We start from the raw sequence: 49,014 nt of genomic DNA on the forward strand, positions 1-49,014 counted from the left end.
GGGGGGCATGTATGCGAGGGTGTCACGAAGAGTGATCGGGTGGAAGGCCCAGTGTCACCCTTCAGGTGAGTCGGCCGCCGTGTCGCGATCTGTGGCGGGCGCAGGGGAGTGCTCCCCGTCCCGGGATCCGGTGACCATCGCCCGGTACTGCCGCGGGCTGACCCCGCGCACCCGCTTGAAGGCGGCGCTGAAGGCGAACGGGCTGCCGTAGCCCACCCGCCGCGCCACCGAGGCCACCGTGGCCTCCGGCTCCCGCAGCAGGTCGGCGGCCAGCGCCAGCCGCCAGCCGGTCAGGTAGGCCATCGGCGGCTCGCCGACCAGTTCGGTGAAGCGGCGGGCCAGCGCGGCCCGGGACACCCCGGTCCGGCCCGCCAGCGCGGCCACCGTCCACGGCCGCGCCGGGTCCTGGTGCATCATCCGCAGCGCCCGTCCCACCACCGGGTCGGCGAGCGCCCGGTACCAGGCCGGGGCGGCGTCGCGGCGGCGGGTGAACCAGGCCCGCAGCGACGTGATCAGCAGCAGGTCCAGCAGCCGGTCCAGCATGACCTCCTGGCCCGGCTCGTCGCGGGTCATCTCCTGCTCGAGCAGCGCCACCAGCGGCGATTCCGGCTCCACCGTCAGCAGCGGCGGCAGCGCCGCCAGCAGCCGGGCACCGATCTCGCCGCTCATCCGGTACGTCCCCACCAGCATCCGGTGCGCGCCGTCGGGGGCGTTGCCCCAGGTCCGCACGCCCAGCGTCAGCTCATCGTGCAGGTCGCGCCCGGTGGGGTCGCTGCAGCGCCCGCCGGGGTGGATGACGATGCCGGGCGGTGTGGCCGGGTCGTCGGCGACCACGTACGGGTCCGGGCCGCGGATGATCATCACCTCCCCGGCGCCGGCCCTGACCGGTTCCCCCGCCTGCGGGATCGCCCAGGCCTCCCCGCGCAGCATCGCCACCAGGGTCAGCGGCGCCCGGTCCTGCACCCGCATCGCCCACGGGGGATCCAGGACGGCCTTCAGCAGGAAGGCGCCCCGTGCCCTCGGCCCGTCCAGCAGGCTCGCCAGAGCATCCATGCCGCGAGCCTAGACGCTCGCGTATGAGATCGAGCTTTTCACCTATGGATCGTCTCACCTATGCGGAACTTCACTGAGAGCATGAAAGTGCTCCAGATCTTTTCGCTGGTGGCGGCCGCGACCACGATGGGTCTTGCGGCGGGCCTGTTCACGAGCTTCTCCTACGCCGTCATGCCCGGCCTCGCCCGGACCGGCGACCGCGTGTTCATCGACGCCATGCAGCGCATCAACACCGCCATCCTCAACGGCTGGTTCGCGCTGGTGTTCGCCGGTGCGATCGTCTTCACCGGCCTGGCCGTGGGCGTCCACCTGGGCGGGGACCACCGGGCCGTGCTGCCCTGGCTGGTCGCGGCCTTCGCGCTGTACGCGGCGGTGCTGGTGATCACGTTCACCGTCAACGTGCCGCTCAACGACGCCCTCGCCGCCGCCGGCGACGCCGGGGGCCTGGCCGATCCGGCCGCGGTGCGCGCCGAGTTCGAAGGCAGGTGGGTGCGCTGGAACGTCGTGCGCTCGGTGCTGTCCACCGCCGCCCTGGTCTGCCTGGTGTGGGCCCTGATCCGCTCCGGGCGCGCCCTGTAGCCGCGCCGCCGGTCCCGGAGGGCGGGACGGGATCTTGCCGGGGGCGCCCTCTCTTCTCACAGTGAGGGCCCATCCCGCTCAGGCCGGAAGGGGCGAAACGCTCATGAGATCGCCCGTGCGCTCGTCGGCGGCCCTCGCCATGCCGCTTCTGCTCGCCGCGTCCCTGCTCGGCGCGCCGCCGCCGGCGAACGCGGCCGCGCCGCCCGCCGCCCAGCGGCAGGCCCTGTCGGTCGCCCCCAAGGCGGGGGAGTGGGTGTTCCGCGACCGGACGGGCCGTGAGGTGGTGCTGCGGGGCTTCAACGTCTCCGGCAGCGCCAAGCTGCGGGAGACCGGCCTGCTGCCGTTCCGCGACGCGGCGGACGCGGCCCGCTCGGCGCAGGCCATGCGGGACCTCACCGGCGCCAACGCGATCCGCTTCCTGATCACCTGGGAGGGCGTGCAGCCGGCCCCCGGCCGCATCGATCACGCCTACCTGGACCGGGCGGCCGAGCAGATCCGCGCTTTCATCTCCCGCGGCTTTTACGTCCTGCTCGACTATCACCAGGACCTGTACTCGGCGCACCTGTTCCACGCCGGCAGCTGGTACACCGGGGACGGCGCCCCCAGGTGGGCGGTCGAGGGCGGCGGCTATCCCAAGGAGTTCTGCGGCCTGTGCATCGTCTGGGGCCAGAACATGCTGACCAACCAGGCGGTGCGCCGGGCCGCCCGCGACTTTTGGCACAACCGGGCGATGCCGACCGCCGTGGGGCCGGTCCGCGTCCAGGACGCCTTCGTCGAGCAGGCGACCGCGGCCATGGCCCACCTCAAGCGGAGGCTGACCGCCGGGGAGTTCCGATCGATCCTCGGCCTGGACCCCTTCAACGAGCCCTTCGACGGCGGCCTGGACGACGTCCGCGGCGCCGACTGGGAACGGGAGTACCTGCTGCCGTTCTACCGGCGGATGCGCGCCGCGATGGACGCGGCCGGCTGGGACGCCAAGCCCATCTTCGTGGAGCCGCTGCCGTTCTGGAACGTCGGCTTCTTCGAACAGGGCGGCCTGTCGGCGGTCGGGAAACTGGGCGCCCGCTACGTGTTCAACAGCCACTTCTACGACGGCGCCCGCATGACCATCGACCCCCGCCCCGCCGGGGACGGCGCTTATGCCGCGGCCATGAACGAGATCCGCGACCGGGCGCGCACCCTGGCCACCGCCCCGTTCCTTTCTGAGTTCGGCAACCGCATGTCCGGGTTCGGCAGCGACCGCACCCCGTGGATGGTGCGCGCGATGTACCAGGGGGCGGACCACGGCGTCCGCGGCGCCGACTGGTGGCGGCGGGCCGCCTCCGGCGGCACCGTGCTGTCGGCCACCCACTGGCACTGGGACATCTACAGCGGACGCCACCACGAGCCGATGAACGGCAACCCCCGCAAGGTCCAGACCGAAGGCGACGCCTGGAACGATGAGGACTTCTCGGTGGTGCGCACCGACGAGACCGGCCGGGTGAGGCTCCGGCTCGACCGGCGCGTCCTGGACCGCCTCTATCCGAGCGCGGTGGCCGGCGACATCCTGGCGTTCGCCTACGAGGACCTGGCCCGCTCCGGCTTCGCCGGGCGGGGGAGCCAGGCCGCATGGCTGGCGGCCCCGGCCGCCATGCCCAACGTGGCGGCCCTGGTCCACGGCCGCCAGTTCGGCGTGCTGGTCTGGCGCGCCCCCGCCGCCGCGCCGCAGGCGCCGACCGAACTGCACCTGCCCGGCTCGTTCACCCCCGGGCGCACGGTCGTCGTCGGCGATCTGACCGCCCGCCGCGGCCTGTCGTCCTCCGGCCCGGTCCGCATCGCTCCCGAGCCGGGTTCCTCCTCCGCCCGCCGCCTGCTGGTCGACCACGGCGGCGGCGGTGCGGTCCACGTGATGCTGGTCGTCAACGCCGCGACCGGCCCGCCCGTCACCGCCGCCCAGTTGGCCGCCGCCCGCGCCGAACTGACCGCTTGGGCGGCCCGGTACTTTCCGGCGCGCTGACCGGTGAACCCGCCGCGCCCTCTGATGGGCGGGCGTTTCCAGGACGGCGCCGCTCGCGTGGCAGAACGCGCCGTCCGGAACGACACAGCACGATGCGGCACGGGATACCTGGCGAACGCCGGGGACCGGCAGGACAGAAGGTGATGAGCCCCGACGCCCGTGTTAATCGCCTATTCGTGTCCTCAATAGGACATTTAAGGCTTATTGCCTTGGGAAAAGGGTGGAGTTATTCATCGGTAACGGGTTACGAGCCCCGTCCCGCCAGGCCGGGGTGAGCGGCCCGTCCCGGCCACCGCACGGCGGCCCGGACCGGTGATCACCCCGCCGCTGCCCACAGGTGCGCCGGTGCTTCCCGCCCCCGGAACCACAGGAGCGCCCCATGAAGACCTTGGCGAGAATCGCCGCCGCCATCCTCGCCGTCGTCACCGCGCTGAGCCTGTCGGCCACCGGCGCCGCCGCCTCCACCATCACCATCCGGCGGGACGACGCCGGCGGGAGTCCCTACTCCGGCGGCTTCCGCTTCGACAGTCTCGTCCCGATGACTCTGAATCTGCAGATCCTCGGCATGAATGCCGTCGTGCAGTGCGATTCCATCGGCCTGAACGGGAATGTGGGGTCCGACGGCTCCAACTTCGTCCTGAGCGCTGTCTCCTTCGGCAACTGCACCAGCGATATCGGCAACGTGCACTCCATCGGTTTCGAAGGCCTGCCCTACACCCAGGCGACCCTGCGGTACGACCCGCTCCCCGGAGGCAGAGACGGCGTTCTCATCCTCACCGATCCCGGATTGCGGATCCGGTTCTCCCTCAGCGGCGTGGGCACCTGTGGCTACGGCCTGAACGGCAGCATCCCTTCACTCACCGTCAACCTGTACAACCCCGACAACCCCAACCGTCCCGATCCCTCGGTCCCCGAGGCTCAAGCCGAGATCGACAACGCTCCCCTTGCCCGGCAGCCGGGCAGCTCCCTGTTCTGCTCATCGACCGCTGTGCTGGACGGCTACGGCACCCTCAAAGGGCTCGGGGGCTCCGGCGTCTTCGGCCAGACCCTCTACTTCACTCCCTGACCCGCTCCGCACCGCTCGATGACCGGCCGCGGCCGGTCCGCCGCCGAGGCCGGCCGCGGCGCCGAGCGTCTCTGGGCCGGCCATGCCGCCCTTGGGCGGGCCAGGTGCTTCCCGGCGCGGCGACCGGCGACCTTATCTCCGCGACGGACGGGCATTGCGCGGCGACTCTCCTGTGCCGGCTCATGTCGTCTGTGACGACGTGGAACGGTGCGGTGCGGGGTGCCTGCCGGACGGGGGGAGCCGGTGGGGCGGGAGGCAACGAGCGGCACCCCGACGCCCGCTTTAATCGCCCATTTGTGTCCTAAGTGGGACATAAAGGGCGGATTGACTCGGGGTGAGCGGTGGAGTTATCTCCATCAGCAACGGGTTACTTGCCCCGTCCCGCCAGGCCGGGGCGAGTAGTCCGCACCCGGCCACGACACGGCGGCCCGGACCGGTGATCACCCCGCCGTCGCTCACAGGTGTGCCGGTGCTTCCCACCCCACTGATCTATTCAGGAGCACCCCCATGAAGACCTTGGCGAGAATCGCCACCCCCGTCCTCGCCGCCGCCACCGCGCTGGGGCTGATGGCCACCAGCGCCTCCGCCGTGGAGCCCACCGTCACCATCCGCCGCGACGACGGGAACCCCTACTCCGGCAACTTCCGGTTCACCAACCTCTCCCCGCTGACCGTGAGCGCCAGCTTCTCCATCTTCGGCTCCATCACGGCCGAGTGCAGCAACGCCAACTTGAGCGGGACGCTCACCTACGACGGCCTCGACGTCAGCCTGAACTCGGCCTCCGTCTCCGGGTGTACCAGCAGCATCGGCACGGCCAGCGTTTCCTTCGAGCAGCTGCCCTACGACGACGCGGTGGTGAACTACTCCCCGGGCCCCAACGGCCGGGACGGCGCCCTCACCTTCACCGACACCGACCTGCGGGTCAAGGCCACCATCAGCCTCCCCATCCTCGGCACGTTCACCTGCTACTACGGCTTGAACTCCAGCATCACCTCCCTCACCTTCGACCTGTACAACCCCACCAACCCCAACCGCCCCGACACCTCGGTCAACGAGGCCCAGGCCAAGATGCAGAACGCCACCCTCGCCCGGCTGTCGGGCAGCAATGCGCTCTGCCCGGCGACCGGCACGGCCAGCGGCTACGGCACCGTCAAGGGCGAGAAGGTCGCGAACTCCGGCGTCTTCGACCAGACCCTCTACGCCACCCCGGCGTCGTGAGCCTCCGCAGTGCGTCCGGTGCCCGGCCCGCTGAGGGGACCGGCCGGGCCGGGCACCGGGGCGGAGCAGACGTCCGGACCGCTGAGCCCTTCCGGCACGTGATCACGGCGGTCCGGGACGGGAGCCACGGCGGAATCTGAGGTCGTGACCTGGCAGGTCGCGGCGGCGCCCCCGTCCCGGCCTGCGGAAACGCCGTGCTGCGGCAGGCTCGGTGAACGAGCGGGGCGCCGCCCGGCAGGCGCGGGCGGCGCCCCGCTTCCCGCTGTGCTCCCCCGGAGCCGGAACGCCGACGGTCCCCTCAGCGTCCCGTCGTCTGCTGCGCCGGTTCGGCGCGCGGCCCTTCCCCTTCCCGCGGTTCCGGGGCCGCGGAGCGGGAGGCCGGGACGGTGCGGGCCAGCAGGTGGGCGCCGATGCCCAGGACGGCGGCGGTCACCAGGGCGATGCCCATGGGGACGCCGGTCTCCTCCCCGCCCAGCCCCACCAAGGGGGAGACCAGGGCGCCGCAGGCGAACTGCAGGGCGCCCATCATGGCGGCGCCGGTGCCCGAGGCGTGCCGGGCGCGTCCCAGCGCCAGCGCCGCCGAGTTGCCCATGACGAACGCAACGCAGCTCACCGTCAGGAACAGCACCGGCAGCACCGCGGCGGCGGGCGCTCCGGCGGCCAGCATCGCCAGCAGGACGGCCGAGCCGGTCAGCACGGCGCCCTGGCCGAAACCCAGCAGCCCTTGCGGGGTGAAACGCCCGATCAGCCGGGCGTTGATCAGCCCGGCGGTCACCATGCCCAGCGCGTTGACGGCGAAGTCCGCCGAGTAGGCGGAGGTGGACAGCCCCAGCACGTTCTTGATCACGAAGGGCGAGGCGGAGATGTAGCCCATCAGCCCGGTGAAGCCCAGCCCGAAGGTGAGGATGTAGCCGAGGTAGCCGCGGTCGGCCAGCAGGTGCCGCATCGTCCGGCCGGCGGCGGCCAGGCCTCCCCGGTGCCGCCGCTCCGGTGGCAGCGACTCGGGGACCACCAGCAGGGCGCCCAGCAGCATCAGCGCCGAGATGCCCGTCAGCGCCCAGAACTCCATGCGCCAGCCGGCGGGCACCAGCAGGCCGCCGGCCAGCGGGGCGACCACGGGGGCGATGCCGCTGATGCTGGTCAGCAGCGAGAACACCTTGGCCGCCGCCTGGCCTCCGGTGCGGTCGGCGGCCACCGCGCGCCCGATGACGATGCCCGCCGCCCCGGCGAAGCCCTGGACGAACCGCGCCGCCACCAGCACCCACACGTTGGGGGACAGCGCGCACACCACGGCGGCGGCGGTGGCCGCGCAGGTGGCGATCAGCAGCGGGACGCGGCGGCCGAAGCGGTCCGACAGCGGGCCGATGGTCAGCTGCCCGACGGCCAGCCCGATCAGGAAGGCGGTGAGCGTGAGCTGGACGCTGGAGGCGCCGGCGCCCAGGTCGTCGGCCATGTCGGTGAAGGCCGGCAGGTACATGTCGGTGGCGAACGGCGCCACCGTGTTCAGCAGGGCCAGGACCACCAGCAGCAGCCCGGACACGCCGGGCCGGGAAGGGACGGCGGGGTTTTTGAACATGCGTTCCTCGGGTGACGGGAATTTACTTATATATGCATAAACAAATTATCATGGGGCAATGCACCGCTCCTCCGAGCTCCGTGAGCTGGCCCCGGTCCTGCGCGACCTCAACCGCCTTCTGCTGCGCACCGGTCCCCGGCAGGCCGGGATCGCCCCGCTGCCGCCCTCGGAGGCCGACCTGCTGCGGCTGATCGTCCACCAGCCCGGCCTGAGCCCCGGCCGGCTGGCCGCCGCGATGCAGATGAAGCCCAGCAACATCAGCGCCGCCCTGCGGCACTTGGCCGAATTGGGCCTGGTCAGCCGCCAGGTCGACCCGGCGGACCGGCGCAGCGGCCGCGTCCTGCCCACCGACCGGGCCGTGGAGAACGCCCGCCGCATCGAAGACGCGCGGGCGCGCATGCTGGAGGAGGCGCTCGGCGACCTGGCCCCTCACCAGGTGGAGGCGATCCTGCGGGCCGTCCCCGCGCTGCGGGCCCTGGAGCGCGCTCTGCACGCGCGTACCGAACGGGCGGCCGGGGCCGCCGGAGGTGTTGCGGAGCGTCCGTCCGGCCGGGACGGCAAAGCGGGGTGAACGCTCGCAGCGCCGGGCGTTTTGCCTGCTTGCGGGGCTCTTGAAGGCTGGTTGTGACGGTTTGACTACGTTCGGGATTTTTACTTTGCGTCACTCTGGGATGACTTGCCCGATCCTTTAAGGGTCAGTACTTTTCCCTGATATCGGTCCGTTACCTAACTCCCCGCCCGGGGAGTGCGGGCCGGACGCCGAGTCCCGGCGGCGCGCCCCCGCGCCGCGGGAGCCGGGGACCCACTGCTTCTGGGGTGAATCCGCCGCGTGCGGTAGGGCGGCTCCTGGCCCGAACCCGTCAGCTAACCCGGTAGGCGGTCCCAGAGGAGATAACGCATGGATCCCATCGGGGAAAAGATCCTTGAGGTCGCCAAAGCCGAACTGGGATACCGAGAGGAATCGGGCGGCTACACCAAGTACGGCGACTGGTACGGCAAGAACGTCGACAAAAGCCCCTACTTCGCCACCGCGGCCTGGTGCGACATGTTCCTGGCCTGGGCCGCCCACAAGGCCGGCGTCGCCGAGTGGGCGGGCCAGTTCGCCTACACCCCCTTCCACGCCGCGTGGTTCAAGCAGCAGGGCGCCTGGGGCACCGACCCTCAGCCCGGCGCCATCGTCTTCTTCGACTGGGGCGGGTCCAAGAGCCTGGACGCCATCGACCACGTGGGCATCGTGGAGAAGGTCGAGGGGAACCGCATCCACACCATCGAGGGCAACGCCGACGGCGTCCACCTCAAGCGCAAGGTGCGCACCCCCGACACCATCGTCGGCTACGGCTACCCCTCCAAGGTCAAGGTCAAGGGCAAGTCGGTCGAGTCGGTGACCTCCTCCGGCGCCCCGCCGGAAAAGTACGTGCCCAAGCACGCCGCCCCCGCGCCCAAGGTCGACTCGCTCGGCGGCGGGGCGACCGCCGTCGCCGCCACCCAGGGCGTCGCCCCCCGCGAGCGGGAGAACCCGCCGCAGGAGCAGCACCTGCCGGGGCTCACCGACCTGCTGACGATCGCCCTCGCCGGCAGCGTGGCGCTGGCGGTGGGCAAGTCGGCCGTCGTCAAGCTGCCGGAACTGCGGATCCCCGGCTCGCTGCGCCTGGAGGGGCTGCGGCTGCCGACCTCCTCGCCGATCCGGGTCCGCAAGCGCGGACGCCACCACCGCACCCCGGTGGCGCTGCCCGCCGACGTCACCCCCGCGGACCTGGCCGCCGCCGACCGCGAGACCGTGGCGATGCCCCTGGTCAGCGCGGCGGTGGCCGCCGAGGCCGAGGACCGGGAGTTCTGGAGCCAGATCTCCCGCCTGGAGGAGGAGGGCGACCTGGAGTTCTGGAGCGCGATCGCCGACGCGGTCGCCGAGGCCGAGGTCAAGGTCCCGGCCTCGGGCGAGCGGGCCTGACCGTCCGCCGCGACCCCCCGACCGTCCGGCCCGGCCGCGCTGCGGCCGGGCCGGACGCTTCCTTATGTCCCATTGCGGCGCAACACCGGTCACCGCCGCATCAAAGATCCCGGTTTCGCAGGTTTCGCCGGGCGCACCCCCTGGGCAAATTCCTAGTAAACAGGTAGAGTTACCATGTATATCCCGGTTTCGTTCCCAGGGGGCGAGATGACCACTTTCGACCAGGCTCTGGAGGCCCCGGCGGCCTCCGCCGGTCGTGCCCATGTGATCCGCACCGATGAGGAAGCCCTCGAGATCGCCGCGCGGCTGGCCGCCGAGTTCGCGCCCGGCGCCGCCGAGCGCGACGCCCGGCGCCTGCTGCCGCGGGCCGAGCTGGACCGGCTGTCGGAGAGCGGGCTGCTGGCGATCACCGTGCCGCGCCGCTACGGCGGAGCCGACGTGCGCGCCGACACCCTCGCCGAGGTCTACCGCCTGCTGGCCGAGGCCGACCCCAACATCGCCCAGATCCCCCACAGCCACGTGGTCTACCTGCGCGTGCTGACCCAGCAGGGCAGCGAGGAGCAGCGGCGCTACTTCTTCGGCGAGGCGCTGGCCGGCAAGCGTTTCGGCAACGCCCAGTCCGAGGCCGGCACCCGGCACGCCCAGGAGTACCGCACCCGGCTCGTCCCCGACGGCAACGGCGGCTACCTGCTGAACGGGGACAAGCACTACTGCACCGGCGCGCTGTTCGCGCACTGGGTCCCGGTGCTGGCCCAGCTGGAGGTGCCGGGCCAGGGCGACCGGCTGCACGTGGCCTACGTGCCCCGCGGCGCCCCCGGGCTGGAGGTCGTCGACGACTGGACGGGCATGGGGCAGCGGCTGACCGCCAGCGGCACGGTGCGGCTGCGGAACGTCTGGGTGCCGGCCGAGCGCGTGGTGCCCCACCACCTGACCTTCACCGGGCCGCAGGTCCACGGCGCCTACGCGCAGCTGCTGCACGCGGCCATCGACGTGGGCATCGCCGGGGGCGCGCTGCGCGATGCGGCCGAGTTCATCCGCACCAAGGCCCGGCCCTGGCCGGACAGCGGGTGCGGCAAGGCCGCCGAAGACCCGCTGCTCATCCAGCGGTTCGGGGAGCTGGTGATCGCCGAGCGGTCGGCGCGGGCGCTGCTGGCCGAGGCCGGCCGGGCGGTGGAACGTGCCAGGCATGATCTCACCGACGAGAGCGCCGCCGCCGCCTCGATCGCGGTGGCCACCGCCAAGGCGGTCGCCGACCGGGCCAGCGTGGAGATCTCCAACGCGCTGTTCGAGCTGTCGGGCACCCGCTCCAGCCTGGAGGAGCACAACCTGCACCGGCACTGGCGCAACGCGCGCACCCACACCCTCCACGACCCGGTCCGCTGGAAGATCCAGCACATCGGCCGCTACGCGCTCAACGGCACGCTGCCTCCGCGGCACGGCGCCATCTGACGGCGCGCTCCCGTCCCGGCGGCGCAGGCGGGACGGCATCGGCAGGCGAGGTCGCCCGCGAATTTCATAGTAATTAAGTAGGAATTATAGGAATAATGGTGGACGAGCCTTCTGCGACCTGCCGGCCGCGCGCCGGGGCCGCGGCCTGCGCGCCCGCCGCAGGCCCGCGGCCCGGGACGACCGGGCCGCGAGCAGGCCGGCGAAGGCGCCCGGCACCGGCCCCCCACGACGGCAGAGCCCGGAAAGGACAAGCGGCGATGACCGAACTGCTGCCCGACCAGACGATCGATGCCGACCGGTTCCGCCGGACCCTGGCCCTGCACGCCGCCGGGGTCGTGGTGGTCACCGCGGCCCCCGGCGGCGTGCCGGCCGGGCTGACCGCCACCTCCTTCACCTCGGTCAGCCTGGACCCGCCGCTGGTGTCCTTCTGCATCGCCCGCACCTCCACCACCTGGCCGTCGCTGCGCGCCGCCGACCGCTTTGCGATCAACATCCTCTCCGACGCCCAGGCCGACCTGGCCGCCCGCTTCGCCCACCGCGGCATCGACCGCTTCGCCGCCCCCACCCGCTGGCACCCGGCCCCCGACGGCACCCCGCTGCTGGAGGGCGTGTGCGCCCACCTGCTGTGCAGCCCCTACACCACCGCCGACATCGGCGATCACGTCCTGGTCGTGGGGCTGGTGACCGAGGCCCACATCCGCGAGCCCGACCAGCCGCTGCTCTACCACCGCGGCCGCTTCGGCCGCTTCCGCCCCCAGACCTCCTGACCGTCCCCACACCCCACCCGACAAAGGAGGAACGCCATGCCGAAGGTCGTCCGGATCGGCGGCCGGATCGGCGCCGAGATCATCGGCGCCGACCTCACCGACCCCGACGCGTTTCCCACCGAGGAGATCAACAGGCTGCTGCTGGAGCACAAGGCGCTGATCTTCCGCGACGCCGGGCTGGACGAGGCCGGGCATCGCGACTTCGCCGCCCGCTTCGGCGCGCTGACCCGGGCGCACCCCACGGTGCCGTCCGCCGAGGGGCTGCCGGAGGTGCTGGCGGTGGACGCCGACACCGGGCACCGCGCCAACGTCTGGCACACCGACGTGACCTTCGTGCGCACCCCGCCCAAGATCAGCACGCTGCGCGCCATCAAACTCCCCCCGTACGGGGGCGACACCCTGATCGCCAACGCCGCCGCGGCCTACCGCGACCTGCCCGAGCCGCTGCGGGAGCTGGCCGACCGTCTGTGGGCGGTGCATAGCAACGCCTACGACTACGCCACGCCCGCCAAGAGCGCCGAGTACCGGCGGGTCTTCACCTCGAAGGTCTACCAGACCGCGCACCCGGTCGTCCGCGAGCACCCGGAGACGGGGGAGCGGACCTTGTTCATCGGCGGCTTCGCCCAGCGGATCGTCGGGCTGTCGGGCACCGAGTCCCGCGACATCCTGCGCATCCTGCAGTCGTATGTGACCCGCCCGGAGAACATCGTGCGCGTCCGCTGGAACGTCGGCGACCTGGTGGTGTTCGACAACCGGATCACCCAGCACTACGCCCCCGACGACTATGACGACCGGCCCCGCCTGCTGCACCGCATCACCGTCGCCGGCGGGCCGGTGACCGGGCTGGACGGCCGGCAGAGCTACGTGGTGGAAGGCGACGACGCGACCGACTACACCGCTCCCGTCAAGGCCGCCTGAGCCCGCGGGGACCCCGGCGGGCGTTGCACCGGTACGCCCGCCGGACGACGGGCACCCGGGTCGCCACCGGCGCCCGGGTGCCCGTCTGTCATCTTCATCACCTTGCATCCTATTTTTCCTACCAATATTCTCGGGTTATGCCGTAACGGCTGATCAGGCCGAGTTTTCGCACGAATCAATCGTGAAATCCCGCCTCGGCGCCGTGATTCGTCTGCGACGTGCGCGCGGTCCCGTTACGGCCCCGACACGAACCTCCCGCCGCACGGGGCCTTCGCCCCCGAGCGGTCACGAACCACGAGGTGGATCACCATGCCCACGCGGATATCCGCGGCGGATCTGCGCGCCCTGATCGAGGACGAGACGACCCAGATCGCCTTCCTCGACCTGCGCTCCCCGCTGCGGCGCGACAAGGACGGCCACATCGCCGCCACGTCCAACATCCCCTACCAGGAGCTCGAACCCCGCATCGGGCGGGCCGTGCCGCACCGCGACACCCCGATCGTGCTGGCGTCCGAGCCGGAGCTGGACGCGCGGGGCGCGCAGATCCTGCAGCGGCTCGGCTACCGCGACGTGCGGGTGCTCGACGGTGGGATCGCCGCCTGGCGCCGGGCCGGCGGCCGCGTCTACACCGGCACCAACGTGCGCAGCAAGACGCTCGGCGAGTGGATCGAACGCCGCTTCGGCACCCCCACCGTCGATGCGACCACGGTGCGCAAGTGGCAGGAGTCCGGCGAGGACGTGGTGATCGTGGACAGCCGCACCCTCGCCGAGTACCGCCACCACCACATCCCCGGCGGCCTGTACACCGGCGGCGGCGTCGAGGCCGTCTACCGCATCAGCGCGGCCGTCCGCAGCCCGAGCACCCGCGTCGTGGTCAACTGCCAGGGCCGCACGCGCGGCATCGTGGGCGCCCAGTCCCTGATCGACCTCGGGCTGGACAACCCCGTCTACTCGCTGCGCAACGGCACCCCCGCCTGGCAGGAGGCCGGCTACGAACTGGCCAAGGGCGAGGGCGAGCACCTGCCCGCCCCCGCCCAAGCGCCCGCCGCCGGCCGGGCGTGGGCCGAGCGCACCCTGCGCGAGCTGGCCGTGCCGTCATTGGGCTCCGCCGAGCTGAACGCGCTGCTGGGCGAGGCGTCGGTGACCGTCTACCTGCTGGATGTGCGTTCCGCCGAGGAGTACGCCGCCGGGCACCTGCCGGGCAGCGTCTCAGTCCCCGGCGGCGTACTCCTCCAGAACACCGACGACCACCTGGTGGTGCGCGGCGCCCACGTCGTCCTGATCGACGGCCCCGACCGGATCCGGGCCGCCGGCACCGCCCGCTGGCTCCGCTACCTGCACGACGGCCCGATCTCGGTGACGACGCCCGACACCGAGATCACCGCCGTCCCCGCGCCGCCGCTGCCGGCCGCGGACGCCGAGCAGATCCCCTGGGCGCGTTTCGCCGCCGACCGCGGTGCCCACCGGGTGTACGACCTGCGCTCCAGCGCGGCCTACCTGGCCGGGCACATCGCCGGGTCGGTGCACGCCCGCCGGGAGACGCTGGACCGGCTGGCCGCCGAGACCCCCGATGGAACGTTCCTCCTGGTCGGCGACGCCACCTTCGACCCCTCCCACATCGCCGCCGACCTGAGCGGGCGCGGGGTGCGCGCGGCGGTGCTGCACGGCGGCGTGGAAGCGGTGGCCGAACCGTTGACCACCGCCGACCCGGTGCTCGCCGCCGGCGTCCAAGACCAGGTCGGCCCGCCGGACTTCGGCCCCGAACGCGACGCCTGGTACCGCGAGTACTTCGCCTGGGAGCTGTCGCTGCTGGAGCAGACCGCCGGCGACCCGCTGTTCGACTTCGAAGGCATCTTCCGGCGGTGGACGTCATGACGGTGGTGGACGACGCGGCTAAGGCCCGGCCGCTGCCGGTCCGCACCCTGCGGTGGCATCCGGCCCAGCGGCGCAGCGCCCGCCCCCGGCGCCGCGGCCGCGCCCTCGACCTGGCCGTCCGCGCCCTGGTGCCGGTGGCGCTGCTGGCCGCCTGGCAACTGGTCGCCTCCCTGGGCTGGGTGGACCCCCAGGTGCTGCCCGGCCCGCTGGTCATCGTCGATGCCTACGCCGAGCTGCTGCGCACCGGCGAGCTGCAGGCCGCGCTGCCGGTCTCGCTGCAGCGGGCCGGGATCGGGCTGGCCATCGGCGGCGGCACCGGGCTGCTGCTGGGCGTGGCGGCCGGGCTGTGGGCGGCCGCCGAACGGCTGTACGACGCGCCGTTGCAGATGCTGCGCACCATCCCGTTCATCGCCATGGTGCCGCTGTTCATCGTGTGGTTCGGCATCGGCGAGGAATCCAAGATCGCGCTGATCGTCGGCGCCTCGATCTTCCCCGTCTACCTGAACACCTACCACGGCATCCGCGGCATCGACCGGCGGCTGATCGAGCTGGCGCAGACCTTCGAGCTGAGCCGCCGCCAGGTGATCGGGCTGATCGTCGTCCCGCTGGCGATGCCGCAGATCCTGGTCGGGCTGCGCTATGCGGCCGGCACCGCGCTGCTGGCGCTGGTGGCGGCCGAGCAGATCAACACCGTCAGCGGCATCGGCTACATCCTCAACAACGCCAACCAGAACCAGCGCACCGACATCATCATCGCCGGAATCCTCGTCTACGCGGCGCTGGGGATCGTCGTGGACGTGCTGATGCGGCTGCTGGAGAAGGCACTGCTGCCGTGGAGGCTCACCCATGACGGTAAGTGACATCGCCCCCGGCCCGCTCCGCGAAGACGCCCGCCTGGCGGTGCGCATCCGCGGCCTGAACAAACGGTTCGGCGAGCAGCAGATCCTGCGTGACTTCGACCTGGACCTGCGGCGCGGGGAGTTCCTGGCGCTGGTCGGCCGCTCCGGCACCGGCAAGACCACGCTGCTGCGGATCCTGGGTGGCCTGGAACGCGCCGACTCTGGAACGTTGCAAGTGGCCGAGCGCACCTCGGTGGTCTTCCAGGACGCCCGGCTGATCGCCGCCCAGCGGGTCTGGAAGAACGTGGTGCTCGGCCAGTGGCGCGCCAAGGGCGCCCGCGCCCGCGCGCTGGAGTCGCTGCGCGAGGTCGGGCTGGAGGCCAAGGCCGACAACTGGCCCAAGACCCTCTCCGGCGGGGAGGCCCAGCGGGTCGCGCTCGCCCGCGCCCTGTTCCGCTCCCCGGACCTGCTGCTGCTGGATGAGCCCTTCGGCGCGCTGGACGCCTTCACCCGGGCCCGCGCCCAGCAACTGGTGATCAGCCTGTGGCGGACGCACCGCCCGGCGGTGGTGCTGGTCACCCACGACATCGAGGAAGCGGTCGCCATGGCCGACCGGGTGCTGGTGCTCGGCGGCGGCCGGATCCGCGGCGATATCCCCGTCCGGCTGGAACGGCCGCGCGATATCACCGCGCCCGATTTCAACACCGTCAAACGGCAGGTGCTGAGCCTGCTGTCCCACCTGCCGGAACGCTCCGGCGATAGCGAGGAGAACGAGCAACCGTGAAATTCCGGAAGACCATCGCGGCACTGGCATCGGCGGTCCTGGCGGTGTCGCCGGCCGCTTGCGGAGGCGGCGATTCCGACGACGGCGGCACCCTGGTCGTCGGCTTCCAGGACAACGGCTTCCCCACCCTGGTGGAAAAGTCCGGGGTGCTCAAGGGCGCCCCCTACAAGGTGGAGTGGGCGCTGCTGACCGGTCCGGCCGCCAACTTGTCGGCGCTCTACAGCAAGAAGATCGACATCGGGCACATGGGGGACACCTCCCTGACCATCGAGCAGGCCAACGCCCGCCAGGAGTGGACCGCCGGCAACGCCCCGCTGAAGATCGTCGCCGGCTGGCGGCCCGGCCTGGACACCGACTACCCCCAGATCGTCACCGCGGTGCGCACCGACGCCGGCATCAACTCCCTCAAGGACCTGCGCGGCCGCAAGTGGGCCTACAACTTCGGCGGTTACAACCACGCCCACTACCTGGCGTCGCTGATCAAGGCCGGGCTCACCGAAAAGGACATCAAGCCCGTCCAGTTCGCCGACGGCAACACCTCCGCCGCCGGCTTCAACTCCGGTCAGACCGAGGTCTACTCCGGCCTGCCGGGGCCGATCCTGGAGTCGCTGGACTCGGGCAAGGCCAAGATCCTGCTGACTGAGAAGGACACCGGCGTGCCGGGGCTGCACGTGTGGACCGCCCGCGCCGACGTGCTCGCCGACCCGGTCAAGGACCGCAACCTGCGCGACTTCTTCACCCGGCTGGCGGGCTACTGGGACTGGCACCAGGCCAACCTGCCCACCGTCAAGCAGACCCTCAAGGACGTGCTGAAGCTGTCGGATCGGCGCGCCGAGTTCGAGGCCGGCACCCGCGCCGCCCGCTACCGGCTGCTGGACGAGGAGCTGATCAAGCGGGAGCAGAAGGTCGCCGACGTGCTCTTCGCCGGCAACGCCATCAAGCGGAAGGTGGACGTCACCCTCTCCTACGACCCCCGCTACAACACCGCACAGAAGGCCCAGCCGTTGTATGAGTGACCGAGCCGACGCGTTCTGGGAGCGGCTGGGGCCCGTCCTGGACGCCATCGCCGAAGGCGCGCACGACCGCGACCGGCGGCGCCGCTACGCCACCGAACACCTGGCCGAACTGGGCCGGATCGGGTTCTGGGCGCTGACCGTCCCCCGCGAGTACGGCGGGTTGGGCCTGGGCCCGGACGCGGTCGCCGAGGCGATCATGCGGTTGGCGGCGGTGGACGGCAGCCTCGGCCAGATCCCGCAAAACCACTTCAACACCGTCGATCGCGTGGTGCTGACCGGCACCGAGGAGCAGCGGAGGCGGCACCTGCCCCTGCTGGTCCGCGGCGGTTTTTACGGCAACGCCGCCGCCGAGCCCGGCGACCGCCGGCCCGGCGAGGCCGCCACCACCCTCACCCGCACCGCCGACGGCTGGTCGCTGAGCGGCCGCAAGGTCTATGCCACCGGCGCGCTGCTGGCCGATGTGGTGGCGGTGCTGGCCCGCACCCCGGCCGGGGAGCAGGTCACCGTGCTGGTGCCGCGCGACGCCGAGGGCGTGACCATCAACGACGACTGGGACGGCTTTGGACAGCGCACCACCGCCTCCGGCTCGGCGGTCTTCCAGGACGTGCGCGTCGCCGACCTCGACGTGCTGCCCTGGCCGGACGACCCCCGCCTGGCCTACCGGATCTCCGCGCACGCCCAGCTCATGCACGCCGCGATCGACGCCGGCATCGCCGAGGGCGCGGCGGGGGAGGCGGTCGCCTTGGCCCGCCGCGTTCACGGGGCGCGCGGCAGCGGGGCCGCCCGCTTCACCGAGGACGCGCTCGGCATGGCCGAGCTGGGCGAGCTGCACCTGGCCGCGACCACGGCGCGGCGCATGGTGGAGGCGGCGGCGGTCGAGCTGACCGGCCTGACGGACACCTCGCCCCTGCCGAAGGTGCCGGCCGCCTTCTACGCGGTGATGCAAGCCAAGATCGTCTCCACTCGGGCGGCGCTGCAGGTTGCGCAGGGGCTGTTCGACGTGGGCGGGGCCGGCTCCACCCGCGCCGGGCTCGGCCTGGACCGCTACTGGCGGGACGCCCGCACGCACACGCTGCACGACGCCGTCCGCTGGAAGCCCCACTCGCTCGGCAAGTGGCTGGCCGAAGGACTGGTGGCCGATCCATGGAGTCTGGGCGCCCCGCTGCGGCGCCTCACCGATCTTGTCGATCTGCCGGAACCGAACGGGAGTGACATCCCATGAGCCCCAGGCAACTGCACCTGAACATCAACGTCAACAGCAGCGGGCGGCACCCCGCCTCCTGGCGGGTCCAGCCCGACCCGCTGGGCTTCCTCAAGCCCGAGTACTTCGAGACGATCGGCCGGCTCGCCGAGCGGGGCAAGCTGGATGCGGTCTTCCTCTCCGACGGCTACGACTACGGCGCGCCGCGGGTGTCGCGGCCCTGGCAGTCGCTGGACCCGATCGTCCCGCTGACCGCCATCGCCCGCGTCACCGAGCACGTGGGGCTGGTGGCCACCATCTCGACCACCTTCAACCACCCGGTCAACATCGCCCGCCGCGTCGCCTCGTTGGACCACATCTCCGGTGGGCGCGCCGCCTGGAACGTGGTGGCCTCCCGCGCCGCCTCCACCGCCGCGCTGTTCGGCCTGGAGGCGCTGCCCGACCACGATGTCCGCTACGAGCGGGCCGAGGAGACGGTCGAGGCGGTCAAGGCGCTGTGGGAGGGCTGGGAGGAGGACGCCCTGGTCGCCGACCAGCGCACCGGGCGTTTCGCCGACACCTCCAAGATCCACCCGGTCTCCTACCGGGGCCGGCATGTGACGGTGGAGGGGGTGCTCAACGTGCCCCGCTCCCCGCAGGGCCGGCCGGTGATCTTGCAGGCGGGCGGCTCCCCGCAGGGGGTGGCGCTGGCCGCCCGGCACGCCGATGCGGTCTTCACCGTCAACCACACCCTGGAGGCGGCCAAGGACTTCGCCGGCCGGGTGCGGTCGCTGGCGGCCCGGCACGGCCGGCGTCCGGAGGAGATCTTGATCCTGCCCGGCCTGTTCCCGGTGCTCGGCAGCACCGAGAAAGAGGCGCGCGAGCGCAAGGACTGGCTGGATGAGCTGGCCGGGGAGGAAGAGGAGCTGGTCGGTCTGGCCGCCACGATCGGGCTCGACCCGGCGGATTTGAAGCTGGACGCCGAACTGCCCTGGGAGAAGGTGGAGGCGGTCTCCTCCTTCGGCGGCAGCCAGGGGTTCCGCGCCGCCGTCTTGGAGCTGGCCCGCCGTGAGCGGCTGACCGTCCGCCAGTTGCTCAAGCGCAACCCCTCCGGGCACCGCAGCGTGGTCGGCACGCCCGAGCAGGTCGCCGACACCATCGAGGAGTGGTTCTCGGCCGGGGCCGCCGACGGTTTCAACCTCAACGCCGACTTCTTCCCCGACGGCCTGGAGCTGACCGTCGAGCACCTGATCCCCGAGCTGCAGCGCCGGGGCCTGTTCCGCCGCGAGTACGAGTCGGCCACGTTGCGCGGCAATCTCGGGCTGCCGATCCCGGGACGCTGAAGGGACGCCGCGTGGCGCGCTGCGCACCGCCGGGCCAATCTCTATAGTATTCCGACGTGTTTGATAGAGATTTTGGTCTGCCGTTTCCCCCGCCCAGGCCGGAGAACTCCCGCCTGGTGATCGCTCCGCCGCGGGACGCGCCGGGCCACTGGGCGGGGGCGCCCAGCGCCTGCCTGGTGGACGGCGTGATCTACCTGGCCTACCGGCTGCGCCGCCCGGTCGGCGAGGGCCGCGGGTATGCGGTGGTGGTGGCCCGCTCCGACGACGGCGAGCGCTTTGAGACGCTGACGGTCATCGGCAAGGAGCCGATGGACGCCGAGTCGCTGGAGCGCCCCGCCCTGGTGACCACCGAGGACGGGACCTTCCGGCTGTATCTGAGCTGCGCCACCACCGGCACCAAGCACTGGCGGGTGGAGGTGCTGGAGGCCGCCGACCCGGCGCGCTTCGACCCGGTCGCCAGCCGCGTGGTGCTGCCCGGCAGCCGGCTGGTCGGCGTGAAGGACCCGGTGATCCGCCACGACGGGGGCAAGTGGCACCTGTGGGCCTCCTGCCACCCGCTGGCCGACCCCGACGAGGCCGACCAGATGGTCACCGACTACGCCACCAGCGCCAACGGACTGGAGTGGGTCTGGCACGGCACGGTGCTGACCGGCCGCCCCGGCCACTGGGACGCCCGCGGCGCCCGCGTCTCGGCGGTGCTGCAGCACCGGGGGCGCACCATCGCCTTCTACGACGGGCGGGCCAGCGCCGCCGAGAACTACGAAGAGCGCACCGGCCTGGCCGCGGGGCAGGGGTATTCGATGCTGCTGCCGCAGTTCGACGAGCCGGTGGGGGCCTCCCCCCACCCCGGGGGCGGCCTGCGCTACCTGGACGTGCTGCGGATTCCCGGGCAGGGCTGGCGGCTCTACTACGAGGTCACCCGCGCCGACGGCGCGCACGAGCTGCGCACCGAGCTGCACCCGGACTGACTCCGCCGGCCGCGCCGGGGCGGTGCGCCGGGCTCCTCAGACCTTGAGCCAGTCCGAGCAGTCCCAGCCGGTGATCTCCGACACGAGCGCGATGTCGTCTTCGAAGTAGGGCAGCAACTGCGCGCGCTGCTGCGGGGTGGGCGGCCGGCGGGTGCGCGGGTCCCGCTGGAGCAGGGACAAAAAGGGCCGGCGCGCCGTCTTGCGGACGGCCTGCGGCATGTGGGCGCCGATCCGCGCCCCGCCGCGCAGCAGCGCCTGCAACGCCCGGTTGGCGGGGGAGTCGGCCACGTGCCGGGTCACGTTCTCCTTGGGGAGCGCATCCAGCAGTCCCGTCTGCACGCCGAGGAAGGCGCAGATCCGGTCCAGCGTGGCGGCGGGCTCGTCGCGCAGCTCCTCATAGCGCAGCAAGAGCACCTGCTCGCGCGGAAACAGCTTGAACAGGTGCTGCAGTTGCTCGCCGTACCTGCCCAGGTCGATATAGCGCCAAAAGGCCGCCCAGCCGGCCTGCACCCGCCGCTCCTGGGCGGCGCACGCCTCCACCACGTCGCTGATCGGCTCCAGTCCCGCCGCCCACAGGTGCGCCCAGTTGGAGTGGGCGCGTTCCACCGGGTCCCGCAGCACCGCGATCATCCGCACGTCGGGGATCAGCCGCCGGATCCGCACCTGGGCGTCCAGGTCGTGCAGGTAAAAGGGGGTGCTCTCACCCCGCAGCGCACCGGCGGGGGCGGCGTCGAAGAGCGCCTCGTAGTCGGAGCGCCGCCAGATGTGCTCCCGGTAGGTCTGCGCGTCGCCGGGGCCGCCCCGACTGGGCGGCGGCCCGTCGGTCAGGAAGAACTTCGGCTCCTTGACCGGGGACATGAACAGCTGGGGATGACGGGCCAATCCGCTGTGCAGGGCGGTCGTACCGGCCTTGGGGGCACCGATCACCAGGACGTCGGGCAAGGACATACCCGCCTCCCATTGCAGATAAAACCTACCTTCAATATAGGTAATATGGAGAAGGTTCACCAGAGCCGTTTCGTCCGGCCGCGCGGCGCGGCCCCCTCGACGCCGCGCGGCCGGGCCGCTTGACGGGGAACCGTCTTTCAGGGAGAGCGGTGCAGCGCGGTGAGCCGGTCGGCGGTGGCGCGCACGGCCGCCGCCAGCTCCGGCAGCCGGTCGTCGCCGAACCGCACGGCCGGCCCCTGCAGCGCGACGGCCGCGATCGTGCGGTCGGCGTGGTCGCGGACCGGGGCGGCGACGGCGCGCACGCCGACGATGCGCTCTTCGTTGTTCGTGGCATAACCGCGCCGCCGGATCCGCGCCAGCTCCGCCTCCAGCTCGGCGCGCGTGGTGATGGTCGTGGGCGTGAAACGCCGGAACGGCTCGCTCATGGCGACCCGCTGATCCCCGAAGGCCAGCAGCGTCTTGCCCATCGCGCACACGTGGATGGGGTTGCGCGCCCCGGGCTCTTGGTCGTAGCGCAGCGGGTGCGGGGACTGCTCGTGCAGCAGCACCGCCACCTCGTCGCCGACGCGCACGCCCAAACTGACGGCCTCGCCGGTCTTGTCGCGCAGCGCGATCAGCTCCGGATGCATCAGCGTGCTGCCCATGCGCTCCAGCGCGAGCCGGCCGAGGATCGCCACCGACGGCCCGAGGAAGTACCGCTCGGTGACCGGGTCCTGGCCCAGCATGCCCGCCGCGTGCAGGGCGCGGACGATGCGGTGCGCGGTGCTGACGGTCAGGCCCAGCCGGTGGGCGATCTCGGTGACGGTGAGCTGGGCCGCGCTCTCAAAGGAGCGCAGCACGGCGATCGCCCGGTCGACCGCCTGGGTGCCCTGCCGGGGGAGCGCGGCCCGCTCGCCGTGACCAGCGGCGTCCGTCATGAGGATGATCTTCCGGTGTCGCCGCACTCCTGCTGCGCCTGCGGCGGCACCTCCACGGGCGCCCACAGGCTCGGCAAATTGACCACGATGCCCTCCTGCGTGCTGCGGGCGATCACGACGACCGCCTCCTCGTCCGGAGAAGGATTCTCCTCCCGGTGCGGCACGTACGGCGGCACGAAGATGTAGTCGCCGGGCGAGGTCTCGATCCGCACCTCCTCCTCGCCCTCGGCGAACACGAACACCGGGTGGCCGGAGACGACGTAGATCGCCGTCTCGGCCTCGCCGTGGTGGTGGTCGCCGGAGCTGGTGACGGGGGCGACATGGGTGCGTCCCATCCACAGCCGCCGCGATCCGACGGTCTTGCCGGAGATCGCCTCGAACCGCCGCATCCCCGAGGTCTGCGCGGTGTCGGAGGTCAGCTCGCCGGCGCGGATGTGCTCCAGCTTGCGGTGCCAGGCGGCGTTGCCCGCGGCGGTCCGGTCGGCCTGGGGTGCTCGGTCGGTCATGTCTCAACCCTCACATTCTCGACTATCTTGACCAATCTTATAGGGATTATTACAGTGCGGGACACAGGTCCTGCAATGTGGAATGCCCAGGGAGGGCAGATGACCGTCGAGTTCATCGGCATGATCCGGACCGCCGACACCTCCGAGATCCGGCCCCGCACCGGCCCGGCCGTCGACCCCGACTACACGCGCCGCTTCGCCCAGGCCCACGAAGAGGCCGGGTTCGACCGGGTGCTGATCGGCTACCACTCCTGGGACGCCGACGGCTTCGCGGTGGCGGCCCACGCGGCGGCCCACACCGAACGACTGGGCATCCTGCTGGCCCACCGTCCCGGCTTCGTCGCCCCCACCCTGGCGGCGCGCAAGTTCGCCACGCTCGACCAGTTCATCGGCGGCCGGCTGGCGGTGCACATCATCACCGGGGCCAGCGCGACCGAACAGCGCCGCGACGGCGACTACCTGGACAAAAGCGACCGCTACCGCCGCACCGACGAATACCTCGACATCCTCAAGCGCATCTGGGCCGCCGAGGAGCCGATCGACCACGAGGGCGAGTTCTACCGCTTCGAAGGCGCCTACTCGGAGGTCAAGCCGGTGAACGGACGGCTGCCGATCTACTTCGGCGGCTCCTCCCAGGACGCCTACCGGGTGGGCGGCAAGCACGCCGACACCTACGCCCTGTGGGGCGAGCCGCTGGCCGAGACCGCCGAGCAGATCGCCTCGGTCAAGGCCCAGGCCGCCGCCCACGGCCGCGACCCCGACCAGATCGGCATCTCGGTGTCCTTCCGTCCCATCCTCGGCCGCACCGACGAAGAGGCCTGGGAACGGGCGCACCGCATCCTGGACACCATCAAATCCACCAACGGCACCCAGCTGTACTTCCCGCCGAACGAACGGGGCGTCGGCTCCCAGCGGCTGCTGGCCGCCGCCGAAAAGGGCGAAAAACACGACCGCGCACTGTGGACGCCCACCGCCAAGGCCACCGGAGCGGCGGGCAACTCCACGGCGCTGGTCGGCAGCCCCGAGACCGTGGCCCAGGCGCTGCTGGACTACATCGACATCGGCGTCACCACCATCCTCATCCGCGGCTATGAGCCGCTGGAGGACGCCGTCGACTACGGCAAGCACCTGCTGCCGCTGGTGCGCGCCGAGCTGGCGCGCCGCCAGGTGCCCGCGCAGGCCGGCGGCCGGCCCGCGTGACCGGCGGAGGGATGCCGATGCTCAGCCGACCGCTTTCCCGCCGGTCCGCGCTGCGGCAGGGCGCCGCCGCGCTGGGCGCGCTCGCACTGGCGGCCGTCACCGCCGGCTGCGGCGCGTCCGGTGCGGCCGGCTCCTCCGGCGACGTGGTGCTGCGGGTCGGCGACCAGACCGGCATGACGCGTTCGAGGCTGGAGGCGGCGGGGCTGCTGAAGAACCTGCCCTACAAGATCGAATGGTTCCGCTTCGCGGCCGCCGCCGACCTGCACGAGGCGCTGCGCGCGAACGCGGTGGACATCGGGGGAGCCGCCGACTCGCCCACGGTCGCGGCGATCGCCGCCGGATCGAAGATCAAGGTCGTGGCGGCCTGGAGCAACAGCGGCGCGGGAAGCTACATCCTGGTCCCCAAAGACAGCCCCATCCGCACCTTCGCCGACCTGGCGGGCAAGCGGATCTCCCCCTCCACCCGCGGCAGCATCGCCCACTACCTGGTGCTCGGCGCGCTGCGCCGGGCCGGGCTGAGCGCCTCGGACGCCGAGCTGAACTTCCTGACCCCCGCCGAGGCCTACGGCGCCTTCTCCACCGGCAAGCTCGACGCCTGGGGCACCTGGGGGGTGTACGCGGCCCGGGCCCGCGGCCGGCTCGGCGCCCGGGTGCTGACCACCGGCCGGGGACTGACCTCCGGCCTGTATGTGATGAGCGCGACCGAACGGGCGCTGGCCGACGCCGGCAAACGCGAGGCGATCGTGGACTTCAACAACCGCGTCCACCAGGGCTTTGCCTGGGCGGAACGGAAACCGGACGACTTCATCGCCTGGTACGCCGACTTCACCAAGCAGAGCACGGAGATCGCCGCCCAGGTCCAGCCGGAAGAGGCGGCCTACCGGCGGGTCGCCGTGGACGACCGGCTCGCCGACCAGCTCCAACAGACCTTCGACACCTGGGTCGAGGCCGGGGTGCTCCAGGGACGGCTGGACCTCGGTTCCCACGTGCACGACCTGGAGGGATCATGACCTCGCCCGCCACCTCCGCCGCGTCGGCCCCCGCCCGGCCGGCCCCGGCGATCACCACCGACACCGCACCGCCCCGCAGATTCCGCTTCCCCTACCGGACGGTCTCCTGGGCCACCCCGTTCGCCCTGATCCTCCTATGGGAGGCCGCCGCCCGGGCCGGGCTGCTGTCGGCCCAGGTGCTGCCGGCCCCCAGCAGCGTGGTGGCCACCGCCGTCCACCTGACCGCCAGCGGCGAGCTGCCCCAGCACCTGCTGGCCAGTCTGCGCCGGGCCGCGCTGGGCTTCGTCATCGGCGCCGCCATCGGGCTGACCCTGGGCGTGGCCGTGGGGCTGTCCCGCATCGCCGAGGCGTTCATCGACCGCAGCGTCCAGATGATCCGCGCCATCCCGTTCCTGGCGATCCTGCCGCTGGTGATCGTCTGGTTCGGGGTGGGGGAGGCCGGAAAGATCTTCCTGATCGCCAAGGGCAGCGCCTTCCCCCTCTACCTGAACACCGTGCTGGGCATCCGCCAGATCGACACCAAACTCCTGGAGATGGGCCAGACCGTCGGCCTGAGCCGCGCCGCGCGCATCCGCACGCTGATCCTGCCCGGGGCGCTGCCGTCCATCCTCGGCGGGCTGCGCATGTCGCTGACCTACGCCTGGCTGGCCCTGGTGATCGCCGAGACCGTCGGCGCGATGGCCGGCATCGGCTTCCTGGCCACCAACGCCCGCGAATTCCTCCAAGTGGACGTGATCGTGCTGGTGGTGGTGCTGTATGCGGGCATCGGCATCGCCTGCGACCTGCTCGCCCGGCTCCTGGAACGCCGGCTGCTGAGCTGGCACCCCTCATACGCCCGCCTCACCGTCTGACCCTGCACCACCTTCGCGGCCCCTCGAACGCAAGGAACACCTCATGACGACCCACGGACGGATCACCCGCCGCTCCCTGCTGGCCGCCGGCGGCCTGGGCGCGCTGGCCGCGCTGACCGGCTGCTCCTCGTCCTCCGCCGGCTCGCCCACCAAGGTCCGCCTGACCCACGGCCCCATCTCCGTGCCCAAGATCCGCGGCGAGCTGGACCGCACCCTCAAGGCCCAGGGCGTCACGGTGGAGTGGATCGGCCCGTTCCCCAACCACGCCCCCACCCTGCAGGCCGTGGCCACCGGCACCGCCGACTTCAGCTTCGGCGGCAGCAGCACCCCCGCCGACCAGGCCATCCTGTCCGGCGCCGACCTGGTGTACGTGGCCTGGGCGGTCTCCGAGCCCCGCACCACGGCGATCCTGGCCCGCCCCGGCTCCGGCATCGAGAAGGTCGCCGACCTGGCCGGCCGCACGGTCGCCGTCAACAAGGCCGGACTGGGGGAGTTCCTGCTGGTCGCGGCGCTGGAGAAATACAAGGTGCCGCGCGAGCAGGTCAAAGTGCTCTACATGAACCCGCCGGAGGCCTCCGCCGCGTTCGCCTCCGGCAAGATCGACGCCTGGTCGATCTGGCAGGGCTTCCGGGAGATCGCCGAGGTCAACTACGGCGCCAAGCCCATCTTCATCGAGGGCGAGGAGCTGGACCGCCAGATCGACTTCCGCACCTACCTGGTGCGGCGCGAGTACGCCGAAAAGCACCCCGACCTCATCCGCAAGGTCATCAAGGCCTACCAGGCCGACACCGAGTGGCAGAACGCCAACTACCGCAAGGCCATCGAGCTGGGCAACGCCGTCTCCAAATACCCCCCGGCCGTGATCGACAAGATCGTCTCCCACGCGGTCAAGGAGAAGCTGTCCTTCATCGACGATGAGGGGATCCGCCAGCTGCAGTACGGCGCCGACTGGCTGACCGAACGCGGCATCCTCACCGGCAAGATCAACATCGCCGACCACGCCGTCAAGCTATGACCGGCCAGGACCTGGAGCTGACCGCCGACGTGCTGGTCATCGGCGGCGGCCTGGCGGCCACCTGGGCGGCGCTCGCCGCCGCCCAGGCCGGCGGGCGGGTCGTGCTCGTGGACAAGGGCTACTGCGGCACCAGCGGCGTCACCGCCACCGCCGGCGTCACCCACTGGTTCGTCCCGCCGGAGCGGCACCACCGCGCGGTGGCCGAACGCCACGCCGACGCGGCCGGGCTGGCCGACCCGCAGTGGGCGCTGCGGGTGCTGCGCACCACCTGGGAACGGCTGCCGCTGCTGGACCGCCACTACCCGTTCCCCACCGCGGACGGCGCCGTGGACCGCACCCAGAACGTGCGGGGCCCTGAGTACCTGCGCGCCATGCGCGGCCTGGTGCACCGGGCGGGCGTGCGCATCCTCGACCACCACCCGGCGCTGGAGCTGCTGCTGCACTCCGATGGGTCGGTCGCCGGCGCCGCCGGGGTCCGCCGCCAGGCCGGCGGACGCTGGACGGTGCGCGCCGGGGCGGTGGTGCTGGCCACCGGCGGCACCGCCTTCCGCTCCCACCTGCTGGGCTCGCGCGGCAACACCGGCGACGGGCACCTGATGGCGGCCGAGGCCGGCGCGGTGCTGTCGGGCATGGAGTTCTCCAACTACTACACGCTCGCCCCGGCCTACTCGACCATGGCCCGCTCGATGTCGTACCTGTTCGGCACCTACTTCGACGCCGACGGCCGGGAGATCGAGCTGCCCGCGGGCGCCGACCGCATCCGCATCCTGGGCCGGGCGATGCTGCGCGGCCCGGTCTACGCCCGCCTCGACAAGGCCCCCCACTGGGTCCGCCGCAAGATCAACGTGGTGCAGCCCAACTTCCTGCTGCCCTTTGCCCGCCGCGGCATCGACCCCTACACCGACCTGTTCCCGGTGACGCTGCTGGGGGAGGGCACCATCCGCGGCGTCGGCGGCCTGGCGCTGGCCGATGAGGACTGCCAGACGCACGTGCCGGGGCTGTTCGCCGCCGGGGATGTGGCCAGCCGGGAGAACATCGTCGGCGCCGTCTCCGGCGGTGGATCCCCCAACTCCGCCTGGGCGGTCTCCTCGGGCACCTGGGCGGGCCGCGCCGCCGTCCGGCACGCCCGCACGGTGCGCGCCCGCACCGGCCCGGTCCGCCCCGCCGGGCAGGCCGGGATCCGCCCGGCCCGCCACGCCGCCCCCTGCGACGCAGAGGCCGTGACCGCCATGGTGCGCGAGGAGCTGAACGCCTACGACAAGAACATGTTCCGCACCCGGCAGGGCCTGCTGCGCTCGGCGGACCTGCTGGAGGACGCCTGGCGGCAGATCAGCGACCACCTCACCGGCTCCGGCCGGCAGGCGCTGCGCGCCCGGGAGACCGCCGCGCTGGTCGCCATGGGCCGCTGGGTGAAGGCCGCCGCGCTGCACCGCACCGAATCGCGCGGCATGCACTGGCGCACCGACCACCCCCGCACCGACCCCGCCCAGACCCGCCGCATCACCGTCGGCGGCCTGGACCGGGTGTGGGTGGACCACCCGCGGACGCGGGAGGAGATCGCATGATCGAGCTGGTGATCGCTTCGCGCTGCATCCAGTGCGACAAGTGCGTGCAGGTCTGCCCGATGGACGTGTTCGACGCCGTGCCCGGCGGCGTCCCGGTCATCGCCCGGCAGAGCGACTGCCAGACCTGCTTCATGTGCGAGCTGTACTGCCCGGCGGACGCCCTGTACGTCGACCCCGACTGCCACGGGCCCGTCCCGGTGGACGAGGCGCGGATCCTCGCCACCGACTGGCCCGAGCAGTACCGGCGCGACTCCGGCTGGGGCAGGGCCCGCCGCACCCACCGCAACGAAAGCTGGCGGATGGGGGAGATCTTCGCCACCGCCTACCGCATCCTCGGCGAGGAACGGCCGTGACCTGGTCGCCCACGACCTCCCACTGGGGCGCCTACCTGGCCCGGCGGACCGCCGCCGGCGCGCTGGAGGTGCGGCCGCACCCCGAAGACCCCGCCCCCTCGCCGCTGCTGGGCAACGTCCCCGACGGCGTGCACCACCCCACCCGGGTCCGCGCGCCCGCGGTGCGCCGGGGCTGGCTGGAAGACGGCCCCGGCCCCGCGCGCCGGCGCGGACGCGAAGAGTTCATCGAGCTCGACTGGGACCACGCGCTGGACCTGGTGGCCGGGGAGCTGGACCGGGTGCGGCGCGAGCACGGCAACGAGGCGATCTTCGGCGGCTCCTACGGCTGGGCCGGCGCGGGCCGCTTCCACCACGCCCAAAGCCAGCTGCACCGGTTCCTGAACACGATCGGCGGCTACACCTCCTCCCGCAACTCCTACAGCCTCGGCGCCTCCCTCGTCCTGCTGCCGCACGTGGTGGGGGACGCCGACGCGGTGCTGCGCCGCGCCTCCACCTGGCCGACGATCGCCGAGCACACCGACCTGCTGGTGGCCTTCGGCGGGCTGCCCGGCAAGAACGTGTCGGTCACGCCCGGGGGAGTGACCCGCCACGCCATGGCGGCCGCCCTGCGGAACTTCGGCGAAAGCGGCCTGGAGGTGGTCTCCATCAGCCCGCTGCGCGACGACGCCCCGCCGCGGTTCTGGGGACGCTGGTGGCCGATCCGCCCGGGCACCGACGTGGCGCTCATGCTGGGCCTGGCGCACACCCTGCTGGTCGAAGACCGCCACGACCGGGCGTTCCTGGACCGCTACTGCACCGGTTTCGAGGTCTTCGAACGCTATCTGCTGGGGGAGGGGGACGGCACTCCCAAGGACGCCCGCTGGGCCGCCGGCATCTGCGGCATCCCCGCCACCGACATCCGCGCCCTGGCCCGGCGGATGACCGAGGGCCGCACGCTGATCACCGTCACCTGGTCGCTGCAGCGCACCGAGCACGGCGAGCAGCCGGTGTGGGCGGCCCTGGCGCTGGCGGCGATGCTCGGCCAGATCGGCCTGCCCGGCGGCGGCTTCGGCCACGGCTACGGCTCCATCGGGGACGTCGGCGACCCCGGCCCGCTGCTGCGCCTGCCCACGCTGCCGCAGGGGCGCAACCCGGTCGCCACGTTCATCCCGGTCGCCCGCATCGCCGACATGCTGCTGCACCCCGGCCGCGCCTACGACTACAACGGCCGCCGCCTGACCTACCCCGACATCCGCCTGGTGTACTGGGCCGGCGGCAACCCCTTCCACCACCACCAGGACCTGGCCAGGCTGCGCCGTGCCTTCGGCCGCCCGGACACGATCGTGGTCCACGAGCCGTACTGGACGGCGACCGCCCGGCACGCCGACATCGTCCTGCCGGTCACCACCCCGCTGGAGCGGGAGGACATCGGCGGCGGGCGCCGCGACACCCACCTGATCGCCATGCATCGGGTCCTGCCGCCGCATGAGCAGGCCCGCGACGACTATGCGATCTTCGCGGCGCTGGCCGGCCGGCTCGGCGTGGCCGAGGCGTTCACCGAGGGCCGCACCCCCCGCCAGTGGCTGGAGCACCTTTACCGGACCTGGCGGGAGGAGCTGCGCGCCCAGGGCCACGACGTGCCCGCTTTCGAGGAGTTCTGGGCGGCCGGGCAGTACCGGCTGCCGCCCGGCCCGGAGCATGTCACGCTGCTGGCGGACTTCCGCGCCGACCCCGAAAGGCACCCGCTGCCCACGCCCAGCGGCCGGATCGAGATCTTCTCCTCGGTGATCGCCGGTTTCGGCTACCCGGACTGCCCCGGCCACCCGGCCTGGCTGCCCCCGGCGGAACGGCCGGACCGCCGGCACCCGCTGTACCTGATCGCCAACCAGCCCGGCACCCGCCTGCACGGCCAAGGCGACATCGGCGCCGTCAGCCGGGCCGCCAAGATCGCCGGACGGGAGCCGCTGCGCATCCATCCCGACGACGCCCGCGAGCGCGGCATCGCCGACGGCGACATCGTGCGGGTCTTCAACGACCGCGGCGCCTGCCTGGCCGGGGCCCGCCTCAGCGAGGAGGTCATGCCGGGCGTGGTCCAGCTGGCCACCGGCGCCTGGTTCGACCCGGTGGACGACCCGGACCGGCCAGGCGGCGTGCTGTGCGTCCACGGCAACCCCAACGTGCTCACCGCCGACCGCCCCACCTCACGCCTGGCGCAGGGATGCACCGGCCAGCACGCGCTGGTCCAGGTCGAACGCCACACCGGCCCGCTGCCGCCGCTGCGTCACCCGTCCCCGCCGCCGCTGCGCCCTTTGAGATCACAGGAGGACACCCCGTGACCGCTGACATCGAAACCGCCGCCCGGCCCGTCACCGAGCGGGCGGACTTCGCCGACGTGGTGGCCGCGATCGCCGCGCGGGCCGCCGAGCACGATCGCGACGCGTCCTTTCCGCACGAGGCGTTCACCGAGCTGCACCGCGTCGGGGTGCTCAATTTGACCGTCCCGGCCGAGCTGGGCGGGGGCGGCGCCACGCTGGCCGAGACGGTCGAGGTGATCAGGGCGGTCGGCGCCGCCGACCCGTCGGTGGCGCTGGTGCTGGCCATGCACCTGATCGCGCACGCCGGGCTGGGCCGGCCGGACAACCCCTGGCCCAAGGAGGTGCGCCGCAGGGTGCAGCGCAGCTCGCTGGCGGGAGTGGCGCTGATCAACGCGCTGCGGGTGGAGCCGGAGCTGGGCACCCCCGCCCGGGGCGGGCTGCCGGCCACGGTCGCCGAGCGCACCGACGACGGCTGGGTGCTGCGCGGCCACAAGATCTACTCCACCGGCGCCCCGGGCCTGCGCTGGATGCTGGTGTGGGCCCGCACCGACGACCCCGAGCCGCTGGTCGGGGCGTTCCTGGTGCCCGCCGGCGTCCCCGGCTACCGGATCGAGCCGACCTGGGACCATTTGGGCATGCGGGCCACCCGCAGCGACGATGTGATCTTCGAGGGGGTGCGCATCCCCGCCGAGTACGCGGTGGACGTGCAGCCGGCGGCCCGGGCGCGGCCCGACGCCCGGGTCACCGCCTGGAACACCCTGCTGATCAGCGCGATCTACGACGGGGTGGCCCGCGCGGCGCGCGACTGGCTGGTGGGTTACCTCAACGAGCGCACCCCGGCCAATCTGGGCCGGCCGCTGGCCACGCTGCCGCGTTTCCAGACCGCCGTCGGCCGGATCGAGGCGCTGCTGCTGGCCAACGACACGCTGCTGCAAAGCGCCGCGCGGCAGGCCGACGCGGGCGGCGCTCCCGATGTCGGGCTGGTCAAGCACCTGGTGACCGGCAACGCCGTGCAGGCCGTCGAGCTGGGCATCGGGCTGATCGGCAACCCGGGCCTGTCGCGGCGCAACCCCATCGAGCGGCACTACCGCAANGTGCTGTGCAGCCGCATCCACACTCCCCAGGACGACACCGTGCTGATCGCCGCGGGCACGGCGGCGCTGGCCGGGTGAGCCCTGTCGCGCAAAGGCCCTCCGAAGGCCGGTGCCGTGGTCCGGTGGACGGCGCGCCGTTCATCGAAGCGGTGCCGGCCGTTTTGCGTGAGGTGACCTCGCCCTGATAGGTGAATCACTCGTCGGGGAGCTCGGCGTACCGTACGGTAACCCTGGATGGACGAGCCGAGCCTCCGGCAATAACCTACTTTTCAGGGTGGATTTAGTGCTGATGGTGTTCGTCCCGCAGGCCGGTCCCCACTAGCGGGAGCGGGCCATGGGATGCCGCGATCGGCGTGCGGAGGGGTGCACCATGATCGACGGGCTCTGGTACACCTGCTGTCCGATGCCCACCGCGACGGCGCTGGCCGCGCGGGCGGGCCTGCTGGAGGCCGAGTTCGGTCACGGTGAGCCCCCGCTGCGCCGCCTGCAGGACACCGCCGGCCGCCGGCTGCTCACCCACCACTTCGAGCACGGGCTGGCGGGCCTGATCCGCGAAGGCGGCAACGTCTCCGCCCTGTGGGCCCGCGCCCGGGGCGCCCCCACCCGCCTGGTGGCCCTGGCGTGGGGACGGCAGTACCAGGCGGTGCTGGCCCGTCCGGACTCGGGCATCACCGCCCCGGCGGACCTGGCCGGACGCACCGTCGGCGTGCCCTGCTCCCCGGGCCGGCGGGTGGACGTGCCGGCCGCGGCGGCGCTGCGCGGCTTCGAACGCGCCCTGCACACGGCCGGGCTGGGCCTGGCGGACGTGCGCGTGCTGACGATCCCCGACTGCAGCGAGGAGATCACCGCGACCGGCCTGACCGCCGATGACCACCGCTCCGTCGCCGCCGCCCTGGCCACCGGCACCGTCGACGCCATCTGGGTGCGGGGGCAGGCCGGCGAGGCGGTGCGGGACGCCCTGGGCGCGGTCGAGGTCGCCGCGCTCGGCGACCACCCCGACCCGTTCGTGCGCGCCGGTGACGGCACTCCGATCCTCATCACCGTGCACGCCGACCTGCTGGAGGAACGACCGGACCTGGTGATCCGCTACCTGGCGGTGCTGCTGCGCGCCACCCGCCGCTGCGGAGAGACGGGCCGCGCCCTGGAACCCGGCCTGGACGGCGACCGGCTGGCCGTGCTCGCCGAGCAGAGCGCCTTTTTGGAACTGCACGGCTTCATCGACGGGCATGTGGACCTGGGCACCTGGGCCGACCCCCGCCCGCTGCAGTGCGCCGGGGAACTGGCCGCCGACCCCCGGCCCACCATCCCCCGGCAGCGCAACCGGCGCTGAGCACGCCCGGCCGAGGCACCGGCTCGCCCGGACCGGACCGGCGTCCTCGGATCGTTCGGCCCGGCACCGGGATCATCCGCCCATGACCGGCAGCGTGATCCACGAGGGCCGCTCGGCGTCGCAGAAGACGGTCTGCTCGGCCCGCTTGGTCGCCGGGTTGCGGTCGAAACACGGGAAGTCGGAGGAGGCGACCTCCAGCCGGATCCGGTGCCCGGCCCGGAAGACCTGGCTGGTGGCCGCCAGGTCGATCTCGTGCCGCAGCTTGCCGCCGCCGGAGCGCACGATGCCGTCGATCACGCTCATCGCCCGGCCGTCGGGGTGCACGTCCACCAGCTTGGCCGTCCAGTCGCCGCCGCCGCTCGCCGAGGTCGCCGCGTGCAGCACCACTGTGATCGGCCCGGTGACCTCCACGTCCCGTTCCAGTACCGGCGTGGTGAAGCGCACCACGTCCGCGCGTTCCTCCACCGCCCGCTGGTCGCGGGGGCCGACGTTGACCGGTCGGGCAGCAGCAGCGGCCCGCCGCAGGTGGGCACCGGGTCGTCCGGGTCGTGCACGAACCGGTACGGCTCGGCGCCGGTCACCGGCGCCCGCGGCGACAGCAGCCCGCCGGGGTGCAGGTAGTAGCGGACGGACCCGGCCCCGGGCGGCGGCCACGATGCGGCCTCCCGCCAGGTGTTGGCGCCCATGGTGAAGTACTTGACCTTCGGCCCGTCGGTGCGCCCGGTCAAAAAGGCGATCTGCTCGGCCTCCAGCATCACTGCCTGCGCCGAGGCCCCGAAGCCGAAGTTGAGCTCCCCGACCCCGCTCTCTTGGGACAGGTGCGTCCACGGCCCGACGATCAGCCGTCCGCCGGGGATGCGCCGGAAGTTCTCCAAGGTGCCGCGCAGGAACACATCGAACCACCCGGCGATGTGCAGCACCGGCACCTCGATCCGGTCATGGCGCAGGGTTTCGGCCGGCTCCGTCCAGTATGCGTCCCGCTCGGGGTGGTCCACCCAGTCCCGCCAGAAGGGGAATGCCTGCGACACCCCGGGGACGTCCCGGATCGGCAGCGTCCGCAAGGCGGCATCGGGATCGGCCAGCACCGGCAGCAGCACCCCGAGCCGGCCGGAGGCGTCCTGCCCGCCCGCCATCGCGTGCAGCGCCCCGAGCATCCCCTGCAGGCTGCCCCAGTGGAACGCCGAGCCCAGCGCGAACGCACCCCCGTGGTACTTGAGCCCGTCATAGAAATCGTGCGGAGTCATCGAGGCCACCACGGCCTTCAACGCCGCGGGCCGCTGGGCGGCCAGCTGCAGCGCGCACCCGGCCAGATACGAGGTGCCCGCGGCCACCACCTCGCCGTTGGACCAGGGCTGGGCGGCGATCCACGCGACGGTGTCCACCCCGTCGCGCCCCTCGTCCACCCACGGGGTGAACTCCCCGTCACTGCTGCCCCGCCCCCGGCAGTGCTGCAGCACCACCGCAAGCCCCGCCCGCAGGTACGGGACGACCGGCACGCGCCGGAACAACGGCTCCCCGTAGGGGTTGCGCACCAGCACCGTGCGGTACGGGCCACCCTCGGCGGGCCGGTGCACATCGGCGCGCAGGATCGTGCCGTCGCGCATCTCGATCGGCTGATCGAGCACCGTGGTGACCGGCACGGCGGGACGGTTTAGCTTGGCCACGGGCGCTGCCTCCTTGAGGGGCGGGATCAGGGCAGGGGAAGGCGTCGTAGACGACCGCGTCCGGCTCGCGCCGCCCGGTACCGGCCGTCAGGATATGGCTCAACCGCACGTAATCAGGAGAACCGGTCTCGAACCGGGTGAACGATCAAAAGCAGTACTCGGCCGGATTGGTCTCTTCCCCTGCGGCGCCCTCCGCCGACCTGCCTTCAAGCCTGTGACGGACGAGATCGGCCGGGCGACCCGCAGGAGTCCTTGCCGGTCGGTCGTCGTACGGTTTCAGGACGCGCAGAAGATCAGAGCCGGTCGACGAAGCCTGGCGCACCTGCCGGAGAACTCCATCCCCGCTTGTCGATGGCGATCATCAGGATCTTTTCGATCATGCCGCCAGGATGGCGGCCAGGCTCCTTGCCTCGCCCACTGCCCGACATCGGCCCTCCTTTTTCACGCCTGCGGGCACTCATGTCGAAGGTGTGTTCCCCAGGATCTGTGTTTCGAAGGAGGGGGCCGAATCGTCATCGGATGGTTTCAGGCCGTCATCGCCGTCATGGCGTTCAAAAGCCTTCGGCCGGCCCCGTTCCCGGAGCTTGAGCAGGTCCCTCAAAAGCCCTGATGATCGCTGCCTCATCACCTGTAACCTGAAACCCGCACTCGGACACCGGCAGCGGTGTGCGACATCGCTCCCGATGGACCGGCATGTGAAGGCGGAACCCCGGAAACGCCCGGAAAGCAACCAGTGCGCAACCCGATGGCCGCCCGGTCGGGAAGGTTTGCTTACCACCATGGGGCTGAAGCCGAACGGTGGAGCGATGCGGCGGGTGCGGGACTGCCGGCAGCGGTCGCGGCATGGCATGGGGGGGCCGGTGGAGACCGCATCGCCGCGCCCTTCCCGGGACCGCCGCCACCGGGGCGCGGCGGTCCCGGGACGCCGGATCGAGGCGGTTCCGGCCACGGCCCGGATGGGATTCGTTGAAACCGCCAGGCGAGGCTCATCCATTCCGGTCGAGCAGCCGCACCACCGCCTCGGCGTCACGCCTGGAACGCGTGATCAGGTGCAGGTCCCAGTGCCCGCTGCGGCCGCCGATCTCTCGCTCCAGCGCAGCCCACAGATAACCGAAACTCACCGCTGGATCGAGCCCGCCCCGGCCGGCGCCGAAAAGCGGGAAGGCGATCGACCGCAGTGGTGGATCGAAGCGCTCCCGTTCCTGCTCGGCCAGATGAAAGACGTTGCGGACGGCCCGGGCCACGGCCTCGGGGGTGATGTCGTATGCGTCTCCGCCCATGCGGGGGACGGCGACCGCCGCGTGGTAGAGCCGTCGCACTCCCGCCCGGGCCATCTCCCCTGGGGTGGTCGGAGCGACGGTGCCCGCCGCCACCGGCAGGCCGAACCGGCCGTGCTTGCGCATCCACTGGGTCAGCTCCCGCTGGATCACATCGTCGAGGATCTCGCCGGTCTCGCTGATGCGGGCGGCGGCCCGGCGCAGTGCGGCCGACAACGAGCTCCGGAAGAGTTTGGAGATCTCCAGGTAGACGTTCTCCGAGGAGACGATCACATCGACTCCCCGGACCATCTCCACCGGCATGAAGTGCAGCGTCACGGGCAGCTCGGGACCGCCGAGCCGCAGTTCTCGAGGGCCGTCGGGCAACGCGGGAGCAGACGGCGGTGCAGAGCGTGCCGATTCGTTCGTTTTGCAGAGTTTGAGGATGGATTCTGCAACTTGCTCCACGATGAGCTGTTCGTGGTGCTTGCGGAAGCGTTCGGTGCTGACCCCATAAATGGCGGCGGCTCTTTTCCGGCGTTCTCCGACGGGCCAGTCGCGGGTGCCGGACACCAGTCCGAAGGTGTAGCCGGCCGCCTCGGAGAGGTCTCCGCCCAGGTCGGCGACTGCTTTGCGCAAGATGTCCTCAAGTGTGGCGGTCCGGTACATGCTGCCAGAGGCCGGATCGCCGTCTCCGCACAAGGCCGCCGCCGTCTCCAGGGCGGGCAACGAGGTTTGCCGCAGGCGCGCCAGTCCTCGTTCGCGCAATTTCTTCAGATCGGCAGTCAGCAGCTCGTAGGCGGGGGGCTCCATGGCCTCCAGGATGCCATCCCCATCGGTGCTTCGGTGGCGGTGCGGAAGCAGCGAAATAACCGTGCTGAAACTCGACGTAATCGAGGAGTTCCTCCATGGCGAGCGAACCTGTGACGACCGAGGAACAGACCACGCAGATCGCTGAGCCCGCGGAATCCGGTCCTGCAAAAGACAGCTTTCCGGACACGCTTGCCGAGCGGCTGGCGGCGCTCGAGAAAACGGTGACGGAGTTCCACCGCCGCTCAGCGCACCGGGAGGCGGTGATCGACCGGCTCCATGAGGAGAACCAGCGGCTGCGCAATGGTCTGCACCGCGCCATCCTGGAGCCGGTCGTCAGTGACCTGATCAGGCTGTACGACTCGCTGCGGCGGGAGGCTGCGCGGCCGGCCGATGAGGCCTTCGGCCGGCTGCTGGACAGCTTTGCCGACGATGTGCTGCTGATCTTGGACCGCTGCGGTTTCGAGGAGTTCACCGCCCGTCCCGGAGACCCCTTCGAACCGGGAAAGCACGCCGCGGTGTCGGTGCTGCCGGTCGAGGACGAGGCGCTGGACAACACCGTGGCCGAGGTCGTGGCGTCGGGCTTCCTGGAGCGCGAGACAGGCCGGGTCCGCCGTCCCGTCCGGGCTCGTTTTCACCAGTTCCGCGGTTCTGAGAAGGCGGCCTCCTCCACCGTTCCCTCCACACTGGAACACTCCGGACAAAACTTGAAAGAGCGGGAAGAATGACGACTTTCGGCATCGACCTCGGCACCACCTATTCGTGCATCGCCTACATCGATGAAACCGGGCGCCCGGTCGTCGCCAAGAACATGGTCGGGCAGGACACCACTCCCTCGGTGGTGTACTTCGAGACCCCCGACAACGTCGTCGTCGGCCAGGACGCCAAGGCCTCGGCGAAGCTCTTCCCCGATCAGGTGGTCTCCCTGATCAAACGGCAGATGGGCAAGCAGTTCGAGATGGACTTCCACGGGGTCAAGCACACCCCGGAGACGATCTCGGCGCTCATCTTGAAGGAACTGGCCCGCGCCGCCTCCGAGTACGTCCACCAGGAGGTGCGCGACGTCGTCATCACCGTGCCCGCCTATTTCGGCGTGGCCGAACGGGAGGCCACCCGCAACGCCGGCAAGATCGCCGGCTTGAACGTGCTCAACCTGATCCCCGAGCCGGTGGCGGCGGCCCTCCACTACGGGACGCTGACTGCCGAGGGCGACGCCACGATCCTGGTGTACGACTTGGGCGGCGGCACTTTCGACACCACGGTCGTCCGGATGCAGGGCGGCGACGTCCAGGTGGTGTGCACCGACGGCGACCACCGGCTGGGCGGTGCCGACTGGGACGAGCGGATCGCCGACTACCTGCTGCAGGGATTCCTGGACGCCAACCTCGGCTCGGAAGCCGCCGACAACGAGGACTTCCTGCAGGAGCTGGCGCTCGCCGCCGAGGACATGAAGAAGGCGCTCAGCACCACCCGCTCGCGGCGTCACAACATGCGCTTCGGCGGCGCCACCGCCCAGGTCGAACTGACCCGCGAGAAGTTCGAAGAACTCACCGAGGACCTGCTGACCAGGACCTTCGACATCACCGAGCGCACCATCGAGCAGGCCGGCGCCCAGGGCGTCACCTCCTTCGACGAGGTGCTGCTGGTCGGCGGGTCGACGCGGATGCCCGCGGTGGCCGAAGGGCTGCGCAAACGCTTCGGCTTCGAACCAAAGCTGCACGACCCCGACCTGGCCGTCGCCAAAGGGGCGGCCCAGTTCGCCCTCATCGAGTCGATCAAGATCCGGCTGCCCGGCGAGGAAGGGGGGACGGCCGCCCCCTCCGAGGAGGCCGTCGCCCAGGTGGCCGAGCGCATCGGGATGGAGCCGGAGAAGGTGCGCCGCCTGGCCGGCCGGCGGGTCGCCGCCGTCGTGCCCCGCGCCTTCGGCGTCAAGGTCCTCGACGACGTCGCAGGGGGGGAAGAGCGCTTCTCCATCAGCCACGTCCTCAAGGCCAACACACCGCTGCCGGCCCGGCCGGACCCCCAGCGGTTCTGCACCGCCTACCCCAACCAGGTCGCCATCGAAGTGGAGATCTGGGAGCAGGCCGGGGCGGTGGAATCCCCCAACCTGGCCGACAACGTCAAGATCGGCGAGGGGACCATCACCGATCTGCCGCCGCTGCCGCAGGGCTCGCCCGTCGACATCACCTTCGCCATGGACGAGCTCGGCACCTTGAGCGTCCACGCGGTGGAACTGCAGACCAAAAAGGATCTCACCATCGAGATCCGCATCGAAGGGCTCTCCGAGGCCCAGGTGAACGAGGCCAAGGCCGCCATCGCGCGCTACAGCACCAGTGGGTGATGCCGGCCGTGGCGTTCGACAAGGACACCTACCGCAAGGCCGTGCTCGACCCGGCCAGGAAGGCGGGCAACGCTCTTCCGGCCGACCTGTTCGAGCGCTACGGCCTGGACCAGGTCCGGCTCTCCTCGGAAGCGGAGTTCGCCGCCCACCTCAAGGAGGTCGTCGCCTACTGGCGGGTGCTCCGGCAGCGCAGCCGCGTCTACGCCAAGCTGATCGAGGCCCTGCTCGCCGCCCACCAGGAGCTGGAGCGAGCCGGTCGCCTCACCCTGCGGTACTTCCAGGAGGAGAGCCGGCGACGGCGGGAGGAGAACGAAAGAAAGCTCCAGGAGATGGTCGCGGCGATGGCTGCGACCACCCCCTGCCTCGACCCGCAGGCACTAGAAGAGCTCATCGCCCTCGGCGGAGGCCCCGCCTGCGCCCCTCGGCTCCGGCGGCTGCTGGCCGAGCACAAGATCCGCCTCGTCGACCGGCCCTGGGAGCTGCCGTCCGACCCCCCCATCCCGGCCTCCCAGTACCAGCGGCTGCACGAGCAGCTCGAGCGGCTCGGCCTGCGGCTGTCGGCGGAGGTGGTCTTCGGCGCCCAGGCGGTCCGCGGCGGCTTCCGGCTCCGCCCCCGCTTCGCCCTCCAAGCCGGTTCGGGCGGGACGCTGACCGCCGAGACCATCGCCGCCGCCAAGGCCCGGCAGCGGACCCGCGCCCAGGACGAGAGCAAACCCCTGCTCGACAGCGTGCTGGCGACCCTGGAGAAGGCGGCCGCCGCCCCGGGCCGGCTGGATGAGCTGCTGGTGTGGGAGGTCGCCGAGACGCTGCGCCCCTATGCGGCGGCGGGCCTGCCGGCCAGGCAGGTCGCCGAGCGCGCCGCCGAGCTCGGCCTGGTCCGCGACCAGGCCGAGGAACTGGCGTTCGCGCTGTCCCGGGCCGGCTCGGCGGCCGGCGCCGCCCCCGACCCGGTCCGCGAGATCGAGCAGGCACTGCGAGCCGACCGGCTGCGCACCGCCCAGCGGCTGCTGGAGCAGCTCCCCGCCGACCAGGAGCCGCAGCTGCGCCAACGGGTTGTCGAACGCGCCCGCCAGGCCGACGAACTGGCCGAGCAGGCCGCCCGGCTCATCACCGAGGGTCGCACCGAGGAGGCCGCCGAGCGCCTGGCCGCCGCGTTGCGGATCGCAGCCGACGACGAGGACCTCGCCGAGCGGCTGCGCGCCCTGCCGCCGCCCGCCCCGCAACGGGTGCGCACCGGCTGCGAGGGCCGCCGCGTCACCGTGGCCTGGGATCCCGCCCCCGCCCGGACCGGACAGGTGCGCTACCGCGTGGTCCGCACTGTGGGAAGCGCGGCCCAGGGCGCCGGTCAAGGCGTCCTCATCGGGCAGACCGACGCCAACGAGGTGACCGACTCGGCGCCGCCGCCCGGCGTGGAGGTGGTCTACACCGTGTTCGCCACCCGCGCCGAAGGCGTGTGGTCGGCCCCCGCCGCGGCCCCGCCGCTGTTGCTGCTGCCCGAGGTCGAGGACCTGTCGATCACGGCCGGAGAGGACGCGGTGGCGGTGACCTGGCGGCCCCCCGAGGAGATGACCGAGGTCATCGTCACCCGCACCACCGACGACCGGGAGCAGAACCGCCTTCCCGTGACCGCCCGGGACGGGTTCACCGACACCGACGTGGTGCCCGGCCGCCGCTACCGCTACCGCATCCAGGCCGTCTACACCGGCCCGGACGGCACCCGCTGCCACTCCCGCGGGCTCGTCGCAGAGGCCACCCCCCAACGGCGCCCAGAGCCGGTGACCGACCTGTCGGCCGAGCCGTCGCAGACGGAGGGCGCCCCCATGGTCGAGCTCTCCTGGACCCCTCCGGAGGCCGGCCAGGTGACGATCCGGGTGGCGCAGGATCCGCCCCCCTGGCCGCCGGGCACCCGCGTGGAGCCCGCCGAGCTCGGCCGCTACGGCCGGGAGCTGGCGGGCGCCCCCGTCCGCGGCCTGGACGGGCGCATGCACCTGACCGTCCCCGCCGAACCGGGACGCCGGCACTACCTGGCGGTGAGCCGAGGCGCGGGGCTTGCGGTGGCAGGCGCCGCGACCGCGTTGCAGACCGTGGCGGCGGTCAGTGAGCTGACCGCCCGCAGGATGGGGCAGACGCTGCTGGTGAGCTGGGTGTGGCCGCCGGGCGTGGGGCTCGCCGAGGTGACCTGGAGGCCGGCAGACGGCTCCGCTCCGCCCACCACCGTCGAGTGCGGGCGCCGAACGTATGAGGACAACGGCGGCTGCCGCCTTCCGGTCGGGCAGGACGCCGGTGAGGTCACCGTGCGAGCCGTGGTGCGGGACGTCCACGGCCGCTCCCGGTCCCGGCCGCGTTCGGTGACGGTCTCCGCCGCCGGCACGGAGGTCCGCTACGAGTTCCGCCGCCGGTCCGGGCTGCGCCGCCGCTCACGGGCCACGCTGGTGCTCACCGCCGAGCGCCGCTGCCGCATGCCGCCGCTGGTGGTGGTGCACCACGTGGGGAGCGTGCGCCCGCTCCGCCCCGACCAGGGCGAGGTGATCTGCCGGGTGCCGGCCCGTGAGCTGGACCCGGCCACCCCGGTCACGGTGCCGATCGAGGTCCCGCCCGCCCGTGGCGGCCGCTCCTGGCTGGTGTGCTTCCCCGACCCGCAGGCCGACGAGTCCGGGGATGCGATCACGCTGCGACGCCTCTCGGGAGCGTGGTGAGAAGATGCCTTCCCTGTTCTCCGCATCGCGTCGGCTGATCTGCCCTTACTGCTACCTGCCGTTCCAACCCCGCGAGATCAAATTCCGGTGCACCGGGCTGCGCGGCCCTGCGGGCGAAGGGTGCGAGCGCAAAAGAGACGAAAAGCAGGAACAGTACTTCGGGCTGGTCAAGCCTTTGCCGCCGGCCTTCTCCGCCAAAGGCGAGCGCATGGCCGCCCGCTGCCCCCACTGCCGGGGCGAAACCACCCAGCGCATCTGCCCCCACTGCCACAGCCTGCTGCCGGTGCACTTCGACCGCGTCGACAACAAGATGATCGCGATGGTCGGGGCCAAGGCCACCGGCAAGACGGTGTACATGACCGTGCTGCTGCACGAACTCATGCACTCAGTGGGGCGGCGTTTCAACGCGGCCGTGGTCGGCTCCGACGACCACACCCGCGCTGAATTCTCCCGGCGTTATGAAAAGACGCTCTACCGGGAGCGGATGCTGCCGGGCACGACACGCACTGCCCGGGCCGAACCCCGCCGCCCGCTGGTATTCAAGGTCACCCTGGACGAACAGCGCCGGCTGCGCCGCTCCCGCAACCGGGACACCATCACCTCTTTCTTCGACACCGCCGGCGAGGACCTGACCTCCCGCGAGAGCGTGGAGCTCAACGTCCGCTACCTGGCCGCCGCGGACGGCATCATCCTGCTGCTGGACCCGCTCCAGATGCGCGGGGCGCGGAAGCTGGCCCGGCCGGGAACCCCGCTGCCGGTGCTGGACGAGCACACCGACAGCCCCGTCAACGTGCTGGCCCGGGTCACCGACCTGCTCTACCAGGCGCAGCAGCGCAGCCCGCAAAGCCGCGTCCCCACCCCCATCGCGGTCGCCTTTTCCAAGATCGACGCCCTGCGGCACACCTTCTCCGCCGACAGCCCGCTGCTGTGGGAGCCGCCGTCGGATAAGCCGTGCTTCGACGAGGCCGACAGCCTGGCGGTGCACGAATACGTGCGGGCGCTGCTGCACGAGTGGGAGGGCGGGCAGATCGACCACATCCTGACCCGCAATTACACCGCCTTCCGCTATTTCGGCCTGTCGGCGCTGGGCGACAGCCCGACGGAGAACAACGAGGTGGATCCCAAGGGCATCCGCCCCTATCGGGTGGCCGATCCGTTCCTGTGGCTGCTGAGCCGATTCGGCATGGTGCCCACCTCCAAGGGCTGAAAGAAGGACGAGCCGACATGCGATTCCACCAGCTTTACTACACCTCCTGCCGCACCGGCCTGTCCGGTTTCGCCGGCTACCAGTTCAACGCGGTGACTCCGGGGGTCTCGGCGCAGGTGATGCACCAGGTGGAGGAGATGGGCTCCTATGAGCCGCCGACTTGGCTGGAAAATTCTCCCGACCCCGACCAGATCACCTCCTGCCCGGTCAATCTGTGTTTCGAGCCCGGCCCGACTCCCGTCCTGGCCCACACCGTCTTCACCGGCACCGACTATTCGGGGCGGTTCGGCAATTACTTCGTGCACGCCGTGGTCCCCGCCGACGCCGCACGCTGGCCAGGGCCGCCGCCCATCGAGCTGTGGGGAGCGCCGTGGTGGACGCACCAGATCGCCGAGAGCACCGAGCTGCCCGCCCTGGAGGGCCCGCTGCGGCCCGGACCGCTGGACCGCGCCGCCGTCGACGCCTTCCTGAAAGAGAACTCGCGGAGCGAGTGGCTGCCCCTCCTGCTGGTCGCGGTCGAACGGGCCGTGCTCGACCAAGACCGCTCCGTGGTGATCCACGCCGCCGACACCACCGAGATCGTCCACTGGATCGCAGCCGTCTCCCACCTGCTCCCGCCGCCGCTGACCGCGGCGATGTCGTTCGCCACCTACCAGTTCCGGCCCGCCTACAGCCGCCGGCACCTGATCGGCACCGTTCCCGGAGCCGACTTCACCGTCGACCGGCAGGCGTTTGAGAGCTTCTACCTGTTCGACTGCACCAGCGGGCGGGCCAGCGACCTGGAGCCCGGGCCACTGCCGCGGCTACTGGCCGGCGCCGGGGCCGTCCGGGCCGAGGCGCTGTGGCGGCGCGCCGAGGCGCTCGCGGACGGCACCGAGCGGCGGCTCGCCGACTGGTACCCGGTGGCGGCGGCCGCGGCGCTGCTGGAGGGCCTGCCCCTGGAAGCGGGCGACCTGGAGGCCGTCTGCGCCTGGCTGTGCGACCGCGACCTGGACGCCGAGACGGTGGGACGGCTGGGCGCCGCGCTGGTGGGGCACCGGGACCTGCCGGTGGCCCAGCTGCAGCCGATCGCCGCCCTGGCCGCCTCCCGCGGCCTCGCCGAGCTGCTCACCGACACCGAGACCGCGCTGATCACCGCGCGGGTGCGGGGACGGCCGGCCCCCCTCGTCACACTGCGTTCACCCGCCGCCCGCGAGCACGCCACCGCCTTGTGCACCCAGCGGCTGACCGGCGCCGACCTGGGTGTCCTCACCGACACCCTCGGCCTCGCCGCCGGGTACGGCCTGCGGCTGGACCCGGGGCTGCTCCGCGACCAGGGCCTGCGCGTGCTCGGGCCGCGCCTGGCCGAGCGGGTCGACCCGCAGCTGTGCGAGCTGCTGGAACGCTGGCCGGCGCTGCGGGCCGGGGCGCTGGCCCACCTGGCCGCCCTGGCGCGCACCGACCTGTCCCGCATGGCGGGGGTGCTCGCGGACGGCCTGGAGGCGTTCACCGGGGCGGTGCCGGAGACGGAGCTGAAGGCCCACCCGGCGCTGCACGAGGCGACCCTGATCGCCCGGGCCCGGCGCGAGCCGCGGCTGCGGATACAGACCCTGCTGTCGATCCTGGAGCGGCGGCCGCTGGATGCGACCCTGCCGGCCGCGCTCTGGCCAGAGGGCTGGTCGGTGGCGGACGCGGCCGAGATCCTGCCGCGCCTGCCGGAACGGGACGCCGCCTCCACGGTGCTCGCCGACTGGGTGACGCCGCTGCTGGCCGCTCCCTTCACCGGAGGCCGGGGAGCCGCCGCCGAAGAACGCGCCCGCCTGCACGAGCTGGTGGAAAGGCAGCCGGTGGGCAGGGCGCTGTCGACGGACCTGAGACGACGGGCGGCGGCGGTGCGGTGGGTCCGCCAGACCGCACAGGCCTTCACCCGGGCGTCCGGGGACGAAGAGCGCATCAAGGCCGCCGCAGCGCTGGTCGCCGGCTACCACGGGCCGGCCGCACCGGCCCGGGACTACCTGCTGCTGCGGCTTTCGGAGCTGTTGCCGCGGCTGCCCGGACGGCAACTGGCCCGGCAGCTGGGCGGCGCCTCGGACGAGGTCCGCCGCGCCTGCCTGGAAGGAATGGACCGGGCCTTGGACGGCGAGGAGAAAACGGCCGTCACCGCCGCCGCGAACGCCTTCGTCCTGCTGCACGAGGCGACGGCGCACGGGCTCGGAGAAGTCGCCGAGGTCGCCGAGCGGATGCTGGCACAGCGCCTGCCGCACTGGCGCGGGCGTCGGCTACGGGCCGTGGCCCGCGCCGTCGGCGAACACCCCGGCCTGACGGCCGGACAGTTCCAGCGCTGGCTGGAACGGCACCGGCCCCCCGCACGCAACCGGCTGCCGCACCTGCTGTGGCGGCGTAGGGAAAGGAAGTGACGACATGACGTCGTATCACGCACCGCAGTCGCCTGAGCCGCCCTGGAAGAAAGGGCTGAGGGACATCGGCTGCCTGGGGACTTTTTACGGGGGAGCGCTGCTCCTGGCCTCGGCTCCGGTCTGGCTGCCGGTCGCGGGTGCAGTCTTTGCGCTGCTGTTCAGCATTTCAGTCCTCATTTTCATGGCCACGACTTTTCTGGTCTATCCGAGCATCTGCGTCGTGGCCTACCTTCGTACGCTCATCGGGATGATGGGAGAGGGCGGGACCTCGAATCCCGCTCCCGTCGCCGCACCTGGACGGGGGTCGGACTCGGAGGAGCCCGCCTACCTCCACTACCTGTTCAAACAGGTCTTCATCGATGTGCGGTACATGGCGCGGGAAGGGCTCTTCCAGCCGTGGCAGGTGATCGACTCCCACATCCACAGGGTGCGGGAGTACAGTGCGAGAATTAGATTCTCCTTCTTTCGGGTGGCGCACAGGTACTTCGCGTGGCTCGTCACGGCCGGCATGCAGATGGGGACCTACCTCGGCTTCGCCGTCGTCGTGGTGCTGTTCGTGATCCAGCTCCTGGCGCTGGTGGTGCTGGCCGCATCCTGTTTCATCGGCATCGGCGTGCTGCGCGGGGCCGATACGCTGCTGCTGCGGATCAAGCAGATCAAGATCAAGTGCCCGTCTTGCCATCTGCGGGTCCCCTATCCCTCCTATGAGTGCCCGGCACCCGGCTGCGGGCGGCTGCACAAGGACGTGAGGCCGGGGCGCTACGGCATGTTCAAACGTGTGTGCGCGTGCGGCACCGCGATGCCGACGCTGCTGCTCACCGGCAGCGGGAAACTGAAGGCGCACTGCCCGTACTGCAAGGGATCACTGGCCAGGAACGTGGGCGAGATGCGCGAGATCGTCATTCCCGTGCTGGGCGGCGTCGCGGCGGGCAAGACCCGTTTGATGACCGCGCTCGTCATGGCGCTGTGCGAGAGCGGCCGGCTCCACGGAGTCTCCGCGGCGATCGCCGATGAGGAGTCCCAGGCGATCTACGCGCGGTTCAGGGACGCGCTCGTAGCCGGCACGGCCACCGCGAAGACGGGCGCCGCCGCTTTGCCGCGCCCCTATTCGCTGCACGTCCGCCCGGCCAGGAGCTCTCCTCGGCTGCTGCACCTGTTCGATGCGCCCGGTGAGTTCGTCCGTGATTCGGAGTCACTGCGGAAGCTGCAGTACATGCGGGAGGCCCGCACGTTCTTGTTCACCCTCGACCCGCTGCGGATCGACGCGATCTGGGACGCCCTGACCCCCGCCCAACAGGCCCGGCTCGTTCCGCTGCGTTCCGACGACGACCCCTATTTCGCCTTCGGTCAGGTAGTGCAGAACATCGAGGGGCATGGCGTGCCGATCCGCAGAGCCCGCCTGGCCGTGGCGCTGACCAAGGACGACCTGGTGCGCTCCAGCCCTGCGGCGTCCGGTCTCGGCGAGGACAGCGCCGCCATTGAAGCGTGGCTGCAGGACGAGGCGGGACTGGGCGGCCTGGTGCGGCTCATGCGGCGTTCTTTCGGCCAGGTTCATTTCTTCCGCACCAGCGCCTGGCTCGACGGGGGAGTCCTCGCCGGCAGCATCATCGATCTCGCCGCCTGGATCCTGGCCCAGGAAGGAATCCGGGTCGAGCCCGCGGTTCGATCCGCCTGAAGGGAGGCTCACGGTGACCTTCGACCCTTACCGTCCTTGGCGACGCGCCATCTTCTCGGTGCTTGCCGGTGTCGCAGGCCTGTACTTCGCTGCTCTGGCGGTCCTCATCGTGGTCGGCCTCGTCCTGCTGGTCGGGGCGATGGGAACGGACGGAACGAGCGGGTAGCGCCTTTGAGCGGCGCTCTCACTCGGGCCGGTGGACACCCGAAGACAGCGCGGCGGGCACCCGGGCGTTGCGCCAGATGTGCTCGAACTGCTCGAGCCAGTAGTCGTACCAGTGCCCGTCGCGCGCCCGGGTCAAGACGATGTGCATCCGCGACGAGATCGATTCGTTGCGCACCCCGTGGAATTCGACGATGAGGATTCCGCCGCGCTGGTGGGGATCGATGGCCAGCAGGCTGAAACCGGGGTTGAAACCGAACAGCCGATAGCCGAACTCCCCGTTGACCGGCCACTGCGCCATGGTCTGCAGGTGTTCCACCACGCACCGCAGCGTCTGGGGGAAACGCCGGTGGGTGAAGTCCACCGACCCGGTGAGCTGGTGGGCGGCCAGCGTCACGGCGTCGTCCCGCAACGGGTCGAGCACCACTACGCGGACGACGCCGTCCGGCCGGCTGAGCACACGCCTGCGCAGTACATCGCAGTTGGCCGAACTCAGCACGTTCGATCCGGACGGGGCGAACAGCCACACCTGCCGTGCCGTGCGGAAACGCCGCGGCAGCGGATGATCTTCGAAGTCGCTCCGGTCGGCCAGCAGCCGGTCATTGCGCAACGTCCGCTCCGGAACGGTGATCTGGTACACCAGCAGGGCGATGCCGGCGGATATCACCGCCCAGCGCAGATCTTCGGGAATCTGATCGACGATCAGCGAGAAGACCGCCAGCAGCAACGCCCCCGCGGACACGACATAGGCCTCGACATGCCGCCGTTTCTTCAGATCACCGCCGATCCGGCGGAACGTATCGATCATGTTTTCCACCATGCGCGTTCAGCCGGAGCGCTGTAATGCGGGGACCTTCCATGACCCGGATAACGACCCACCGCGCCCACGAATCGACCACTCTTCGTCCCACCTGCTAATGCGAGAATCACAACGCACGGGCGAAAGGTATTTCCCGGCGGGTCCGCTACTGAACTGTTTGCGACGAGCTCGGCAGGGCCCGCCGGGAACCACTTCGATGACGGCGCTGAGAAAAGGACTCACAGCCGAAGCGGGGCGCACCGATGACGCAGGACGCGATGGCACGGTTCGAAGAACTGGTGCAGCGTGGACAGGAACTGCTGGAACGCTATGAGACCCACGGTGATGAG

Annotated in this window: 41 protein-coding genes, 1 pseudogene and 1 riboswitch (1 of these 43 only partly in view); of the genes and pseudogenes, 32 read left to right on the forward strand and 10 right to left on the reverse strand. The window is 71.8% G+C overall.

The window, feature by feature from the left end; all coding sequences use genetic code 11:
- Together BUE48_RS06745 and BUE48_RS06750 are read right to left on the reverse strand one after the other, a co-directional pair.
- Window positions 1-9 carry the 5' portion of an ExeM/NucH family extracellular endonuclease gene (locus tag BUE48_RS06745; protein WP_286989358.1) on the reverse strand. It extends 1,713 nt beyond the left edge of the window, so only the first 9 of its 1,722 coding nucleotides appear in the window; it begins with the start codon at window positions 7-9; the stop codon falls past the left edge of the window.
- A 45-nt stretch (window positions 10-54) separates the two neighbouring features.
- On the reverse strand, window positions 55-1,053 hold the full coding sequence (locus BUE48_RS06750) for an AraC family transcriptional regulator (RefSeq protein ID WP_286989360.1): 999 nt from the start codon (window positions 1,051-1,053) through the stop codon (window positions 55-57).
- Window positions 1,054-1,134: 81 nt separating this feature from the next.
- Here BUE48_RS06750 and BUE48_RS06755 point away from each other — a divergent pair, with 81 nt between their 5' ends.
- The 4 genes from BUE48_RS06755 to BUE48_RS06770 all read left to right on the forward strand — a co-directional run bounded on the left by BUE48_RS06755 (window position 1,135) and on the right by BUE48_RS06770 (window position 5,912).
- Window positions 1,135-1,632, forward strand: coding sequence for an anthrone oxygenase family protein (locus BUE48_RS06755; protein ID WP_286989361.1), 498 nt, complete (start codon window positions 1,135-1,137; stop codon window positions 1,630-1,632).
- 103 nt (window positions 1,633-1,735) lie between these two features.
- A complete protein-coding gene (locus tag BUE48_RS06760) occupies window positions 1,736-3,628 on the forward strand; it encodes a cellulase family glycosylhydrolase (protein ID WP_286989363.1) in 1,893 nt (630 codons plus the stop codon).
- A gap of 379 nt (window positions 3,629-4,007) precedes the next feature.
- The gene (locus BUE48_RS06765) at window positions 4,008-4,694 is read left to right on the forward strand and encodes a hypothetical protein (RefSeq protein ID WP_012851731.1); all 687 of its coding nucleotides are present in this window, start codon (window positions 4,008-4,010) and stop codon (window positions 4,692-4,694) included.
- A 507-nt stretch (window positions 4,695-5,201) separates the two neighbouring features.
- Complete coding sequence (locus tag BUE48_RS06770; protein ID WP_012851732.1) at window positions 5,202-5,912, forward strand: hypothetical protein; 711 nt, start codon at window positions 5,202-5,204, stop codon at window positions 5,910-5,912.
- Between the two features lie 298 nt (window positions 5,913-6,210).
- Here the strand turns inward: BUE48_RS06770 and BUE48_RS06775 are convergent, their stop codons facing one another.
- Window positions 6,211-7,488 (reverse strand): multidrug effflux MFS transporter, encoded by a 1,278-nt coding sequence (locus tag BUE48_RS06775; RefSeq protein ID WP_286989365.1) that lies wholly within the window; start codon window positions 7,486-7,488, stop codon window positions 6,211-6,213.
- A gap of 58 nt (window positions 7,489-7,546) precedes the next feature.
- Between BUE48_RS06775 and BUE48_RS06780 the strand changes: the two genes are divergently transcribed.
- From BUE48_RS06780 to BUE48_RS06835, 12 genes are all read left to right on the forward strand, one after another.
- Window positions 7,547-8,059, forward strand: coding sequence for a MarR family winged helix-turn-helix transcriptional regulator (locus tag BUE48_RS06780; RefSeq protein ID WP_012851734.1), 513 nt, complete (start codon window positions 7,547-7,549; stop codon window positions 8,057-8,059).
- Between the two features lie 202 nt (window positions 8,060-8,261).
- Window positions 8,262-8,383, forward strand: a riboswitch (cyclic di-AMP (ydaO/yuaA leader).
- A gap of 3 nt (window positions 8,384-8,386) precedes the next feature.
- Window positions 8,387-9,436, forward strand: a complete 1,050-nt coding sequence (locus BUE48_RS06785; RefSeq protein WP_286989366.1) for a CHAP domain-containing protein — start codon at window positions 8,387-8,389, stop codon at window positions 9,434-9,436.
- Between the two features lie 207 nt (window positions 9,437-9,643).
- Complete coding sequence (locus BUE48_RS06790; RefSeq protein WP_012851736.1) at window positions 9,644-10,885, forward strand: SfnB family sulfur acquisition oxidoreductase; 1,242 nt, start codon at window positions 9,644-9,646, stop codon at window positions 10,883-10,885.
- A gap of 257 nt (window positions 10,886-11,142) precedes the next feature.
- Window positions 11,143-11,652, forward strand: a complete 510-nt coding sequence (locus tag BUE48_RS06795) for a flavin reductase family protein (RefSeq protein ID WP_012851737.1) — start codon at window positions 11,143-11,145, stop codon at window positions 11,650-11,652.
- A gap of 36 nt (window positions 11,653-11,688) precedes the next feature.
- A complete protein-coding gene (locus tag BUE48_RS06800) occupies window positions 11,689-12,570 on the forward strand; it encodes a TauD/TfdA dioxygenase family protein (RefSeq protein ID WP_012851738.1) in 882 nt (293 codons plus the stop codon).
- Between the two features lie 309 nt (window positions 12,571-12,879).
- On the forward strand, window positions 12,880-14,445 hold the full coding sequence (locus BUE48_RS06805) for a rhodanese-like domain-containing protein (RefSeq protein WP_286989369.1): 1,566 nt from the start codon (window positions 12,880-12,882) through the stop codon (window positions 14,443-14,445).
- Window positions 14,442-15,305, forward strand: coding sequence for an ABC transporter permease (locus BUE48_RS06810; RefSeq protein ID WP_012851740.1), 864 nt, complete (start codon window positions 14,442-14,444; stop codon window positions 15,303-15,305). The genes BUE48_RS06805 and BUE48_RS06810 overlap by 4 nt, the downstream gene beginning before the upstream one ends.
- Window positions 15,292-16,068, forward strand: coding sequence for an ABC transporter ATP-binding protein (locus BUE48_RS06815; RefSeq protein ID WP_012851741.1), 777 nt, complete (start codon window positions 15,292-15,294; stop codon window positions 16,066-16,068). Before BUE48_RS06810 ends, BUE48_RS06815 begins: the two co-directional genes overlap by 14 nt.
- Window positions 16,065-17,084 carry an ABC transporter substrate-binding protein gene (locus tag BUE48_RS06820; RefSeq protein ID WP_012851742.1) on the forward strand — a complete coding sequence of 340 codons (1,020 nt, stop codon included), beginning with the start codon at window positions 16,065-16,067 and terminating at the stop codon, window positions 17,082-17,084. Before BUE48_RS06815 ends, BUE48_RS06820 begins: the two co-directional genes overlap by 4 nt.
- Window positions 17,077-18,306, forward strand: a complete 1,230-nt coding sequence (locus BUE48_RS06825; protein WP_012851743.1) for an acyl-CoA dehydrogenase family protein — start codon at window positions 17,077-17,079, stop codon at window positions 18,304-18,306. Before BUE48_RS06820 ends, BUE48_RS06825 begins: the two co-directional genes overlap by 8 nt.
- A complete protein-coding gene (locus tag BUE48_RS06830) occupies window positions 18,303-19,607 on the forward strand; it encodes an LLM class flavin-dependent oxidoreductase (protein WP_012851744.1) in 1,305 nt (434 codons plus the stop codon). Before BUE48_RS06825 ends, BUE48_RS06830 begins: the two co-directional genes overlap by 4 nt.
- Before the next feature lie 56 nt (window positions 19,608-19,663).
- Entirely contained in the window at window positions 19,664-20,575 is a 912-nt protein-coding gene (locus BUE48_RS06835; protein WP_052305438.1) for a hypothetical protein, read from the forward strand.
- Between the two features lie 36 nt (window positions 20,576-20,611).
- On the opposite strand, the gene BUE48_RS06840 is transcribed toward BUE48_RS06835, so the two are convergent.
- From BUE48_RS06840 to BUE48_RS06850, 3 genes are all read right to left on the reverse strand, one after another.
- Window positions 20,612-21,523 carry a sulfotransferase family protein gene (locus BUE48_RS06840; protein ID WP_286989373.1) on the reverse strand — a complete coding sequence of 304 codons (912 nt, stop codon included), beginning with the start codon at window positions 21,521-21,523 and terminating at the stop codon, window positions 20,612-20,614.
- A gap of 137 nt (window positions 21,524-21,660) precedes the next feature.
- The gene (locus BUE48_RS06845) at window positions 21,661-22,440 is read right to left on the reverse strand and encodes an IclR family transcriptional regulator (protein ID WP_012851747.1); all 780 of its coding nucleotides are present in this window, start codon (window positions 22,438-22,440) and stop codon (window positions 21,661-21,663) included.
- A complete protein-coding gene (locus BUE48_RS06850) occupies window positions 22,437-22,946 on the reverse strand; it encodes a cupin domain-containing protein (RefSeq protein ID WP_012851748.1) in 510 nt (169 codons plus the stop codon). The genes BUE48_RS06845 and BUE48_RS06850 overlap by 4 nt, the downstream gene beginning before the upstream one ends.
- A 99-nt stretch (window positions 22,947-23,045) precedes the next feature.
- Here BUE48_RS06850 and BUE48_RS06855 point away from each other — a divergent pair, with 99 nt between their 5' ends.
- The 9 genes from BUE48_RS06855 (at window position 23,046) to BUE48_RS06895 (ending at window position 33,658) form a co-directional block, all read left to right on the forward strand.
- Window positions 23,046-24,146, forward strand: a complete 1,101-nt coding sequence (locus tag BUE48_RS06855; RefSeq protein WP_012851749.1) for an LLM class flavin-dependent oxidoreductase — start codon at window positions 23,046-23,048, stop codon at window positions 24,144-24,146.
- A 17-nt stretch (window positions 24,147-24,163) separates the two neighbouring features.
- Window positions 24,164-25,156, forward strand: coding sequence for an ABC transporter substrate-binding protein (locus BUE48_RS06860; protein WP_286989376.1), 993 nt, complete (start codon window positions 24,164-24,166; stop codon window positions 25,154-25,156).
- Complete coding sequence (locus tag BUE48_RS06865; protein ID WP_012851751.1) at window positions 25,153-26,007, forward strand: ABC transporter permease subunit; 855 nt, start codon at window positions 25,153-25,155, stop codon at window positions 26,005-26,007. Before BUE48_RS06860 ends, BUE48_RS06865 begins: the two co-directional genes overlap by 4 nt.
- 43 nt (window positions 26,008-26,050) lie before the next feature.
- The gene (locus BUE48_RS06870; protein WP_286989378.1) at window positions 26,051-27,022 is read left to right on the forward strand and encodes an NrtA/SsuA/CpmA family ABC transporter substrate-binding protein; all 972 of its coding nucleotides are present in this window, start codon (window positions 26,051-26,053) and stop codon (window positions 27,020-27,022) included.
- Window positions 27,019-28,587, forward strand: coding sequence for an FAD-dependent oxidoreductase (locus tag BUE48_RS06875; RefSeq protein ID WP_286989379.1), 1,569 nt, complete (start codon window positions 27,019-27,021; stop codon window positions 28,585-28,587). Before BUE48_RS06870 ends, BUE48_RS06875 begins: the two co-directional genes overlap by 4 nt.
- On the forward strand, window positions 28,584-28,940 hold the full coding sequence (locus tag BUE48_RS06880; RefSeq protein ID WP_012851754.1) for a 4Fe-4S dicluster domain-containing protein: 357 nt from the start codon (window positions 28,584-28,586) through the stop codon (window positions 28,938-28,940). The genes BUE48_RS06875 and BUE48_RS06880 overlap by 4 nt, the downstream gene beginning before the upstream one ends.
- Entirely contained in the window at window positions 28,937-31,255 is a 2,319-nt protein-coding gene (locus BUE48_RS06885; protein WP_012851755.1) for a molybdopterin guanine dinucleotide-containing S/N-oxide reductase, read from the forward strand. Before BUE48_RS06880 ends, BUE48_RS06885 begins: the two co-directional genes overlap by 4 nt.
- A complete protein-coding gene (locus tag BUE48_RS06890; protein WP_502694595.1) occupies window positions 31,138-32,406 on the forward strand; it encodes an acyl-CoA dehydrogenase family protein in 1,269 nt (422 codons plus the stop codon). The genes BUE48_RS06885 and BUE48_RS06890 overlap by 118 nt, the downstream gene beginning before the upstream one ends.
- 292 nt (window positions 32,407-32,698) lie before the next feature.
- Window positions 32,699-33,658, forward strand: a complete 960-nt coding sequence (locus tag BUE48_RS06895; RefSeq protein ID WP_286989381.1) for an ABC transporter substrate-binding protein — start codon at window positions 32,699-32,701, stop codon at window positions 33,656-33,658.
- 72 nt (window positions 33,659-33,730) lie between these two features.
- Here BUE48_RS06895 and BUE48_RS06905 read toward each other — a convergent pair.
- The 3 genes and pseudogenes from BUE48_RS06905 to BUE48_RS06915 all read right to left on the reverse strand — a co-directional run bounded on the left by BUE48_RS06905 (window position 33,731) and on the right by BUE48_RS06915 (window position 37,391).
- Window positions 33,731-35,262, reverse strand: a pseudogene (locus BUE48_RS06905) (CocE/NonD family hydrolase).
- 353 nt (window positions 35,263-35,615) lie between these two features.
- Window positions 35,616-35,750 carry a hypothetical protein gene (locus BUE48_RS06910; RefSeq protein WP_281055148.1) on the reverse strand — a complete coding sequence of 45 codons (135 nt, stop codon included), beginning with the start codon at window positions 35,748-35,750 and terminating at the stop codon, window positions 35,616-35,618.
- A gap of 558 nt (window positions 35,751-36,308) precedes the next feature.
- Window positions 36,309-37,391, reverse strand: coding sequence for a macro domain-containing protein (locus BUE48_RS06915; protein ID WP_012851758.1), 1,083 nt, complete (start codon window positions 37,389-37,391; stop codon window positions 36,309-36,311).
- Window positions 37,392-37,486: 95 nt separating this feature from the next.
- Here BUE48_RS06915 and BUE48_RS06920 point away from each other — a divergent pair, with 95 nt between their 5' ends.
- The 7 genes from BUE48_RS06920 to BUE48_RS06950 are packed head-to-tail and all read left to right on the forward strand — an operon-like array spanning window position 37,487 to window position 47,869.
- The gene (locus tag BUE48_RS06920) at window positions 37,487-38,116 is read left to right on the forward strand and encodes a nucleotide exchange factor GrpE (protein WP_012851759.1); all 630 of its coding nucleotides are present in this window, start codon (window positions 37,487-37,489) and stop codon (window positions 38,114-38,116) included.
- Window positions 38,113-39,729 carry an Hsp70 family protein gene (locus BUE48_RS06925; protein WP_286989382.1) on the forward strand — a complete coding sequence of 539 codons (1,617 nt, stop codon included), beginning with the start codon at window positions 38,113-38,115 and terminating at the stop codon, window positions 39,727-39,729. The genes BUE48_RS06920 and BUE48_RS06925 overlap by 4 nt, the downstream gene beginning before the upstream one ends.
- Window positions 39,730-39,737: 8 nt before the next feature.
- A complete protein-coding gene (locus tag BUE48_RS06930) occupies window positions 39,738-42,425 on the forward strand; it encodes a fibronectin type III domain-containing protein (RefSeq protein ID WP_041439370.1) in 2,688 nt (895 codons plus the stop codon).
- Between the two features lie 4 nt (window positions 42,426-42,429).
- Window positions 42,430-43,632 (forward strand): TRAFAC clade GTPase domain-containing protein, encoded by a 1,203-nt coding sequence (locus tag BUE48_RS06935; RefSeq protein ID WP_012851762.1) that lies wholly within the window; start codon window positions 42,430-42,432, stop codon window positions 43,630-43,632.
- A 17-nt stretch (window positions 43,633-43,649) separates the two neighbouring features.
- On the forward strand, window positions 43,650-46,028 hold the full coding sequence (locus BUE48_RS06940; RefSeq protein WP_012851763.1) for a GTPase-associated protein 1-related protein: 2,379 nt from the start codon (window positions 43,650-43,652) through the stop codon (window positions 46,026-46,028).
- 4 nt (window positions 46,029-46,032) lie between these two features.
- Window positions 46,033-47,703 (forward strand): TRAFAC clade GTPase domain-containing protein, encoded by a 1,671-nt coding sequence (locus tag BUE48_RS06945; protein WP_012851764.1) that lies wholly within the window; start codon window positions 46,033-46,035, stop codon window positions 47,701-47,703.
- 13 nt (window positions 47,704-47,716) lie between these two features.
- A complete protein-coding gene (locus tag BUE48_RS06950; RefSeq protein ID WP_012851765.1) occupies window positions 47,717-47,869 on the forward strand; it encodes a hypothetical protein in 153 nt (50 codons plus the stop codon).
- An 18-nt stretch (window positions 47,870-47,887) separates the two neighbouring features.
- Here the strand turns inward: BUE48_RS06950 and BUE48_RS06955 are convergent, their stop codons facing one another.
- A complete protein-coding gene (locus BUE48_RS06955) occupies window positions 47,888-48,673 on the reverse strand; it encodes a hypothetical protein (RefSeq protein WP_012851766.1) in 786 nt (261 codons plus the stop codon).
- Between the last annotated feature and the right edge of the window lie 341 nt (window positions 48,674-49,014).

Origin of the sequence: Thermomonospora sp. CIF 1, from assembly GCF_001896795.1 — a bacterium.
Lineage (GTDB): Bacteria > Actinomycetota > Actinomycetes > Streptosporangiales > Streptosporangiaceae > Thermomonospora > Thermomonospora curvata.

Bases quoted from the DNA above. Each gene is read 5' to 3' on its own strand.
- BUE48_RS06855 (WP_012851749.1), top strand. From the start codon at position 23,046: ATGACCGTCGAGTTCATCGGCATGATCCGGACCGCCGACACCTCCGAG.
- BUE48_RS06860 (WP_286989376.1), top strand. From the start codon at position 24,164: ATGCTCAGCCGACCGCTTTCCCGCCGGTCCGCGCTGCGGCAGGGCGCC.
- BUE48_RS06865 (WP_012851751.1), top strand. From the start codon at position 25,153: ATGACCTCGCCCGCCACCTCCGCCGCGTCGGCCCCCGCCCGGCCGGCC.
- BUE48_RS06840 (WP_286989373.1), bottom strand. From the start codon at position 21,523: ATGTCCTTGCCCGACGTCCTGGTGATCGGTGCCCCCAAGGCCGGTACG.
- BUE48_RS06870 (WP_286989378.1), top strand. From the start codon at position 26,051: ATGACGACCCACGGACGGATCACCCGCCGCTCCCTGCTGGCCGCCGGC.
- BUE48_RS06910 (WP_281055148.1), bottom strand. From the start codon at position 35,750: ATGTCGGGCAGTGGGCGAGGCAAGGAGCCTGGCCGCCATCCTGGCGGC.
- BUE48_RS06955 (WP_012851766.1), bottom strand. From the start codon at position 48,673: ATGATCGATACGTTCCGCCGGATCGGCGGTGATCTGAAGAAACGGCGG.
- BUE48_RS06770 (WP_012851732.1), top strand. From the start codon at position 5,202: ATGAAGACCTTGGCGAGAATCGCCACCCCCGTCCTCGCCGCCGCCACC.
- BUE48_RS06920 (WP_012851759.1), top strand. From the start codon at position 37,487: ATGGCGAGCGAACCTGTGACGACCGAGGAACAGACCACGCAGATCGCT.
- BUE48_RS06795 (WP_012851737.1), top strand. From the start codon at position 11,143: ATGACCGAACTGCTGCCCGACCAGACGATCGATGCCGACCGGTTCCGC.
- BUE48_RS06815 (WP_012851741.1), top strand. From the start codon at position 15,292: ATGACGGTAAGTGACATCGCCCCCGGCCCGCTCCGCGAAGACGCCCGC.
- BUE48_RS06755 (WP_286989361.1), top strand. From the start codon at position 1,135: ATGAAAGTGCTCCAGATCTTTTCGCTGGTGGCGGCCGCGACCACGATG.
- BUE48_RS06895 (WP_286989381.1), top strand. From the start codon at position 32,699: ATGATCGACGGGCTCTGGTACACCTGCTGTCCGATGCCCACCGCGACG.
- BUE48_RS06875 (WP_286989379.1), top strand. From the start codon at position 27,019: ATGACCGGCCAGGACCTGGAGCTGACCGCCGACGTGCTGGTCATCGGC.
- BUE48_RS06935 (WP_012851762.1), top strand. From the start codon at position 42,430: ATGCCTTCCCTGTTCTCCGCATCGCGTCGGCTGATCTGCCCTTACTGC.
- BUE48_RS06915 (WP_012851758.1), bottom strand. From the start codon at position 37,391: ATGGAGCCCCCCGCCTACGAGCTGCTGACTGCCGATCTGAAGAAATTG.
- BUE48_RS06760 (WP_286989363.1), top strand. From the start codon at position 1,736: ATGAGATCGCCCGTGCGCTCGTCGGCGGCCCTCGCCATGCCGCTTCTG.
- BUE48_RS06925 (WP_286989382.1), top strand. From the start codon at position 38,113: ATGACGACTTTCGGCATCGACCTCGGCACCACCTATTCGTGCATCGCC.
- BUE48_RS06810 (WP_012851740.1), top strand. From the start codon at position 14,442: ATGACGGTGGTGGACGACGCGGCTAAGGCCCGGCCGCTGCCGGTCCGC.
- BUE48_RS06780 (WP_012851734.1), top strand. From the start codon at position 7,547: ATGCACCGCTCCTCCGAGCTCCGTGAGCTGGCCCCGGTCCTGCGCGAC.
- BUE48_RS06940 (WP_012851763.1), top strand. From the start codon at position 43,650: ATGCGATTCCACCAGCTTTACTACACCTCCTGCCGCACCGGCCTGTCC.
- BUE48_RS06775 (WP_286989365.1), bottom strand. From the start codon at position 7,488: ATGTTCAAAAACCCCGCCGTCCCTTCCCGGCCCGGCGTGTCCGGGCTG.
- BUE48_RS06750 (WP_286989360.1), bottom strand. From the start codon at position 1,053: ATGGATGCTCTGGCGAGCCTGCTGGACGGGCCGAGGGCACGGGGCGCC.
- BUE48_RS06845 (WP_012851747.1), bottom strand. From the start codon at position 22,440: ATGACGGACGCCGCTGGTCACGGCGAGCGGGCCGCGCTCCCCCGGCAG.
- BUE48_RS06805 (WP_286989369.1), top strand. From the start codon at position 12,880: ATGCCCACGCGGATATCCGCGGCGGATCTGCGCGCCCTGATCGAGGAC.
- BUE48_RS06880 (WP_012851754.1), top strand. From the start codon at position 28,584: ATGATCGAGCTGGTGATCGCTTCGCGCTGCATCCAGTGCGACAAGTGC.
- BUE48_RS06785 (WP_286989366.1), top strand. From the start codon at position 8,387: ATGGATCCCATCGGGGAAAAGATCCTTGAGGTCGCCAAAGCCGAACTG.
- BUE48_RS06830 (WP_012851744.1), top strand. From the start codon at position 18,303: ATGAGCCCCAGGCAACTGCACCTGAACATCAACGTCAACAGCAGCGGG.
- BUE48_RS06790 (WP_012851736.1), top strand. From the start codon at position 9,644: ATGACCACTTTCGACCAGGCTCTGGAGGCCCCGGCGGCCTCCGCCGGT.
- BUE48_RS06825 (WP_012851743.1), top strand. From the start codon at position 17,077: ATGAGTGACCGAGCCGACGCGTTCTGGGAGCGGCTGGGGCCCGTCCTG.
- BUE48_RS06945 (WP_012851764.1), top strand. From the start codon at position 46,033: ATGACGTCGTATCACGCACCGCAGTCGCCTGAGCCGCCCTGGAAGAAA.
- BUE48_RS06850 (WP_012851748.1), bottom strand. From the start codon at position 22,946: ATGACCGACCGAGCACCCCAGGCCGACCGGACCGCCGCGGGCAACGCC.
- BUE48_RS06765 (WP_012851731.1), top strand. From the start codon at position 4,008: ATGAAGACCTTGGCGAGAATCGCCGCCGCCATCCTCGCCGTCGTCACC.
- BUE48_RS06800 (WP_012851738.1), top strand. From the start codon at position 11,689: ATGCCGAAGGTCGTCCGGATCGGCGGCCGGATCGGCGCCGAGATCATC.